Source organism: Micromonospora sp. WMMD1219, from assembly GCF_049315215.1.
GTDB lineage: Bacteria > Actinomycetota > Actinomycetes > Mycobacteriales > Micromonosporaceae > Micromonospora > Micromonospora tulbaghiae.
Genome location: NZ_CP186057.1, coordinates 6371881 through 6429551, shown reverse-complemented (window position 1 = coordinate 6429551; position 57671 = coordinate 6371881). Strand labels below are relative to the sequence as shown.

General features: G+C 73.6%; 45 protein-coding genes, 5 pseudogenes and 1 riboswitch (2 of these 51 only partly in view). Of the genes and pseudogenes, 21 read left to right on the top strand and 29 right to left on the bottom strand.

Features of this window, described 5'->3' with window-relative positions; all coding sequences use genetic code 11:
• Positions 1-156 carry the 5' end (the start) of a glycoside hydrolase family 88 protein gene (locus tag ACN27C_RS30010; protein WP_422749621.1) on the bottom strand. 822 nt of this gene lie to the left of the window's left edge, so 156 of the gene's 978 nt are visible here — the first part of the coding sequence; it begins with the start codon at positions 154-156; the stop codon falls past the left edge of the window.
• Positions 157-289: 133 nt separating this feature from the next.
• Here ACN27C_RS30010 and ACN27C_RS30005 point away from each other — a divergent pair, with 133 nt between their 5' ends.
• Positions 290-667 carry an SCP2 sterol-binding domain-containing protein gene (locus ACN27C_RS30005; protein WP_120570744.1) on the top strand — a complete coding sequence of 126 codons (378 nt, stop codon included), beginning with the start codon at positions 290-292 and terminating at the stop codon, positions 665-667.
• Positions 664-2742, top strand: coding sequence for a glycogen debranching N-terminal domain-containing protein (locus ACN27C_RS30000; protein WP_422749619.1), 2079 nt, complete (start codon positions 664-666; stop codon positions 2740-2742). The genes ACN27C_RS30005 and ACN27C_RS30000 overlap by 4 nt, the downstream gene beginning before the upstream one ends.
• A gap of 12 nt (positions 2743-2754) precedes the next feature.
• On the opposite strand, the gene ACN27C_RS29995 is transcribed toward ACN27C_RS30000, so the two are convergent.
• Together ACN27C_RS29995 and ACN27C_RS29990 are read right to left on the bottom strand one after the other, a co-directional pair.
• Positions 2755-3465 carry a Pr6Pr family membrane protein gene (locus ACN27C_RS29995; protein ID WP_422749617.1) on the bottom strand — a complete coding sequence of 237 codons (711 nt, stop codon included), beginning with the start codon at positions 3463-3465 and terminating at the stop codon, positions 2755-2757.
• A 23-nt stretch (positions 3466-3488) separates the two neighbouring features.
• Positions 3489-4217, bottom strand: a complete 729-nt coding sequence (locus ACN27C_RS29990) for a hypothetical protein (RefSeq protein WP_422749615.1) — start codon at positions 4215-4217, stop codon at positions 3489-3491.
• Between the two features lie 144 nt (positions 4218-4361).
• Here ACN27C_RS29990 and ACN27C_RS29985 point away from each other — a divergent pair, with 144 nt between their 5' ends.
• Positions 4362-5252: a DUF72 domain-containing protein gene (locus ACN27C_RS29985; RefSeq protein ID WP_422749613.1), complete on the top strand. Its 891-nt coding sequence runs from the start codon at positions 4362-4364 to the stop codon at positions 5250-5252.
• A gap of 36 nt (positions 5253-5288) precedes the next feature.
• A complete protein-coding gene (locus ACN27C_RS29980) occupies positions 5289-5498 on the top strand; it encodes a GTPase activator (protein ID WP_120570739.1) in 210 nt (69 codons plus the stop codon).
• 1 nt (position 5499) lies between these two features.
• Here the strand turns inward: ACN27C_RS29980 and ACN27C_RS29975 are convergent, their stop codons facing one another.
• From ACN27C_RS29975 to ACN27C_RS29915, 13 genes and pseudogenes are all read right to left on the bottom strand, one after another.
• Positions 5500-5883 (bottom strand): hypothetical protein, encoded by a 384-nt coding sequence (locus ACN27C_RS29975; RefSeq protein WP_350815265.1) that lies wholly within the window; start codon positions 5881-5883, stop codon positions 5500-5502.
• Positions 5884-5994: 111 nt separating this feature from the next.
• The gene (locus ACN27C_RS29970; protein WP_252454084.1) at positions 5995-6624 is read right to left on the bottom strand and encodes a hypothetical protein; all 630 of its coding nucleotides are present in this window, start codon (positions 6622-6624) and stop codon (positions 5995-5997) included.
• Between the two features lie 84 nt (positions 6625-6708).
• Positions 6709-7566, bottom strand: coding sequence for an alpha/beta fold hydrolase (locus ACN27C_RS29965; RefSeq protein WP_350815263.1), 858 nt, complete (start codon positions 7564-7566; stop codon positions 6709-6711).
• 23 nt (positions 7567-7589) lie between these two features.
• Positions 7590-8570 carry a glycosyltransferase family 9 protein gene (locus ACN27C_RS29960; RefSeq protein WP_350815262.1) on the bottom strand — a complete coding sequence of 327 codons (981 nt, stop codon included), beginning with the start codon at positions 8568-8570 and terminating at the stop codon, positions 7590-7592.
• A complete protein-coding gene (locus ACN27C_RS29955; RefSeq protein WP_422749609.1) occupies positions 8567-9262 on the bottom strand; it encodes an SDR family oxidoreductase in 696 nt (231 codons plus the stop codon). Before ACN27C_RS29955 ends, ACN27C_RS29960 begins: the two co-directional genes overlap by 4 nt.
• A 21-nt stretch (positions 9263-9283) precedes the next feature.
• Positions 9284-10684: a D-glycero-beta-D-manno-heptose 1-phosphate adenylyltransferase gene (gene rfaE2 / locus ACN27C_RS29950; RefSeq protein WP_422749607.1), complete on the bottom strand. Its 1401-nt coding sequence runs from the start codon at positions 10682-10684 to the stop codon at positions 9284-9286.
• Between the two features lie 407 nt (positions 10685-11091).
• A pseudogene (locus ACN27C_RS29945) lies at positions 11092-11664 on the bottom strand (D-sedoheptulose-7-phosphate isomerase); the annotation flags it as partial.
• Entirely contained in the window at positions 11664-12881 is a 1218-nt protein-coding gene (locus ACN27C_RS29940; RefSeq protein WP_422749605.1) for a glycosyltransferase, read from the bottom strand. The gene ACN27C_RS29940 and the pseudogene ACN27C_RS29945, both read right to left, overlap by 1 nt.
• Positions 12866-13849: a glycosyltransferase gene (locus ACN27C_RS29935; RefSeq protein ID WP_422749603.1), complete on the bottom strand. Its 984-nt coding sequence runs from the start codon at positions 13847-13849 to the stop codon at positions 12866-12868. Before ACN27C_RS29935 ends, ACN27C_RS29940 begins: the two co-directional genes overlap by 16 nt.
• Before the next feature lie 50 nt (positions 13850-13899).
• Positions 13900-15468: an HAD-IIIA family hydrolase gene (locus tag ACN27C_RS29930; RefSeq protein WP_422749601.1), complete on the bottom strand. Its 1569-nt coding sequence runs from the start codon at positions 15466-15468 to the stop codon at positions 13900-13902.
• Positions 15468-16484, bottom strand: coding sequence for a glycosyltransferase family 2 protein (locus ACN27C_RS29925; RefSeq protein ID WP_422749599.1), 1017 nt, complete (start codon positions 16482-16484; stop codon positions 15468-15470). Before ACN27C_RS29925 ends, ACN27C_RS29930 begins: the two co-directional genes overlap by 1 nt.
• Positions 16481-18133: a carbamoyltransferase gene (locus ACN27C_RS29920; protein WP_422749597.1), complete on the bottom strand. Its 1653-nt coding sequence runs from the start codon at positions 18131-18133 to the stop codon at positions 16481-16483. Before ACN27C_RS29920 ends, ACN27C_RS29925 begins: the two co-directional genes overlap by 4 nt.
• Before the next feature lie 162 nt (positions 18134-18295).
• Positions 18296-19507 (bottom strand): globin domain-containing protein, encoded by a 1212-nt coding sequence (locus ACN27C_RS29915; RefSeq protein ID WP_422749595.1) that lies wholly within the window; start codon positions 19505-19507, stop codon positions 18296-18298.
• Positions 19508-19662: 155 nt separating this feature from the next.
• On the opposite strand from ACN27C_RS29915, the gene ACN27C_RS29910 reads away from it, so the two are divergent.
• Together ACN27C_RS29910 and ACN27C_RS29905 are read left to right on the top strand one after the other, a co-directional pair.
• Positions 19663-20100 carry an RrF2 family transcriptional regulator gene (locus tag ACN27C_RS29910; RefSeq protein ID WP_091423567.1) on the top strand — a complete coding sequence of 146 codons (438 nt, stop codon included), beginning with the start codon at positions 19663-19665 and terminating at the stop codon, positions 20098-20100.
• A complete protein-coding gene (locus ACN27C_RS29905; protein WP_422749593.1) occupies positions 20100-20732 on the top strand; it encodes a class I SAM-dependent methyltransferase in 633 nt (210 codons plus the stop codon). Before ACN27C_RS29910 ends, ACN27C_RS29905 begins: the two co-directional genes overlap by 1 nt.
• A 41-nt stretch (positions 20733-20773) precedes the next feature.
• Here the strand turns inward: ACN27C_RS29905 and ACN27C_RS29900 are convergent, their stop codons facing one another.
• Complete coding sequence (locus ACN27C_RS29900; RefSeq protein WP_422749591.1) at positions 20774-22030, bottom strand: hypothetical protein; 1257 nt, start codon at positions 22028-22030, stop codon at positions 20774-20776.
• Between the two features lie 289 nt (positions 22031-22319).
• On the opposite strand from ACN27C_RS29900, the gene ACN27C_RS29895 reads away from it, so the two are divergent.
• From ACN27C_RS29895 to ACN27C_RS29880, 4 genes and pseudogenes are all read left to right on the top strand, one after another.
• Complete coding sequence (locus ACN27C_RS29895; protein WP_199733045.1) at positions 22320-24434, top strand: DNA gyrase/topoisomerase IV subunit B; 2115 nt, start codon at positions 22320-22322, stop codon at positions 24432-24434.
• 32 nt (positions 24435-24466) lie between these two features.
• A pseudogene (locus tag ACN27C_RS29890) lies at positions 24467-25093 on the top strand (DNA gyrase subunit A); the annotation flags it as partial.
• A 27-nt stretch (positions 25094-25120) separates the two neighbouring features.
• Positions 25121-25768 (top strand): annotated as a pseudogene (locus tag ACN27C_RS29885) (LAGLIDADG family homing endonuclease); the annotation flags it as partial.
• A 393-nt stretch (positions 25769-26161) separates the two neighbouring features.
• Positions 26162-28243 (top strand): annotated as a pseudogene (locus ACN27C_RS29880) (DNA gyrase subunit A); the annotation flags it as partial.
• A 697-nt stretch (positions 28244-28940) separates the two neighbouring features.
• Here ACN27C_RS29880 and ACN27C_RS29875 read toward each other — a convergent pair.
• The 3 genes from ACN27C_RS29875 to ACN27C_RS29865 all read right to left on the bottom strand — a co-directional run bounded on the left by ACN27C_RS29875 (position 28941) and on the right by ACN27C_RS29865 (position 32378).
• On the bottom strand, positions 28941-30281 hold the full coding sequence (locus ACN27C_RS29875) for a uracil-xanthine permease family protein (RefSeq protein WP_358173057.1): 1341 nt from the start codon (positions 30279-30281) through the stop codon (positions 28941-28943).
• 95 nt (positions 30282-30376) lie between these two features.
• Positions 30377-31012 (bottom strand): alpha-ketoglutarate-dependent dioxygenase AlkB, encoded by a 636-nt coding sequence (locus ACN27C_RS29870; RefSeq protein WP_421500223.1) that lies wholly within the window; start codon positions 31010-31012, stop codon positions 30377-30379.
• A 40-nt stretch (positions 31013-31052) separates the two neighbouring features.
• Positions 31053-32378 carry a polysaccharide pyruvyl transferase family protein gene (locus ACN27C_RS29865; RefSeq protein ID WP_422749588.1) on the bottom strand — a complete coding sequence of 442 codons (1326 nt, stop codon included), beginning with the start codon at positions 32376-32378 and terminating at the stop codon, positions 31053-31055.
• A gap of 156 nt (positions 32379-32534) precedes the next feature.
• Here ACN27C_RS29865 and ACN27C_RS29860 point away from each other — a divergent pair, with 156 nt between their 5' ends.
• From ACN27C_RS29860 to ACN27C_RS29840, 5 genes are all read left to right on the top strand, one after another.
• The gene (locus ACN27C_RS29860) at positions 32535-33752 is read left to right on the top strand and encodes an acyltransferase family protein (RefSeq protein WP_422749586.1); all 1218 of its coding nucleotides are present in this window, start codon (positions 32535-32537) and stop codon (positions 33750-33752) included.
• Positions 33753-33832: 80 nt separating this feature from the next.
• Positions 33833-34177, top strand: a complete 345-nt coding sequence (locus tag ACN27C_RS29855) for a hypothetical protein (protein WP_422749584.1) — start codon at positions 33833-33835, stop codon at positions 34175-34177.
• A gap of 127 nt (positions 34178-34304) precedes the next feature.
• Positions 34305-35069, top strand: coding sequence for a hypothetical protein (locus ACN27C_RS29850; RefSeq protein WP_422749582.1), 765 nt, complete (start codon positions 34305-34307; stop codon positions 35067-35069).
• Positions 35070-35377: 308 nt separating this feature from the next.
• Positions 35378-35519, top strand: a riboswitch (cyclic di-AMP (ydaO/yuaA leader).
• A gap of 204 nt (positions 35520-35723) precedes the next feature.
• Positions 35724-36566 carry a C39 family peptidase gene (locus ACN27C_RS29845; RefSeq protein WP_422749580.1) on the top strand — a complete coding sequence of 281 codons (843 nt, stop codon included), beginning with the start codon at positions 35724-35726 and terminating at the stop codon, positions 36564-36566.
• Between the two features lie 159 nt (positions 36567-36725).
• Entirely contained in the window at positions 36726-37472 is a 747-nt protein-coding gene (locus ACN27C_RS29840; RefSeq protein WP_422749578.1) for an alpha/beta fold hydrolase, read from the top strand.
• A 6-nt stretch (positions 37473-37478) separates the two neighbouring features.
• Here the strand turns inward: ACN27C_RS29840 and ACN27C_RS29835 are convergent, their stop codons facing one another.
• From ACN27C_RS29835 to ACN27C_RS29820, 4 genes are all read right to left on the bottom strand, one after another.
• Positions 37479-39155: a CDP-glycerol glycerophosphotransferase family protein gene (locus ACN27C_RS29835; protein WP_422749576.1), complete on the bottom strand. Its 1677-nt coding sequence runs from the start codon at positions 39153-39155 to the stop codon at positions 37479-37481.
• Between the two features lie 19 nt (positions 39156-39174).
• Positions 39175-40677, bottom strand: coding sequence for a D-ribitol-5-phosphate cytidylyltransferase (locus tag ACN27C_RS29830; RefSeq protein WP_422749574.1), 1503 nt, complete (start codon positions 40675-40677; stop codon positions 39175-39177).
• A 104-nt stretch (positions 40678-40781) separates the two neighbouring features.
• Positions 40782-41582, bottom strand: a complete 801-nt coding sequence (locus tag ACN27C_RS29825; RefSeq protein WP_349877988.1) for an ABC transporter ATP-binding protein — start codon at positions 41580-41582, stop codon at positions 40782-40784.
• Positions 41575-42477 (bottom strand): ABC transporter permease, encoded by a 903-nt coding sequence (locus ACN27C_RS29820; protein ID WP_422749572.1) that lies wholly within the window; start codon positions 42475-42477, stop codon positions 41575-41577. The genes ACN27C_RS29825 and ACN27C_RS29820 overlap by 8 nt, the downstream gene beginning before the upstream one ends.
• 155 nt (positions 42478-42632) lie before the next feature.
• Here ACN27C_RS29820 and ACN27C_RS29815 point away from each other — a divergent pair, with 155 nt between their 5' ends.
• From ACN27C_RS29815 to galE, 4 genes are all read left to right on the top strand, one after another.
• Positions 42633-43265 carry a TetR/AcrR family transcriptional regulator gene (locus ACN27C_RS29815; RefSeq protein ID WP_349877986.1) on the top strand — a complete coding sequence of 211 codons (633 nt, stop codon included), beginning with the start codon at positions 42633-42635 and terminating at the stop codon, positions 43263-43265.
• 151 nt (positions 43266-43416) lie between these two features.
• The gene (locus ACN27C_RS29810; protein WP_422749569.1) at positions 43417-44526 is read left to right on the top strand and encodes a DegT/DnrJ/EryC1/StrS family aminotransferase; all 1110 of its coding nucleotides are present in this window, start codon (positions 43417-43419) and stop codon (positions 44524-44526) included.
• Positions 44523-45536, top strand: coding sequence for a Gfo/Idh/MocA family protein (locus tag ACN27C_RS29805; RefSeq protein WP_422749567.1), 1014 nt, complete (start codon positions 44523-44525; stop codon positions 45534-45536). Before ACN27C_RS29810 ends, ACN27C_RS29805 begins: the two co-directional genes overlap by 4 nt.
• 3 nt (positions 45537-45539) lie before the next feature.
• Positions 45540-46577, top strand: coding sequence for a UDP-glucose 4-epimerase GalE (gene galE, locus ACN27C_RS29800; protein WP_422749565.1), 1038 nt, complete (start codon positions 45540-45542; stop codon positions 46575-46577).
• Positions 46578-46635: 58 nt separating this feature from the next.
• Here galE and ACN27C_RS29795 read toward each other — a convergent pair.
• The 4 genes and pseudogenes from ACN27C_RS29795 to wecB all read right to left on the bottom strand — a co-directional run bounded on the left by ACN27C_RS29795 (position 46636) and on the right by wecB (position 52657).
• Positions 46636-47786 (bottom strand): annotated as a pseudogene (locus ACN27C_RS29795) (IS30 family transposase).
• Between the two features lie 148 nt (positions 47787-47934).
• Positions 47935-50064, bottom strand: coding sequence for a glycosyltransferase (locus ACN27C_RS29790; RefSeq protein WP_422749563.1), 2130 nt, complete (start codon positions 50062-50064; stop codon positions 47935-47937).
• Positions 50061-51533 (bottom strand): glycosyltransferase, encoded by a 1473-nt coding sequence (locus ACN27C_RS29785; RefSeq protein ID WP_422749561.1) that lies wholly within the window; start codon positions 51531-51533, stop codon positions 50061-50063. The genes ACN27C_RS29790 and ACN27C_RS29785 overlap by 4 nt, the downstream gene beginning before the upstream one ends.
• Before the next feature lie 41 nt (positions 51534-51574).
• Positions 51575-52657 (bottom strand): non-hydrolyzing UDP-N-acetylglucosamine 2-epimerase, encoded by a 1083-nt coding sequence (gene wecB, locus ACN27C_RS29780; protein ID WP_422749559.1) that lies wholly within the window; start codon positions 52655-52657, stop codon positions 51575-51577.
• A gap of 220 nt (positions 52658-52877) precedes the next feature.
• On the opposite strand from wecB, the gene ACN27C_RS29775 reads away from it, so the two are divergent.
• Entirely contained in the window at positions 52878-54776 is a 1899-nt protein-coding gene (locus ACN27C_RS29775) for a hypothetical protein (protein ID WP_422749557.1), read from the top strand.
• A gap of 13 nt (positions 54777-54789) precedes the next feature.
• On the opposite strand, the gene ACN27C_RS29770 is transcribed toward ACN27C_RS29775, so the two are convergent.
• On the bottom strand, positions 54790-55992 hold the full coding sequence (locus tag ACN27C_RS29770) for a hypothetical protein (protein WP_422749556.1): 1203 nt from the start codon (positions 55990-55992) through the stop codon (positions 54790-54792).
• A 302-nt stretch (positions 55993-56294) separates the two neighbouring features.
• On the opposite strand from ACN27C_RS29770, the gene ACN27C_RS29765 reads away from it, so the two are divergent.
• Positions 56295-57671 carry the 5' portion of a glycosyltransferase family 2 protein gene (locus ACN27C_RS29765; RefSeq protein ID WP_422749554.1) on the top strand. The gene runs 192 nt beyond the window's last position, so 1377 of the gene's 1569 nt are visible here — the first part of the coding sequence; it begins with the start codon at positions 56295-56297; its stop codon lies beyond the right edge, outside the window.

The window sequence follows — 57671 nt, the reverse complement described above, 5'->3', positions numbered from 1 at the left end:
CCGGGTCACCGCGGCGTCGGCGACCAGCACGGCGGCCTCGTCCAGGCCCAGGTCGAGCAGCGCCTGACCGAGGATTCCCTGCTCCCACGATTCGCGCTGCATGGTCAGCAGCGCGAGCAGCACCCGGTCGGCGGTGGCGTCCCCGGTCGTCGGCACGGCTCAGGGATACCCGCCGGACCGCCGCGGCTCACCCGGACCGGGTGAGTTCGCCTCACCCGCAGCGCGGGGACGCTGCGGGACGAGCGGCGCCGGCAGGCGGGCGGCCGCGACCACCGACGAGGAGGGCCCGATGAGCGTCTCGGCCGTGGAACACCTGGCCCGCGGGACCGCCGGCCGGCACCCGGAGCTGCCCGAGACCACCTCCGGCACCATCCGCCTGGACCTGCGCGACGACGGGCACACCGAGCACTGGTACCTGACCATCGACCGGCAGGACGTCCGGGTGGAGCGCCTGGCCGAGGAGGCGGACCTGGTGGTCGGCGCGAACCGGGAGGTGTTCGACCGGATCGCGGCGGGGCGCCTGCACCCGGCCGCCGCGCTGCTGCGCAACGACCTCGCCGCGCGGGGCGAACTGAAGCTGCTGATGACGCTGCGCCGGATCTTTCCCGGCCCGCCGGACGCCCGTGATCCCCGCGACGTGCCCGGCGAGCGGGCGGCGGCCCGATGAGGCAGGAGCTGGTCCACGTCCTCGCCGGCAACGCGTTCGCGTTGAGCGACGCGCAGGGCGACATGGAACGCGACCCGTCCGCCCCGATCGGCCTGTTCTCCTTCGACACCCGGTTCCTGTCCCACTGGGTGCTCACGATCGACGGCGAGCGGCTGCACGCGTTGTCCCGCGACGACCTGACCTACTTCGAGACCCGCTTCGTGCTGGTGCCGGGCGCGGCCAGCCACTACGTGGACGCCGACGTCTCGGTGATCCGGCACCGCTCGATCGACGAGGCGTACCACGAGAGCCTCACGGTGCTGAACCACTCGGCCGAACCCGCCGAGTACACGGTGCGGATGGAGATGGCGGGCGACTTCGCCGACACCTCCGAGATCCTGCGCCCCGGCCCGCGCCGCCCCACCGTCGTCCCCGATCCGGAGGGGCGGCGGTTGCGGATCCGGTACGAGCGCGGGCGGTTCGTCCGGGAGACGTGCGTCTCCAGCACCGCCCCGGCCGAGGTGGACGCGCGGGGGATGACCTTCCGGATCCGCGTCGAGCCGCAGGGTGAGTGGCACGTCGACCTGCACGTCGCCATGATCATCCAGGGCGCGGGAGGGCGGGACCTGCGGGCCGACATCGAGTCGCACCGGCAGCACGTCCGGCAGGACATGCGCGGGGATCTCGAACGGTGGTACGAGCGGGCGCCGCACCTGGTCTCCGACCGGCCCGCGCTCACCGCCGTCTACCGGCAGGCCCTGACCGACCTGGCCGCGCTGCGCTACATGCCGCTGGCCTACACCGACCCGGTGCCGGTCGGCGGGATGCCCTGGGCGATGACGCTGTACGGGCGCGACGCGCTGTTCACCTGCCTCCAGACGCTGCCGTTCACGCCCGAGCTGACCCCGGCCACGCTGCACATGCTGGCGATGTTGCAGGGCGGCCGGCTCGACGACCGGCACGAGGAGGAGCCCGGCAAGATCGTCGCCGAGCTGCGGTACGGCGAGGCGGCGGCGTTCGACGAGCAGCCCACCGCGATCTACTACGGCGCGGCCGACACCACGCCGCTGTTCGTGATCCTGCTCGACGAGTACGAGCGCTGGACCGGTGACGCCGACCTGGTCCACGAGCTGCGGCACCCGGCCCGGATGGCGCTGGACTGGCTGACCCGCTACGGCGACCAGTGCGGCGACGGCTACCTGCGCTACCGGCCGCGCAACACCGACAGCGGGGTCGCCAACCAGACCTGGCGCAACTCCCCGGAGGCGATCGTCGACCGGTACGGCGCGGAGCCGCCGTACCCGCGCGCCACGTGCGAGCTTCAGGGGTACGCGTACGACGCGCGGATCCGGGGCGCCCGCCTGGCCCGGGAGTTCTGGGGCGACCCGGGCTACGCGCAGCGCCTGGAGGCCGACGCGGCGCGGCTGCGGGAACGGTTCGACAGTGATTTCTGGCTGCCGAAGCAGGGCTACTACGCGCTGGCGCTCACCCCCGACGGCGAGCCGGTCGACGCGCTCACCTCGCATCTGGGGCACCTGCTGTGGAGCGGCATCGTGGAGCCGGACCGGGCCGGCGCGCTGGCCGCGCACCTGCGCGGGCCGGACCTGTTCTCCGGCTGGGGCGTGCGCACCTACGCGCAGGGGCAGCGGCCGTACAACCCGGTCGGCGCGCACCTCGGCGCGGTCTGGCCGTCGGACAACGCGATCGTCGCGGCGGGCCTGCGGCGGTACGGCTTCGACAAGGAGGCGGCCGACATCGCCGCCGGTGTGTTCGCGATGGCGGAGACGCTCGGCGGGTCGGTCCCGGAGGTGATCGCCGGCTACCCCCGCGCGTTGACCAAGTACCCGGTCCAGTTGCCGGAGGCCGGGCGGCCGCAGTCGTGGGCCTCGGGTGGGCTGCTGATGCTGCTGGGGACCATGCTGGGGCTGCGCCCGTGCGGGGAGAACCTGCTGGTGAACCCAGCGATCCCGACCGGGTTCGGGCGGATCGAGCTGCTCGACGTGCCGGGCCGGTGGGGACGGGCCGACTCGTACGGCCGGGAACGCGGCGCGGGCCGGCGGATGCGCGCGGGTCAGCCGGCCCACCGGGCCGCCTGACCCGCTCGCCGCTCAGCCCGAGCCGCTGGTCTCCCGCTGGGCCACCGAGGGCTCGACCGGTTCGGCCGCGCCCGGTGGCTCCGCCGACTCGGTGCGCCCGGCCCGGGCGAGCAGCCGGTCCACGCCCACGAACAGCAGGCCCAGCAGCCAGAACACCGCGGCGAACCCGGCCGCGCTGACCGCGACCCCGTCGTAGCCCAGCTCGCCCGCGTCGATGAACGGGTACGGGTAGCTGCCCACGATCAGGCCGCGTACCAGCGCGAAGACGAGGTACCCGACCGGGAACGCCAGCCACCAGGCGGCGTACCGGGGGCGAAGCCGGCCGCGCCTGTCGAACAGCGCCCAGTCGGCGACCGCCAGCAGCGGCACCACTGTGTGCAGGAGCTGGTTGCCCCACCACTCACCCGGTTGCCGGTCCGGCTGGGCCATGGCGAACGGGCTGGCCGGGTTGGCCAGCACCAGGTGGTAGACGGTGCCGGTGATGGTGATGTAGAGGGTCACCGCGCCCTTGAGGACGCTCGGCGGCTCCGGCCGGTCGCGCAGCGCGCACCAGGCGCCGTACCCGGCGAGGACGCCGACCGCCACGTTGCTCTGGACGGTGAAGTACGGCAGCAGGCCGGTCACGGTGGCCGGACCGAGCGCGGTGAGCACGATGCCGGCCAGCACGGCGAGCACCACGGCGAGGCGGAGGAGGATCGCCGGTAGGCGACGCCGGGGGGGCACGGGGGCAAGTTACCAGCCGGTCGTCAGCCGTTACGCCGCCCGGGCGGGGTGCCGGACGGCGGCCCGGCGTGCTCGGGGGCGGGGCCGTCCACGCCCGGTGGCGTGTCGCCCACGCCCGGCGGCGTGCCGTCCGGGCGGACCGGGTGCTCGGTCCTGCCGCCGCCCCGCTCCTCGCCGGACTTCCCCGGCGGATCGTCGTCGCCCAGGAGCCCGGCGCAGTAGTCCGGCACGCGGTCGCGGCCCCCGGCGGCGCTGACGAGGTCGCCGAAGGCGGGCGTGCCCAGGGCGTGGCCCCGGTCCGGCTCGGCGACGGCCCGGTACGCGACGCACAGGCCGGACGGTTCGGACGGCTGTGGTGTCCCGGGCGCCGGCGAGCGTGCCGGCGGGCTCGGGCGGTCCGGCGGCGTGGGCGGTGCGGTGACGACCGGCGGCGCCGCCGGTCGGACGGCGCGCGGCAGGTTCCCGGTCGCGGCGAGCGCGACGCCGCCGGTGAGGGACGCGGCGATCGCGGTCACCGCCAGCCGGACACCGAACCGGGCCGGGACGCCGAACCGGGCACCGCTGCGGCGCATCCGCCGGGCCGACCGGAACGCCGCGACGGCGGCCGCCTCGCCGTCGAGTTCGCCCGTGCCGGGAGCGGCGCGGACCGCGTCCAGCACGGCGGCCAGCCCCGGCGGGGCGGACGGCGTGTCGCCGGAGCGGCCGGCGAGCAGCCGCTCGACGGTTTCCTGGTCCAGGCCGGATGCGTCCATCTCGTGACCCTCAGCGCCGCCACCCGGCCGGGCGTCACACTCCGGCACGTCCGGCCCACGGTGAGGTCGGTCACCCGGTGCCGGTGACGGCCCGGAGGGCATCTCCGGTTGCCGATGTCCCGCGGTCGCGGTGAACTGAATTACATGGGTGTCATCAAGGTGGGCACGTCCTCGTGGGCCGACCAGATGCTGGTCCGCTCCGGCTGGTATCCGCGTGGGGTCAACACACCCGCCGGGCGGCTCGGCTGGTACGCCGAGCGGTTCGGACTGGTCGAGGTGGACACGTCGTACTACGCCGTGCCGGTGCCGGAGACCACGGCGGGCTGGGCGGAGGCGACCCCGGACGGGTTCACCTTCGACGTCAAGGCGTTCCGGCTGTTCACCGGTCACCACACGCCGGTCGACGCGCTGCCCCGCGACCTGCGTCCGGAAGGTGGCCCGAGCCGGATCCGCTGGCGCGACCTGCCCGCCGGGGCGTACGACGAGTTGTGGGACCGGTTCCACGCGGCGCTGGCGCCGCTCGCGGCGGCCGACCGGCTCGGCGCCGTGCTGTTGCAGTTCCCGCCGTGGCTGGCCCGCGGCGAGGCGGCCCGGCGGCGGATCCTGGACGCCGCGCGGCGCTGCCGCCCCTGGCCGGTGACGGTCGAGCTGCGGCACTCGTCCTGGTTCGACGGGCACGCGATGGCCGACACCGTCACGTTCCTGCGCGAGCACGACCTCGGGTACGCCTGTGTGGACATGCCGCAGGGGCACGTCTCCTCGGTGCCGCCGATCCTGGTCGCCACCACCGACCTGGCCGTGATCCGGTTCCACGGGCACAGCACGGCCTGGGAGAGCGGCGACAAGCAGGAGCGGTTCCGGTACGCCTACGGCGAGGGGGAGCTGCGGCGCTGGTCGGTGCTGCTGCGCGAGCTGGCCGACCAGTGCGCCGAGCTGCACGTGCTGATGAACAACTGCTGCGGCGACCAGGCCCAGCGCGACGCCGCCCGCCTGGCCGACCTGCTCGGCGTCGCGCCCGCCGCCGCGCGCGCCTGACGTTTCCTCAGCCGTCGTCCGGGTACCGCCGGGTGCATGGACGAGCGCGAAGGGGGATCTGTGGAGAAGCGGCGCGGCGAGGACGAGCGGGACCCGCGAGCGACCCGGGAGGCCGAGGAGGCGCACGGCGGCAGCATGGCGCCGGGCCTGGTCGACGACACCGGGCACCCGGTGGCCGAGTCACCGGTGCCGGACAACGAGCCGTCGGCGCCGGGCCGGCCGGGTGAGGACGGCACCGGCTCCTGAGCTAGGGACGCGTCTCCGGGTGCATCCCGGTGGCCTCCTCCAGCGCGTTGTCGCCGAGGTCGCCGTCCGCGCTGTCGTCCGGGAACGTCCGCGCCGACGGGGCCGGATCGGGCGGCGCGCCCGGCCCGGCCTCGGGCGTCCGGGTCGGTTCCACGGATCCGAACCCGTGCCGGCCCGCCTTCGGCCCGCCCGGCCCGGCGCCGGCCGCCCGGCGTTCGCCGAGCCGCCCCTCGGGTACGGCGGTCTCCTCGCTGCCCTCGTCCATCGGGTCGCTGTCGCCGGCGCCCCACGGCGGGTCGGCGTCGAAGCCGTCGGTGGTGCCCCACGGCGCGGCCGACTCCGGCCCTCGCCCGTCACCCGTACCCGGCCGGTCCCTGCTGGTCATGGTCACCTCGCCTGGCTGCTGATGTCCGTGCCGCCCGCCGACGGACGGCCTGCCCCGGTGCACCGCGCGGCCGGTGGCCCACCCCGATGTGGCTCGCCGGCCGCGCGGTGGTCAACGGGCCGCTCCGACCAGGGAACGTCCGGCGGCGCCCATGGTGGCCACCTTGCCGATGTGCTTGGGCGCGGACATGATCCCGCCCGCGCGGTCCAGCATGCCCCGGAACACCTGGCCCGGTTTCTGCTGCTCACCCATGTACGCCGACACCACGACCAGCGCGCCGGTCAGTGCCGGGACCGCCCACTGGAGCAGCTTCATCTGCCGCTGGCTGGCGGCGACGTTGGCCGGGGTGTGGTGGTTGGGCTCGGTGGTCCCCTCGACCGGCGGCCCGCCGGCCTTCTCCAGCCGCATGCCGACCAGCCGGCTGTAGCCGGTCACCGCCAGCGCGCCGACCGTCAGCGCGGTCTTCACCGCGCTCACCCGTCCCACGCCCGCCTGGCGGGCCATCCGCGGGCTCTCGGTGACGAGTTCGCCGACCGCGCCGGCCAGGTGCGCGCCGATCGCCGCCGCGTTGACGGGCGTCCACCGCGCCCAGCCGGCCGAGGCCACCGGCAGCCGCTCCGTCGTGTCGTTGATCCGTGCCGCTGCGCCGTTGACGCCCAGCGCCCCCATCAGGGAACCGCCGAACCAGGCCGCCAGGCCCAGGTCGTGCATCGAGCGCAGCGTGGTGTGCCGTTCTGACATCAGATCCCCCTCCGCCGTGTTCGGGCGGTGCGGCATACCCACGATCGGGCGACTCACGCCCGGCGTGGCGGGGAGGAGGAGGGTTCAGCGCCGGGGAAGCGTGCCGGCGAACGCGGCGATCCGGGCGGCCAGGGGACCCGACGCGCGTACCCAGGTGAAGTGGTCCAGCGGCGCGCCCGCCTCGGCGACGGTGTAGCGCTGCCGCGTCACGGGCGCCTCGGCCAGCTTCTCGCACAGGTGGTCGAGCGTCTCGTGCGGCGTGTACTGGTCGTCGTCCACGCTGACCGCGAGCACGGGCGTCCGGATCCGCCGCACGGCGGCCTCCGTGTCCACCCCGTCCAGCGCCGGGAACCGGCCGGTGCGGGCGGTGTGCGCCCAGTCCCGGATCACGCCGGCGGCCTGCCGGCCGCCGAAGCCCCAGCCGGGCCAGACGCCGAGGAGCCGGGCCGTCGCCGCGATCCCCTGGGTGTACGGCAGCACGCCCCACCCGCGCCGGCCCGGGTACCGCCGCCACCACGGCAGCCCCACCGCCACCAGCGCCAGCCCGTCCACCCGGCCGTCGTCGTGCAGCGCCTGGTGCAGAACCGCGACCTGACCGCCGAGGGAGTGCCCGAGCAGCAGCCGGGTGCGGCCGTCCAGCCGGGGCTTGAGCGCGTCGAGCACGGCGCCGATGTCGGCGGCCATCTCCTGGTAGCCGTACCGGCAGGCGCGCGACGGCGCGGGGGTGCTCTCGCCGGTGCCGCGCAGGTCGGCCACGATCACCGCCAGCCCGGCGTCGCGCAGCGCGGCGGCGAACGGCCGGTAGTAGCGGGCGCGCACGCCCATCGCGGGCCAGATCAGCACCACCGGAGCGCCGGGCGGACCGGACGGCTCCGGGTAGACCTGCACGCCGATGCGCGCGCCGTCGACGTCCACGTACTCCTGGGTGTAGTCCCCGCTCACCCGGGCAAGCCTACGGCCCTAACCTACCGGCGGGTAGTAAGGGGTGTCCGTGCCCGCTGCACCGGCACGCGTGGGCGGTGCCGGGCGGCCCGTTCCACCCGGTCCACGGCGGCCAGCACGTCCGGCACGCCGAGCGCGGCGAGCGCCGGGTGCACGTCCTCGTCCCCGGCCGCCGGACGCGGACCGGCCCACAGCGCCTCGTGCCACGGCCGGTCCGGCGGCGGCCCCCACCACGACGGCGGCACCGGGCCGAACAGCAGCACCGACGGGGTGGCGTAGGCGGTCGCCAGATGCCCGATGCCGGTGTCGCCGCAGAGCACCAGCCGGGCGTACGCGACGAGCGCGGCCAGCTCGCCCACGTCGGTCGCCCCGGCCAGCACCGCGTCGCCGGGCAGCCCGGCGGCCCGGGCCACCGCCGTCGCCAGTTCCCGTTCGGCGGGGCTGCCGGTCACCACCACCCGGTGCCCGCGCCCGGCCAGCTCCCGGGCCACCGCCGCGAAGCGCGCCACCGGCCAGCGCCGCTGCGCCGCCTTCGCCCCGGGATGCACGATCGTCACGCCGGCCGGGAACCCGTCCGGCGCCGGGCGGCGCAACGCCAGGTCGGCGCGGTCGGCGGGCACGCCGTACCAGGCCAGCATCCGGCACCAGCGGTCCACCTCGTGCTCGTCGGCCCGCCACGGCGGCCCGTCCGGCACGCCCGCCTCCGGGCCGGCGAAGGCCAGCAGCCGGCCCGGCCGCAGCGCGGCCAGCATCAGATGCGACTGCGGGCCCCGGCCGTGCAGGTTGACCGCCGTCTCCGGCGGCGGCCCGGACCAGGGCAGCGGCCCCAGCCCGTCCGCGTGGACCTGCCGGTCCACGCCGCCCACCAGCTCGACCAGCGGTGCCAGCCAGCGCGGCGCGACCAGCGCCAGCTCCTTCCCGGGGTACGCGGCACGCAGCGCGCGTAGCGCCGGCACCCCGGTCGCGAGGTCGCCGACGCCGAGCGCGCGCAGCACGAGGATCACGGGTACGACGACTCCTGCTCGGCGCAGACCACCAGCTCGCGTACCGCGCAGCCGGGCGGCTGGGTCAGCGCGAACATGACCGCGGCGGCGGTGTCGGCCGGCTCGTTGAGGATCGCGTCCGGGCCGGGGCGGTACTGCTCGTCCCGCTCGTCGAAGAACGCGGTCCGCATCCCGCCGGGGATCAGCAGCGTCACGCCGACCGCGCCGGCCAGTTCGGCGGCGAGCGCCCGGGTGAAGCCGACCACCCCGAACTTCGCCGCGCAGTACGCCGTCGCGTCGCTCACCGCCTTCACGCCCAGCGTCGACGCCACGGTGACCACAGTGCCGTGCGCGCGCTCCAGCTCCGGCAGCGCGGCCCGGATCACCGCGGCGGTGCCGAGCAGGTTGATCGCCACGATCCGGTCCCAGACCGCGCCGTCGACGTCGCCCAGCCGCCCCGGCACGTCCATGCCGGCGGCGGTCACCACGCCGGTCAGCTCACCGGCCTGCTCGGCGATCCGCCGGGTGGCCGCCTCGGCGGCGCGGCTGTCGGCCAGGTCGCACTCGACCCAGGGCACGCCGTCGGCGGGCGCGCGGCGGTCCAGCACGTACGGCCGCCCGCCGGCCTTGGCCACCGCCGCCACGACCGCCGCGCCGAGCCCGCTCGCGCCACCGGTGACGAGCACCGCCTGGCCGTTGATGTCCCTGCTCATGCCGAACTCCTTCTCGCTCGTTCAGACCACTGTTCGGACCAGGTGCAGGCCGCGCTGGCGCGCGGCGGAGATGGTGCCGGTGGTGGACCGGCCGGACAGGTAGGGGACGGTGACCACCCGGCCGCCCCAGCGGCGTACCAGTTCCGCCTCGGGCAGCTCCACGTCGCCGTAGTCGCCGCCCTTGACCCAGACGTCCGGCCGCAGCCGGGCCAGCACCTGGTGCGGGGTCGGCTCGTCGAAGACCACCACCGCGTCGACGCAGTCCAGCGCCGCCAGCAGCCGGGCCCGGTCCTCGGCCGGATTGACCGGGCGCTCCGGTCCCTTGAGCCCGCGCACGCTCGCGTCGGAGTTGAGGCAGACGACCAGGCAGTCACCGAGGCGGCGGGCCGCGCGCAGCGTGGACAGGTGCCCGGCGTGCAGGATGTCGAAGCAGCCGCCGGTGGCGACCACAGTGCCGCCGTCGGCGCGTACCGCGGCGATCAGATCCTCGGCGGCGCGCGCCGGGTCCCGCGGGGCCGGTTCGTGTTCCCGGCGCAGTCCGGCGGCCCCGCCCGCCGCCACGTACGCCGAGGCGGCCTCCACCGCCGCGCGGACCGCCTCGGCGATCGGCGCGCCGTCGCCGAGCGCCAGCGCCGCGGCGGCGGCGAACCGGTCCCCGGCGCCGCAGGTGTCGTCGACGTGCTCCGGCACCGACGACGGGGGCAGCACCAGCGGGGTGGCGCCGCCGTGGCACAGCACCGCACCGTCCGGGCCCATGGTCACCGCCACCGCGCCGACCCGCCACCGGTGGCGCAGCTCCTGCCCGGCCCGGGTGGCGGTGGTGAGCGGCGAACCGCCACCCGCGTCGCCGGTGACCCGGCGCAGCTCGTCGAGGTTCGGTGTGGTCAGCCGGGTGCCGGGCACCGGGGCGGGGCCGCGCGGGTGCGGATCCCAGACCACCGGCGCGGTCGCCTCGGCCAGCGCGGCCCGCAGTGTCGGCTGCCGCAGCAGGCCGCGCCCGTAGTCGCTGACCAGGATCGCGCCGGCCCGGCCGAGCAGCTCCCGTACCGCCTGCGACGGCTCTCCCGGCTGCTGCGGGTCGCCGCCGCGATCCAGTCGCAGCAGCGTCTGCCCGCCGGCCCGCAGCCGGATCTTCTCCGCTGTCGCGCCGGGCAGGCGCATCGGGTAGAGCGCGACGCCCGCGCCGGTCAGCAGCTCCGCCAGGCGCGCGCCACCGGCGTCGTCGGCCAGCGCGGTGACGAGGGCGACCTCGCCGCCGTCGGCGGCCGCGAGCAGCGCCGCGAGTCCCGCGCCGCCCGGCCGGTCGGTGGCGGTGCGCTCGTCGAGCACCGGCACCGGTGCGTCCGGGCAGACCCGGCTGACGGTGCCGTCCACGTCGCGGTCCAGCAGCGCGTCGCCGACGACGACCAGCGGGCCGTTCACGACTCCACCCAGCCGGTGCCGGTGTCGCCGTCGCGGCGGCGCCCGTTCGCCGCGCGCCCGTCCGCCGCGCATCCGTCCGGCGGCGCGAATCCGTGCGGGCCGTGCCCGTTCGGCCCGTGGCCGTTCGTCGCATGCCTGTTCGTGCCGTGGCCGTTCGTGCCGTGCCCGTTCGCGGCGTGGCTGTTGGGCCCGTGCCCGTTGGGCCCGTGCCCGTTGGGCCCGTGGCCGTTGGGCCCGTGGCCGTTCGGGCCGTGGCCGTTGGCGCCGAGCGATGCCGCGCCGTCGACAGCGGCCAGCACCAGGCCGTCCCACCCGGCCCGGTCCGGGCCGCCCTCGGCCGCCGTCCGGCCGGTGCGCTCCACGGATGCGGAGCCGACCGGCCGCCAGGGCGCGTGCGGGAGGTGCCGGACCAGCGGCAGCGCCTGGTCCACGTACTCGCACAGCAGGTGCGTGGAGACCAGGTGCAGCTCCTGCACGACCTGGCTGTCCGGCGACGGCACTGCCAGCGCGTCGTGGCAGAGGTCGGCGAGGGGGTTGGGTGCGGGTCCGGTGAAGGCCCAGCAGCGTAGTCCGGTCTGGTGTGCGGCGTGGGCGGCGGTGAGGAGGTTGGTGCTGGTGCCGCTGGTGGACAGGAGCAGGAGGATGTCGTGGGGTCGGCCGTGGGCGCGTACCTGCCGGGCGAAGGTTTCGTCGTATCCGTAGTCGTTGGCGATGGCGGTGAGGGCGCTGGTTTCGGCGTGCAGGGCGATGGCGGACAGGGGTTGGCGGTCGTGGCGGAGTTTGCCGACGAGTTCGGCGGTGAGGTGCTGGGCCTCGGCGGCGCTGCCGCCGTTGCCAGCCACCAGCAACCGCCCGCCCCGGGCCAGCGTCCACGCCAGTTCCGTGCCCCAGGCGGCCAGCCGCTGCGCCTCCCGCCGGTACGGCAGCAGGGCCGCGGCCAGCCCGGTGAGGTGCGTTTCGAGCGGGTCGGGATGTGTCATCACGCCACCGCCGGTGTGGGCCGGGCCGCGCTGGCCAGCGCGCCGTAGACCGCGCCGAGCTGCTCGGCGCACCGCTTCCAGGAGTACCGGCTGCGGATGCGGTCGAGCGCGGCGGTGGCGTACGTGAACCGGCGCACGTTGTCGCCGAGCAGCCGGCGCAGCGCGGTGCCGAGCGCGCGGGGGTCACGCGGCGGCACCAGGTCGCCGGTGAGCCCGTCCACCACGCTGTCGGCGATGCCGCCCACGTTCGTGCCGATCACCGGCACGCCGCAGGCCATGCCCTCCAGCGGGGTGAGCCCGAACGGCTCGTACCAGGGGGCGGCCACGAGCACGTCCGCCGACCGGTACCAGGCGCCCATCTCCTCGCGCGGCACGCCGCCGAGCAGCCGTACCCGGTCGGCCACGCCGCACGAGTCGGCGAGCGCGGACAGCCGGCGGGCGAACGTGTCGGCGGGCAGCAGGTGGGCCGGCGGGCCGCCGACCACGACGCACTCGGCGTCCGGCACCGCCGGCAGCGCCCGCACCACGTCCAGGAAGCCCTTGCGTTCGACCATCCGCCCGACGGTGAGGATGCGCGGGCGCGCCGGGTCGCGCGGCGCGACCGGGCCGTCCGGGCGGAACACCGCCTCGTTGACGCCGGACGGGACCAGCGCCATCCGGGACCGGGGCACGCCCATCCGGACCAGCTCGGCGACCTCGTCCGAGCACTGTACGACGACCCGGTCCACGGCCCGGCCGAGCGCCCGCTCGTAGCCGGCGCGCCCCGGTGGACTGGTGTCCCGGGCGCCCTGGTGGCGGCGCTTCACGGTGCCGAGCGCGTGGTACGTCAGCACCGTCGGCACGCCGGTGCGGCGGCTCGCGTGCACGGTCGCCAGTCCGCTCATCCAGAAGTGCGCGTGCGCCACGTCCGGGGTCCAGCCGCCGCGCCGCCAGGTGTCGGCCAGCCAGCTACCGAACTCGCCCATGTACGGCAGCAGGTCGTCCTTCGGCACCCGCCGGGCGGGACCGGCCGGCACGTGGCACACCTGGTAGCCGTCCGGCGCGCCGACGACCTCGGGCAGCGTGGGGGAGTCGCGGCGGGTGTAGACGCGGACGTCGTGTCCCGCGCCGGTGAGCGCGGACGCGAGTTCCGCCACGTGCGTGTTCTGGCCGCCCGCGTCCTCCTCGCCGAGGGCGGCGAGTGGGCTGGCGTGCTCGGAAATCATCGCGATGCGCATGTCTCCTCCTCCAGGATCCGGTCCCAGTCGGCGAGGAAGCGGTCCAGACCGAACCGTTCCTTCGCCACCTCGCGTGCTCGTGCGCCGAGCCGGTACGCGGCGTCGGCGTCCTCGGTCAGCCAGTGCGCCGCCTCCACGAGCGTGTCGACGCGGGTGGACAGCACCCCGGCGTCCGGTGGGACGGCGTCCACCGCTTCCGTGGTGGCCAGTGCCACCACGGGCATGCCCATGGTCATGGCCTCGATGAGGCTGAGGCCGAGTGAGGTCCAGCGGCACAGGTGCAGGTAGGCGCGCCGTTTGGCGAGTTCGGCGTGCATGGCGTGCTGTGGCAGGTCGTCGTGCCCGGTGACCGGCAGGCCCGGGAAGCCCGCCGCGGTGAGCGCGTCCGGCAGCCCGGCCACGCCCATCCCGTACACGTCGAGCGGGGCGACCGCCGCGAAGCGCGGCATGAGGTCGGTGCCGGTGACCCGCCAGCGGCGTACCGGTTCGTTGGTGACGACGGCGAGGCGGTCGAGTTCGCCGGTCCACTCGACGGCGGGCGGTACGACGCCGTGGTCGACCACTGTGGTCCTGGTGGCGCCGTTGTCCCAGAACAGCTGGTTGAACGCGGTGACGTGGGTGAGGAGCAGGTCGTCGCGGTCGGCCATCGGGTGGCGGGTGTTGGGCACGTCGCCCTTGGGCGTGTTGTGCTCGACGTAGATAGCGGGCAGGTCGCGGCCGGGCCGGCGGCCGAGCCATTCGGCGGCCAGGTCGATCTCCTCCGGGCGTTGCAGGATCACCAGGTCCACGTCGGTGTCGCGCAGGTCCTCGGGGGCGATCTCCACGGCGCTGTCCGGCCACGGGTAGGTGCGGGCCCGGCCGAGGCCGTACGGGCCGCGGTCCGGGGTGACCGGCACCAGGTAGCGGTGCTTGCCGTGCACGAAGGACGTCGTCCAGGAGCCGTGCACGTGCCACAGCAGTACGTTCATCTCTCTCCTCGGGGGCGACGGTTGCGGTGCTGGACGGCGGCGCGGGCGGGTCAGCCGGGGGCCAGCGTGCGGACGGCGGCCACCACCGCGCCCGGGTCGACGCCGCTCAGGCACGGGTGCCCGGGGACCGGGCAGACGGTGGCGCGGGTGTCCCGGCACGCGGCGCCCGCGTCGCCGAGGCGCACCGTCGGCACCCGGTAGGGCCCCCACTGTCCGAACGGAACGGTGGGTGCGAACAGGCTCACCACCGGCACGCCGAGCGCGGCGGCCAGGTGCGCCGGGCCGGTGTTGCCGACCACCAGGCACCGGGCGCCGGTGAGCAGCCGGGCGAGCCCGGCCAGGTCCGTCGTACCGCCCAGGTCCACGCCTGCGGCGGCGGCCACCTCGGCGGTCAGGTCCCGCTCGTCCGGCCCGCCGGTCACCAGCACCCGCCGTCCGTCGGCGGCGAGCGCGGCCACGATCCGCGTCCAGAGCCGCGGCGGGCAGGCCCGGGCGGGCACTGACGCGCCGGGGTGCACCACGACGTACTCCCCGCCGGGCGGTTCCGGGTCCGGCCCGGTCCGCACGCGAAGCGCCGGTTCGTCCTGGTCGGGCAGCGCGAAGCCGGCGGCGGCGGCGAGGGACAGGGCACGTTCGGGTTCGGGTACGCCGGCCGGGACGCGGTGGCGCACGTCGAGCAGGCTGCCGGGGTAGTCGTCGCTGATGGCGCTGATCCGGGGCACGCCGGCCAGGCGCAGCAGCAGGGCAAGGGGCAGCGCGGACTGGTGGAAGGAGGTGAACACGACCGCCTCGTCGGCGCGTACCGCCGCCAGCCGGTCGGTCAGTGCGCGTATGTCGTCCGGGTCCACCGGCGCGGGGGAGCCGTCGATCCAGGGCAGGGGCCACTCGATGATCTCGTCGACGCCGGGGAGCAGTTCGGCGGCGGCCCGGCCGCGTGGCCCGCACAGCAGCACCACGCGCTCCGCGCCGGCTGCCACCGCCCGGATGCCCGGCCCGGTCACCAGCACGTCTCCGGCGGAGTCGCTGCGGACCACCAGCACCGTGCCGGTCGTCCGGGGCGTCACCGGCCGGACCGCCCGCGCCCGGCGCAGGATCTCGTCCACGGCGGCGGGCAGGTCCCGGGCCACGGCTGGCGCGGCGGCCACCTCCTCGGGCCGGGTGACAGGGGTGGGTACCAGCACACCAGTGGCGCCGGCGGCGAGCGCGGCGGTCACGTCCCGGCCGATGTCGCCGACGAGCACGCACCGGGACGGCGTGGTGCCGAGCGCGCGCGCCGCCTCGTGCACCAGGCCGGGTGCCGGCTTGCGGCAGGCGCAGCGGTCGCCGTCGTCGTGCGGGCAGATCGCCCAGTGGTCGAACGGGCCCAGCAACTCCTCGATCCGGGCGTGCACGGCGTGCATCTGGGCCTCGGTGAACAGGCCCCGGGCCAGGCCGGACTGGTTCGTCACCACCGCCAGCCGCAACCCGGCCGCACGCAACCGGTCCAGCGCCTCCCGGGCGCCGGGCACCGGCCGTACCTTCTCCGGGTCGCCGTTGTACGGCACGTCCTCCACCAGCGTGCCGTCGCGGTCCAGCAGCACCGCGTCGTACAGCCCGCGCCGCAGCTCCGGGGTGGACATCAGCGGCCGTCCCCGGCCGGGACGGCGCGGGCGCGCCACCATCCGCGTACCCAGTGGAGCGTCGCCAGCGGCGGGATGAGCGCGCTGGTGACGAGCATGGTGGCGACCTCGTCCGGGGTGCGCGGACCGGGTGCGATCCGGGCCCGGGCGAACTCGGCGGTCCCGGCCGCCCACCCGAGCGCGGCCAGGCCGCCGGCCACGCCGAGCGCCCGCCGCGCCGGCTGCCGGACGGCGGCCCGCGCCGCGACGGCGGCGAGGGCCAGCGCTCCGGCGGCGGTGATCGCCGTGTGCCGGGGCCGCCGTCCCGGCGGCAGGTCCAGGTCGGTGCGCCAGCGGCGGCCGTAGCGGCGGCGCAGCAGCGCGTCGTCGGCGTTGCCGCGCTGCGTGCGCAGGCTGACCCAGCGGCTCTCCGGTCGCACCGGGTGGGTCACCCGTCGTTCGCCGCGCACCAGCTCCCAGCCGGCGCGCCGGACCCGGTGGGCCAGCTCGGCGTCCTCCCGGTAGGCGCGCGGGAACCGCTCGTCGAACCCGCCGACGGCGGCGAGCGCGGCCCGCCGGTACGCCATGTCCGCGGTGATCCACCGCCCGTCGGCCAGCCCGGCGGTGCCGCGTTCCCAGTCCGTGGGGCGCCGGTGCTCAGGCAGCGGCACCTCCACCACGCCCTGCACGCCGCCGACCCGGCCGGGCACGGCCAGGTCGGCGCGCATCCGCGCCGCCCAGTCCGGCGCCGGCACCACGTCGTCGTCGAGGAAGACCACCCATTCGCCCCGGGCCGCGCGCCAGCCCAGGTTGCGGGCGGCCGCCGGGCCCGCGCCGCGCCCGGTCAGCACCTTCGTGTACGCGGTCAGCGCCCCCGGCACGGCCAGCTCCCCGGCGTCCTCGCCCCGGTCGTCGACCAGCAGCAGCTCGACGTCGCTCGTGGCGTCGCTTCTCTTCTCACCCAGTTGGGCGGCGAGCGCGTCCAGCAGCGCGGCCAGGCTGGGGCGGCCCAGCGTGGGCACCACCAGGCTGATCACCGGTCACCGCCGAACGCCCGGCGACGTACCGCGAACGGACCGAGCGCGAGCAGGTCCACCGGCGCGGAGCCGAACAGCTCCATCGCCTCCCGCGGCGTGTCCACCATGGGCCGCCCGGCGGTGTTCAGCGACGTGTTCACCACCACCGGCAGGCCGGTACGCCGCTCGAACTCGGCGAGCATCTCCGCCACCAGCGGCTCGGTCTCCGCGTGCACGGTCTGCACCCGGGCCGTGCCGTCGACGTGGGTGACGGCCGGGATGCGGTCCCGCCACTGCGGCTTCACCCGGTGCACGAACAGCATGTACGGGCTCGGGAACACGCCCTCGAACACGTCCGGGAAGCGTTCCGCGCGCACCATCGGGGCGATCGGGCGGAACTGCTCCCGGCCCTTCACGTCGTTCATCCGGCGGGTGGTGTCCCGGTCGCCGGGGTGGGCGAGCAGCGACCGGTGGCCGAGCGCGCGCGGGCCGTACTCGCTGCGCCCCTGGTACCAGGCGACGATGCCGTTGCCGGCGAGCACCTCCGCCGCCTCGGCGGCGATCGACTCCGGCCGGGTGTACGGCAGCGCCGCCCGGCGCAGCTCGGCCTCCAGCTCCTCGTCGGACCAGCCCCGGCCCAGATCCACGCCGGTCATCGGGGCGGTCCGGTCACCGAGTTCGGCGGCGACGTGCAGCGCCGCGCCGAGCGCCGTGCCCGCGTCACCGGCGGCCGGCTGCACCCACACGGCGCGGTACGGGCCCTCGGCGGCGATCCGCGCGTTCGCCACGCAGTTCAGCGCCACTCCGCCGGCCATGGCGAGGGTGCGGGCGCCGCCGGAGGCGTCGTACAGCCAGCGGGCCAGGTCGAGCACGACCTCTTCCAGCCGCCGCTGCACGCTGGCGGCCAGGTCGGCGTGCGCCTCGCCCAGCTCCGTCCCCGCCTCGACGCGCTTGGCCAGGCCCGCCCAGTCGATCGGCTCGACCCGGAAGCCGCCGTCGTCGGTGACCCGGACCAGCTCGCGCAGCGCGTCCAGGTGCTTCGGCGTGCCGTACGAGGCCAGCGCCATCACCTTGTACTCGTCGCTGGAGTGGAGGAATCCCAGGTGCCGGGTCAGGTCCTCGTAGAGCAGGCCGAGCGAGTGGGGCAGTTCCTGCGAGCGCAGCGGCGACAGCCGCCCGTCCCGGTAGACGCCGGCCAGGTGGCTGGCCACCTCGCCCCGGCCATCGAGCACCAGCACCGCGGTGTCGTCCCCGGCCGGCGGCGCGGCCAGCCCGGCCGAGGCGGCGTGCGCCACGTGGTGCGGGACGAACCGCACCTTCTCCGGGTCGAGGCCGGGCAGCGCGGCGGCGAGGAACTGCGGCGCGCGCCGCGCGTAGTCCACCCGCAACCCGTCCCACGGGTCGGCCAGCCCCAGCTCGGCCGCGTCCCGGCACAGGCCGGGATCGAAGGAGTACGCGACCGCGTCGAGCCGGTCGACGTCGATGCCCGCACTGGCCAGGCACCAAGCTGCGGACAACTCGGGCAGCTCCCACGCGGAGAACGGCACCGGCCGTTTGCCGTGCTTGCGGCGGCTGAACCGCTCCTCTTCGGCGGCGGCCACCACCCGGCCGTCGACCACCAGGGCGGCGGCCGGGTCGTGGAAGATCGCGTTGATGCCAAGGACGCGCATGGGTGGACCCGTACCCTCGGGTTCCGCCCCTAACCAGTAGATCATCGACTTCTCTGCGGGCCCGCCTCCTCCGCTGTGGAGGCTCCGGACCCTGGCCAGGGCATCGACACGCGTCCCCGGACCGAAAAACGGGTCTGCGGAGTCCTGTTTCGCGGCGGGACGTCAGCCCGGCAGCATCCCGGGGCCGAACACCTCGTAGGCGATCCGCTCGGCCGGCACACCCCGGCGCAGCAGGTTGCCCCGCACCAGGTTCATGAACGCGATCGGGCCGCACAGGTGCACGGCCGCCCCGGCGGGCAGCGGGAGCCGGTCCGGGTCGATCAGTCCGGCGGACACCTCCGCCTTCAGGCCGGGCAGGTCGGCCCCGGCGGCGTCGAGATACCAGAGCTGGACGGCCAGGTTAGGCAGCCGCTGCTGGAGCGCGGGGAGTTCCGCACGCAGCGCGTGCGCCTCGGCGTCCCGGTCGGCGTGCGCCAGCGTCACCCGGCGTCCGGGGTCGCGGTCGGCCAGGTGCGCCAGCGTCGCCATCGCCGGGGTGAGCCCGATGCCGGCGCTGACCAGCAGCAGCGGCCCGTTGCCGCCGGTGGCGTCCACGTCGCCGAACGCCGGGCTGAGCCGCAGCGTGTCGCCGACGGTCACCCGGTCGTGCAGGTGACCGGAGACCATCCCGTCGGGCGCGCCGCCCTCCCCGCGTACCCGCTTCACGGTGATCCGCCAGTGGTCGGCGCCGGGGCGGCCGGAGAGGCTGTACTGGCGGATCTGCTGTCCCCGGCCGCCGTCCAGGTCGACGGCGACCGAGACGTACTCGCCGGGGGTGAAGCCGGGCGCGGCGCCGCCGCCGGCCGGCGCGAGGGTGAGCGAGACGACGTCGGCGCTCTCCCTGGTGCGGCCGGTGACCCGCCAGTCCCGCCACACCGGGCCGCCCTCGGGCACGCCGGCGCCGGCGTAGAGCCGCGCCTCGCGGGCGATCAGCTCGCAGGCCAGCAGCCAGTAGACCTCGTCCCAGGCGGCGGCCACCTCCGGGGTGACCGCGTCACCGAGCACCTCGCCGACCGCGGCGAGCAGGTGCCGCCCGACGATCGGGTACTGGGTGGCGGTGATGCCGAGCGAGGCGTGCTTGTGCGCGATCCGGTCCAGGATCGGGCCCCACGGCATGCCGGTGTCGCCGGTCAGGTGCGCCGCGTACGCGACCACGGCGGAGGCGAGCGCGGCCTTCTGCGCTCCGGTGGCCTGGTTGCCCCGGTTGAACAGGTCCAGCAGGTCCGGGTGGGCGTCGAACATCCGCTGGTAGAAGCGGCCGGTGATGGCCTCGCCGTGCGCCCGCACGACGGGCAGGGTGGCGGTCACGACCGCTGCTGAGGATTCCGAGAGCACGACCGAATCTCCTTCCGGGGCTCGAACAGGTCGACCCCCACGAAACAGGAATCGGTGATTCCTGTTTTAGGGCCGAAGGTCCCGGTGCCGGGGTGGCATGGGTCACCGTGAATCTGCTGGTGTCCTGGACGGCGCCGAGTGGCTAGGGTCGGTGCGTGAGGCTCAACCGGTCGACCGACATGGCGCTGCGGATCGCCATGCTGACCGCCGCGTCCCCGGTGCGGGCCACAGTCGACGAACTCGCCACCCGGCTCGCGCTGCCCCGCAGCCACGTCGCCAAGGTGGTGCAGCGGCTGCAACGCATCGGAGTCCTGGTGACCATCCGGGGCCGCTCCGGCGGCGTGGCCTTCGCCGAGCACGCCGCGGACATCACCGTCGGCCAGGTGGTCCGCGCCTTCGAGGGCGACGGCGAGGTGGTCGACTGCGCGCAGCCGGTCTGCCCGCTGATCGCGGAGTGCCGGCTGCGCGGTGAGCTGCGGCGCGCGCAGGCCGCGTTCCTCGCCGTGCTCGACGGGGTACGCCTCGGCGACCTGGTCGACGGATCCGCCGGCCCGCTCCTGCTCAGCCTCGGCGCGCCACCGGCCGGTCGCTGATGGCCGTCTCCCATCCGATCTTCTCCCGGCTGTTCGCCCGCGCCAGCGTCGCGATGGACCAGGCCGGCATGGCCGAGCACCGCCGCCGCCTGGTCGACGGGCTGCGCGGCCGGGTGGTCGAGGTCGGCGCCGGCAACGGGCGCAACCTCGCGCACTACCCGCCGGAGGTGAGCCGGGTGGTCGCCGTCGAGCCGGAACCACGCCTGCGTGCCCTGGCCCGCGCCGCCGCGCCCGGCGCCCCGGTCCCGGTGACAGTCGCCGCCGGGCTGGCCGAGGCGCTGCCGGTCGCCGACGGCACCGCCGACGCGGTGGTGCTGTCGCTCGTGCTCTGCTCGGTGCCGGACCAGGCCGTCGCGCTGCGCGAGGCGCGGCGGGTGCTGCGGCCCGGCGGGGAACTGCGCTTCTACGAACACGTGGTGGCCCGGACGCCCGGCCTGCGCCGGGCCCAGCGCATCGCCGACGCCACGCTCTGGCCGCTGTTCTGCGCCGGCTGCCACACCGCCCGGGACACGGTGGCCGCGATCCGGGCCGCCGGCTTCGAGGTGACCGAACTGGACCGGTTCCGCTTCCCGCCGACCGGGCTGCCGGCCCCGGCCTCGCCGCACGTGCTCGGCACCGCGATCCGGGCCTGACGCCGGGACCGGGCCGGATCCCCGGCCCGGTCCCGGCGCGCTCAGCTCACATTCACCGTGCCGTCCGGGGCGCGGACGCAGGAGACGGTACGGGCGCCGGTGGCCGCCGCCCCGGCCAGGCACCGGCCGAGCACCTTGTGCCCGGCGGCGTTCGGGTGCCACGACTCCTGGCAGGTCTGGAAGTACGTGCCACAGGCGTTGGCGATCCGCTGGATGTCGAGCTTGTCGTACCCGGAGAGGCTGGTGACGAACGTGCCGGTCGGGCCGTCCATCAGCCGGATCGGCGTGGCCAGGGCGTTGCCCGGGCTGCCGGTCGACTCGCAGAGCCGGGCGCCGTCGAACGCGCGCTGCACGTTCAGGTAGACCAGGTCGTCCTGCGGGAACTCGGCGGCCAGCGTGCCGCGTACCGAGCGGACGAGCGTGCCGAGCCCTTGCGAGAAGCGGTGGCCGGGCGCCAGGCTGGCCCGGTGGATCGGGCAGCCGGCCGCGTACCGCTCGGCGCCCAGCGCGCGGAACTTGTCCCGGGTGTCGTCGCGGCTGTCCTCGGTCCAGTAGCTCTGGTCCAGCTCGAACGGCAGCGGGTTGGTGTAGTCCTGGAACACCACCCGGTGCTGCCCGTCGGCGTCGATCTGGTCCAGCGTGGCCAGCAGTTGCCGCAGCGCCGTGGTGGTCTCCGCGGTGGCGGCGGTGAACTGCGCGGCCGTGCCCAGGTCGGCGTCGGTGCACGGCTTCTGCTCCACCGGCCCGCCCAGGTACGCCCAGAACTCCCACCAGCCGGTCCACGCGTCGGCGATGAACCGGTTGGCGCACTTCTCCGCCACGCTGCCGAAGGTGAACGAGCTGTTGTTCGAGCCGAGGCCGACGAGGACCAGGTCGATGTCGTGGGTCCGGGCCACCGTCCGGAGCTGGTCGAGCTGGGCGGCCACCTGCCGCCCCTTGGCCCGCGTCGACGAGGCGTTCGCGATGTCGTACGGCTGGCCGCCCGAGCAGGCCAGGTTGAACCGGGCGGAGATGCCCGGCAGGTTCGCCTGGAACAGTGAGGCGTTCGGCGAGCGGTGGCAGAAGTAGGCGTTGGCGTTGGCGGCGGACCAGCCGGGGAAGCCCTGGGCCACCCCGTTGACGTCCACCACCGGCGCGTACGCCCCGGCGCCCTCACCGCTGATGAAGCTGTCGCCCAGCGCCACCGCGGCGGTGGGCAGCGCGGCGGCAGCGGGCCGGGCGGGCGCCGCGGCGGCGGGTAACGCGACCGTGGCGAGCGCCAGCGCCGCCGCGAGCACGGAACGACGGAACACGGACATGCCCGACCTCCCAGACATCGAAATGTGAAAGATTCTTCAGGGGGACGATCAGATCACGCGCGTGTGACGGACGTCAATGGTTCGACATCGGCGGCCCCGCGCCGGGGAAGACATCCGGCACCCGGGTCGTTGTGCGAGCTGGACCCCCGCCCGTCCCGCCGGACCGCCGTACACGGCCGCGGCGCGGACCCGCCCGGCAGGCCGATCGCGCAACGCACCGCCCCGGTGCCGCCGACCTGTCGGGGCACCCGGCTAGGCTCGCTCCGGCGCGCCGCGCCCGGCGATCATCGTGGGGGGATCACACGGTGAACGGCACCACACCGCCGAGACCTGGGAGTACGACCAGTTGACCGCACAGCCTGACACCCTCTACGGGGCCGACGACCTGACGCATCTGGAGGGCCTCGACGCCGTCCGCAAGCGCCCGGGCATGTACATCGGCTCGACCGACAGCCGTGGCGTGGGTCACCTCGTCAACGAGATCCTCGACAACTCGACCGACGAGGGTGTCGCCGGTCACGCCACCAGAGTCGACGTGATCCTGCACGCCGACGGCTCGGTCCAGGTCGACGACGACGGCCGGGGCATCCCCACCGACGTGCACGCCAAGTCCGGCATCTCCGGCGTCGAGCTGGTGCTGACCCGCCTGCACGCGGGCGGCAAGTTCGGCGGCTCCGGCTACAAGACCTCCGGCGGCCTGCACGGCGTCGGCGCGTCGGCGGTCAACGCGCTGTCCCGCCGCTTCGACGTCACCGTCCGGCGCGGCGGCAAGGTCCACGCCATGTCGTTCCGCCACGGCGTACCGGGCGTCTTCGACGGCGACGGCCCGGACGCGCCGTTCACCCCCGGCCCCGGCCTGCAGATCGTCGGCGCGATGAAGCGCGGCCAGCGCACCGGCACCTCGATCCGCTGGTGGCACGACCCCCGCTACTTCGAGACCGGCGCGGCGCTCGACACCGAGACGGTCCGGCTCAAGCTGCGCAACACCGCGTTCCTCGTCCCCGGCGTGGCCTACCGGCTGCGCGACGAGACCGGCGAGGAACCCGTCGAGGAGAGCTTCCACTTCCCCGACGGCCTCACCGACATGGTGGAGTTCCTCGCCCCGGCCGGCGACCGGCCGGTCTCCGGCACGCTGCTGGTCACCGGCGAGGGCACCTACCGGGAGAACGCCGCCGACGCCAACGGCGTCATGCAGTCCAACGTGCAGCGACGTGCCGAGGTCGAGGTGGCGTTCCGCTGGGGCACCGGCTACGAGCGCACCGTCGAGTGCTTCACCAACACCATCCGCAACGCCCACGGCGGCACCCACCGCAAGGGCTTCGAGCGGGCGCTCGCCCGTACCCTCGCCGAGGCCGCCCGCAACGCCCGCGGCCTGCTCAAGCCCAAGGAGGACGCGCCCACCCTGGACGACGTCCTGGAGGGCATGACGGCTGTGGTGCACGTGCGCATCCCCGAGCCGCAGTTCACCTCGCAGACCAAGGACGAGCTGTCCACCGCCGGCATCACCAAGGTGCTCCAGGGCCTGGTCGAGGCGCACCTCAAGAGCTGGCTGGACGACCGCCGCACCAAGGCCGAGGCCCGTACGGTGCTCCAGAAGATCGTCGACGCGGCCCGGGTCCGGCTCACCCAGAAGCAGCAGAAGGACGCCGCCCGCCGCAAGACCGCGCTGGAGGGCGCGGCCATGCCGGCCAAGCTCGTCGACTGCCGCGCCACCGGTGTGGAGCGCAGCGAGCTGTTCATCGTGGAGGGCGACAGCGCGCTGGGCACGAGCCGCATGGCCCGCTCGTCGGAATACCAGGCGCTGCTGCCCATCCGCGGCAAGATCCTCAACGTGCAGAAGGCCAACCTCCAGCAGGTGCTGGACAACGCCGAGTGCGCGGCCATCGTGCAGGTGCTCGGCGCCGGCTCCGGCCGGACGTTCGACCTGTCCGCCCTGCGGTACGGCCGGGTGCTCATCATGGCCGACGCGGACGTCGACGGCGCGCACATCCGTACCCTGCTGATCACGCTGTTCGCCCGCTACATGCGGCCGCTGATCGAGGCCGGGCGGCTCTACGCGGCGATGCCGCCCCTGCACAAGATCACCACGAAGGGGCGCAACCCGCAAACCGTCTACACCTACACCCAGGCCGAGATGGAGGCGACCGTCCGCAAGCTGGAGAAGGCCGGCAAGCAGATCGTCACCCCGATCCCGCGCTTCAAGGGCCTCGGTGAGATGGACGCCGACGAGCTGTGGGAGACCACCATGAACCCGGCCACCCGGGCGGTCCGCCGGATCACGCTCGACGACGTCGAGGCCGCCGAGCGGATCCTCGAACTGCTCATGGGGGAGAAGGTCGAACCCCGCCGCAACTGGCTGATCGACTCCGCCGACCGGGTCGACCGCGACGCCATCGACGCCTGACCAACGGGTTCGTCTCGGAAGGAAACCGCACCATGGCACGCCGCAAGGACGACCGCGCGAAGGCGGATCTGGCCGCCTTCGACCAGGCCGGCGCCCGCGTCTTCGACAACCCGCTGGTCACCGAGGTCTCGGACTCCTACCTGGAGTACGCGTTCTCGGTCATCCACTCCCGCGCCCTGCCCGACGCGCGCGACGGGCTCAAGCCGGTGCACCGGCGCATCCTCTGGTCCATGCACGAGCAGGGCCACCGGCCGGACCGCGGCCACGTCAAGAGCGCCCGGATCGTCGGCGACGTGATGGGTAAGTACCACCCGCACGGCGACACCGCGATCTACGACGCGATGGTGCGGCTGGCGCAGGACTTCTCGCTCAACGTCCCGCTCATCGACGGGCACGGCAACTTCGGCAGCCCGGACGACGGCCCGGCCGCGGCGCGCTACTGCGTCGTGGGTGACACCCGGATCCGCCTGGCCGATGGCAGCAGCCCACGGATCGGTGATGTGGTCGGCCTGCCGCCGAACAGCGAGGCGGAGGCCGATTTCGAAGTCCTCGACAAGGACGGCAAAGCGGTTCGCGTCAACAAGGTCTTCAACTCGGGCGTCCACCCGACGCTCCGGATCACGACTGAGACCGGATTCTCCCTCCGTGGTAGTGAGAATCATCTGGTTCTCTGCCTCGAAGCTCCGATGGGCGTCCCTGTCTTCCAGTGGCGTCGGCTCGATGAGGTGACGCCGGGCTCGGTGGTCTGTGTCGCGCGGAACGCATGGAACCAGGTCGTCCCCACCGCTCGCGAATACATGCTCGGCGTGCTCGGTGGCGCCTGGGTCTCTGAAGGCTTCGCGAGCGAGTCGCGGGCAGGATTCAGCAATACCGATGAGCATTTCTTCGGCGAGGTCCTGCATGCCTACGACCAGGTCGTGGGTGGACGACGCTACGTCAGCGACCGGCACACGCGCCGGGACCGTCGCCGCATACACGAACTTGACGTCCAGGACGTCGCCGGCGGGATGGAAGCCTTCCGGGCGAGTCCACTCGCCGAGCTGATCGGTCACCAGGCGAGGGACAAGTTCGTGCCGGAGTTCGTCTGGGCAGGGGGGTGGGGCGTCAAGCGGGCCTTCCTGATGGCCCTCTTCGAAGGCGACGGCGGAGTCCGCGTCGCCAACAGCAGCTTCACCATCCAGTACACCAGCTACAGCGAGCGTCTGACTCGGGAGGTCCAAGAACTGCTCGCGGAGTTCGGCGTGATCGCCTGTCGGCGCCACTACACCCGGCCCAGTGGCTCGGTGGAGCACCGCTTGGTGGTTTCCGGGACGCGAAACATCAGGGCTTTCGCGACTCGTGTCGGCTTCCTTCGTACCAAGCAGGCGGTGCTGGCCAAGATGCTGCGGCATGCGCCGCTGCGTTCGCATCGGCTCAGTCAGGACCACGTCCCCTTTGTGGCCGACTACGTGCGCAGCAGCATCGACTTCGATCGTCGGGGCAGCGGACGCAAGTGGCTCACCAGCCACAACTTCGATCGTGTCGAGCGGTGGGAAACCGAACGACTCCGCATCATCGACCGCATCAAGGACACCGAAGTCCTCGCCACGATCCTGCCCGTGATGGATGCGGGCTATCGGTACGAGAAGGTCGTCGCGGTCTCGCCCGACGAGCCGGCGGAGGTCTATTCCGTTCGAGTGGAATCCGCCGACCACTCCTTCCTGGCCGGTGGCTTTGTCAACCACAACACCGAGGCCCGGATGTCCCGCGAGGCGATGCTGCTCACCGGCGAGCTGGGCGAGGACACGGTCGACGTCGAGCCGAACTACGACGGCTCGCTGACCCAGCCCACCGTGCTGCCGGCCGCGTTCCCGAACCTGCTCGTCAACGGCGCGTCCGGCATCGCGGTCGGCATGGCCACCAACATGATCCCGCACAACCTCGCCGAGGTGGTCCAGGCCGCCCGCTGGCTGATCAACCACCCGGACGCCACACTCGACAAGCTCATGGAGTTCGTCCCCGGCCCCGACCTGCCGACCGGCGGGCTGCTGCTCGGCCTGGACGAGGTGCGCCGCGCGTACGAGACCGGGCGTGGCGTGGTGCGCATGCGCGGCCGGGTGGAGATCGGGCCGCTGGAGGGCAGCCGCGGCCGGCAGGCCATCACCGTCACCGAGCTGCCGTACGGCGTCGGCGCCGAGAAGGTCATCGCGGCCATCACCAACGAGGTCAACAAGACCAAGCGGCTCACCGGCATCGCCGACGTCAAGGACCTCACCGACCGGGAGAACGGCACCCGCCTCGTCGTCGAGTGCAAGGTCGGCGTGAACCCGCAGGCCCTGCTGGCCGACCTCTACCGGCTCACCCCGCTGGAGCAGTCCTTCGGCGTGAACAACCTGGTCCTCGTCGACGGCCAGCCCCGCACGCTCGGGCTCAAGGAACTGCTCGACGTGTTCCTGGCGCACCGCTACGAGGTGGTGACCCGGCGCAGCGCGTACCGCAAGCGCAAGCGGGAGGAACGCCTGCACCTGGTCGACGGCCTGCTGATCGCCCTGCTCGACATCGACCGGGTGGTCAAGCTGATCCGCGCCAGCGAGGACGCCCAGGCCGCCAAGGACGGCCTGATGCAGAAGTTCAAGCTCTCCGAGATCCAGGCGAGCTACATCCTGGACACCCCGCTGCGCCGGCTGACCAAGTACGACCGGCTGGAGCTGGAGGCCGAGCAGGAGAAGCTGCGCGGCGAGATCGCCGAGCTGTCGAAGATCCTGGACGACCCCAAGGTGCTGCGGAAGGTGGTCTCCGACGAGCTGGCCGCAGTGGTCAAGCAGTTCGGCGTGCCGCGGCGGACCACGCTCGTCGACGGCGACCTCAAGGAGGTGCTCGCCGCCTCGGTGCCCGCCGGTCCGCTGGAGGTGGCCGACGACCCGTGCCAGGTGATCCTCTCCGCCACCGGCCTGGTGGCGCGGACCGCGGCCGAGTCGGAGGAGGCCGCCGAGGCGCGCCGGCGCAGCGGCCGGGTCAAGCACGACGCGGTACGCGCGATCGTGCACTCCACCGCCCGCGGCCGGGTGCTGCTGGTGACCAGCGCCGGGCGCGCGTTCAAGATCGACGTGTTGCCGCTGCCGGTGCTGCCGGAGCAGTCCGGCACGGTGTCGCTGCGCGGTGGCATGTCGGCGGCGGAACTGGTGCCGCTGGAGCCGGGCGAGACGGTCGTCGGGCTCGCCCCGCTGGGTCCGTCCGCACAGGGGTCGCCCGGTCTGGCGCTCGGCACCCGGGCGGGTGTGGTGAAGGTGTGCGCCCCGGACTGGCCGGTCCGCTCCGACGAGTTCGAGGTGATCTCGCTGCGCGACGGCGACGAGGTGGTCGGCGCGACCTGGCTGACCGACGGCGCCGAGACGCTGGCGTTCGTCTCCTCGGAGGCGTCGCTGCTGCGCTTCGCCGCGACCGTGGTACGCCCACAGGGGCTCAAGGGCGGCGGCATGGCCGGCATCAACCTGCCCGGCGACGCCCGGGTGGTCTTCTTCGGCGCGATCCGCACCGACGACGCGAAGCACGGTGAGCCGATGGTGGTCACCTCGACCGGCGCCACGGTGAAGGTGACGCCGTTCAAGGCGTACCCGGCGAAGGGCAGGGCGACCGGCGGCGTACGCGCGCAGCGGTTCCTCAAGGGCGAGCTGGAGTTGTCGGTGGCCTGGATCGGCCCGCGACCGGTGGGCGCGACCGCCACCGGCGACCCGGTGGAGCTGCCCCCGGCCGACCCGCGCCGCGACGGCTCCGGTTTCGCCGTGATGCTCGGCCCCACCGTCGTAGGCCACCACATCGACCGCGACTGACGGGGTTGGGGCGGGCGGCCCGGCCCACCCGCCCCAACCGCTCAGTCGCCTCCGCTCGTCCCCTGCCTCCGCCCGCACCCGGCCCGGCGGCTGGTCCTGGCCGCCCCAGCCCTCCGACCACCCGACCCGTCCTCCCCGCTGCGCCTCTCCCGCTGCGCCCCTCCCGGCCCCGCCCAACCCGGTTGATCAAGGGGTTAGCGGCCTTTTCACGCCCCCCGCCGACCACAAACTCCTTGATCACCGCAGCGAGCGGTGCGGCGGATCAGGGCACACGTCGGGGTTGCCGGCTGTTCGGCGCTGGGGTGCGCAGTCGCACCCCTCCATTGCGCGTTGATCAAGGAGTTAGTGGGCTCGTAGCGCCATCTGCCGACCACAAACTCCTTGATCACCGTTGCGGGCGCTCCTGCCGCCCTGGGCGGACTGGGCGGCTGGCGAGTTCCGGGTGATTGGGCACTCGCCCCCACTCGGCACGGTCGATCATGAGGTTAGCGGCGACAAAACGGACACCGATCGCCGCTAACCTCATGATCGACGCGGTCGGGTCGTCCGGGTGAGCTGATCGACCCCCCACCGCCTGTTGACCATGAAGTTGGCGGGCGTGAATCGGGCAAATTGTGCCGCTAACTTCATGATCAACGGGGCGAGGGCGGGCGAGGGCGGGCGAGGCCGGGTGGGGCGAGGTCGGGGGTGGGTGGGGTCAGAGTTCGGGTTCGGGGGACTGGCGGGACTCGGGGGTGGTGCCGCGCAGGCGGGCGATCAGGCGCATGCCGTGGTAGATCGCGAGGGCGGCGGCCGTGCCCAGGGCGATGCCGTTGAACGACAGGTCGCCGGCCGTCAGTGTGTAGTTGGCGGCACCGATGATCACCGCCACCGCAGCGGTGAACAGGTTGATCGGGTCGTGGAAGTCGACCCGGCTCTCGATCCAGATCCGGGCGCCCAGGATGGCGATCAGGCCGTACAGGGCGGTGGTGGCGCCACCGAGCACACCGGCCGGGACGGTCAGGATCAGCGCGCCGAACTTGGGGCAGAGCCCGAGCAGGATCGCCGTGGCGCCGGCGATCCAGTACGCGGCGGTGGAGTAGACGCGGGTCGCCGCCATCACGCCGATGTTCTCCGCGTACGTGGTGGTGCCGGAACCGCCGCCGGACCCGGCCAGCACCGTGGCGACGCCGTCGCCGAGCAGCGCCCGGCCCATGTCGCGGTCGAGGTTGCGGCCGGTCATCGCAGCGACCGCCTTGACGTGCCCGGCGTTCTCCGCGATCAGCACCAGGATCACCGGGATGACCAGCACGACGGCGCGCGCGTCGAAGCTCGGCGTGTGGAACTCGGGGAAACCGACCCAGGCCGCCTGGCGCAGGCCGCTGACCGCCTGCTGGTCGAGGTTGCCGGTGAGCGCGGCGAGCACCCAGCCGACCACCACGCCGACGAGGATCGACAGCCGCGCCACGAAGCCGCGGAACAGCACTGTGGTGAGCAGGATCGCGACGAGCGTGACCACGGCGATCAGCGGCTGTGCCTTCACGCCGGTGCCGGATCCGTCGCCGTCCCAGGCCACCGGCGCGAGGTTGAGGCCGATCAGCATGACGATCGCGCCGGTGACCACCGGCGGCATCAGCGCGTCGATCCAGCGGGAACCGGCCACCTGCACCACGACGCCGACGATCGCCAGCGCGACGCCCGCGACGACGATGCCGCCGAGGGCCGCGCCGATGCCGCCGTCGGTCTTCGCGGCCAGCACCGGCGCGATGAACGCGAACGACGACCCGAGGTACGAGGGCAGCCGGTTGCCGGTGATCAGCAGGAACAGCAGCGTGCCGAGCCCGGAGAACAGCAGCGTGGTGGCGGGCGGGAACCCGGTGATGAGCGGGACGGTGAAGGTGGCGCCGAACATGGCGACCACGTGCTGGACGCCGACGCCGATGGTGCGCGGCCAGGAGAGCCGTTCGTCGGGTGCGACCACGTCGCCGGGGCGTACGTGGCGGCCGTCGCCGTGCAGGGTCCACGGGGACCAGCGGGAGGAGGTGGGGGACTGGGTCATCGGTCGCCCTTCGCGTCATCGGGTGACGGGGGCGTGATCGACCCTGGGAGTTGTTTCTAGCACGTGCCCTGGCCAGGCGTGGGCCCGCCCTCGGCTCAGGCGACGCCGGTGGGACGGAACTGGACGCTGACCCGGGGGCCGACCGGGCGGGTGGTCTTCGGCACCGCGTGCTCCCAGGTGCGCTGGCAGGAGCCGCCCATGACGACGAGGTCGCCGTGGCCGAGCGGGAACCGCAGGCTGCCGCCCCCGCCGCCGCGGGGGCGCAGCAGCAGCGCGCGCGGGGAACCGAACGAGACGATCGCGACCATGGTGTCGGTGTGCGCGGAGCGGCCGAGCGTGTCGCCGTGCCAGGCCACGCTGTCACGACCGTCGCGGTAGAGGCACATGCCGGCGGTGACGAACGGCTCGCCCAGCTCGGGCGCGTAGTGCCGGGTGAGCGCGTCCCGGGCCGCGGTGAGCACCGGGTGCGGCAGCGGCCGGCCGGCGGCGTACCAGCAGAGCAGCCGGGGCACGTCGACCTCGGCGTCGTACATGGTGCGGCGTTCGGCCCGCCAGGGCACCTCGTGGCGCAGCGTGTCGAGCACCTCGTCGGAGCCGCGCACCCAGCCGGGCAGGTGGTCGACCCAGGCGCCCCGGCTCAGCTCGTGCCGGCGCAGCGCCCCGGCGAGCGGGCCCAGGGTCGGGCCCTGCTCGGCCAGGTCGAGCATCGAGGGCTGGTACGCGTCGGACACGCAGCCGATCGTACCCTGCTCTCGAACAGGCGTACGACGGTCAGCGCCGCAGCATCCGGCGGACCTTGCCCGGGACGGCCTGCTTGATCCGCTCCCGGAGCTGCTGCGAGCGCATCGCGACGATGGTGGCGCTGAGTTCGGCGTTCTCGTCGCGCAGCCGCTCGATGCGGGTCAGCAGTTCGGCCGGCGTGGTGGCGGCAGCGGGCCGGACGGCCGGCGGGAACACCGTCTCGCCGACCCGCCGGTCGAAGCGCGCCGCGCTGTCGCCGTCGGCGAACGAGGTGCCGAGGTCGTGCTTGGCCAGGAACGCGGTGATGGTCTCGAAGCGGGCCTTGTGGCCGTCGTTGAGCGCGGTGTAGTCGGCCTCGGCGTAGAGGTCGGCGGCGTCGACGTCGGCCGGCACGTCCCGCATGATCCGGTGCGGGATGCCGAAGTAGCGGGCCAGTTCCAGGGTGCGCGAGTCGTGGGCGAACAGGTAGCCGGGCGTGCCGGCGACGAGCGCGGTGATGGTGCCGTGGATGCGGGTGCCGAACGCGAAGTCGTATTCGGACAGGTGCGACATCCAGGTCCACGGGTCGACGAACATGCGCACCTTGTCCTCGGCGAACAGCGGGTGCGAGGTGTGCAGCGGGATGTCGCTGCTCTGGCCCCGGTGCTCGGGCGCGTCGCCGTAGAGCAGGGTGCCGAGCGTCCGCAGGTCCTGCGGCACGTAGCAGAGGTTCGGGTAGCGCTCCTGGTGGTGGCGGACCACCGAGGCCATCGAGCGGACGTACGGGGAGATGGTGAGCGCGACCTTCGAGTCGGCGGTCAGCTCCGGGCGGGTCTTCTCCAGCTGGAACGTGTCGCCGTGCAGGAACATCGACGGGCAGCCGATCTGCTCCACGGCGGAGAAGCCCAGCGCGTTGAGGTAGCTCTCGGTCACCTCGCCGCGGACGCCGATGCTGTGCGACCGGTCCAGCACGGCCTTGCAGAACGCGCGGACCGGCTCGTCGATCGGCCGCAGGTACTCGCGGTCGCCGTCGACGTTCGTCTGCACGCCGACGCCGAGCACCACCACCGGGATCTTCAGCCGCTCGATCAGCCGGGTCAGCGGCGTGAGGCGGTGCACGAAGCTGCGGCGGAACGCGTTGGCGAGCGGTACGACGAAGACGTCGTGCCGTTCGTTGATCTCGTCGGCGAGCCGCGGGTCGGCCGGGGTGCGGGTCGGTGTGATCTCGGCCGTGGAGGTGGCGAGCAGCTTGTACGCGGCGTGGCTGAAGACCAGGTTGCCGCTGTTGTCCCCGATCCAGTTGCCGGCGAACGTCTCCTCGGGCGTGAGGACGTCGAACGGGCCCTTGCGGGCGCGGAGCAGGATCCGCTGGTGCATCCGGTTCGCTCACCTTCCGTACGGCACGGCGTGCGGGCGGGAGCCGGGTGGGTGCCCGCGCGTGCAGGAACGGAAATCCTATCCGCCGCCGGTGCGGAGCCGAGCGGGCGTCGGCTCGCCGGGAACGTCCCGGTTCCCCGGGGTAGGGTGCCCGGAATGACCAGCGCGCCGACCGTCACCCGTGCCCCACGACTGCCGTCGCTGACCGGATTGCGGTGGGTCGCCGCGCTGCTGGTCTTCGCCTTCCACGCCGGCACCATGGGGATCGTCGCCGAACCGCACCTGAAGGCCGTGGTGGACAAGGCGTTCAGCCTGGGCCTGTCCGGCGTCGAGTTCTTCTTCATCCTCAGCGGGTTCGTGCTGGTCTGGTCGTACCGGGACGGGGAGCGCGCCAGGACGTTCCTGCGCCGCCGGTTCGCCAAGATCTACCCGAACCACGTGGTGACGTTCGTCGCCGCGCTGGCGATCGCGGCCTGGTTCGCCGATCCGGTCGTGCCGTGGGCCGCGATCGCCAACTTCTTCCTGGTCCAGGCGTGGATCCCGCTGGGCGGCTACTTCTACAGCGTCAACAACGTGAGCTGGTCGCTCTCCTGCGAACTGGCCTTCTACCTGTGCCTGCCGCTCGTGGTGCCGTGGCTGCGCCGGGCCCGTACCGGCGTGCTGCGCACCGTGCTGGTCGCGGCGCCGCTGCTCATCCTGGCGCTGTGGCCCGGCCAGCACCTGGTGCCGGAGGAGCAGCGGTGGTGGTTCACCCAGATCTTCCCGGTGACCCGGTCGCTGGAGTTCTGGATGGGGGTGGCCGCCGCCGAGCTGATGCGCCGGCACCGCTGGCGCGGACCGAACCTCGCCGTCGCCACCGGGCTGTTCGTCACCACCTGGGTGGTGGCCGCGCTGTGGATCCCGGCCGAGTTCTGGGCGGCACTGCTCGCGGTCGCGTACCTGCTGGTCATCGCCGCCGCGGCGGACGCCGACGTGCGGGGCCGGCCCACCCCCTGGCGGTCCCGCGCGATGGTCTGGCTCGGTGAGGTCTCGTTCGCCTTCTACCTGGTCCACGTGCTGGTCATGGTCACTGTGCTGCGGCTGACCGGGCACTGGGGGACCGGGCTGCCCGGCTGGCGCGGCCCGGTCGCGGTGCTCGGCTTCCTGGTGGTCACGCTCGCGCTGGCCGCCGCGCTGCACCGCTGGGTGGAGCTGCCGATGATGCGCCTGCTCGGCCCGTCCCGCCGGGCCCGCACGGCGTCGCGCGCACCGGCCGTGCCGGCTCCACGCGGGTCCGCCGAGGACGCCGCCACCCCGGCCGCCGACGGGGGCGCGACGTCCGTCGCCCGTCGGGCCGAGGGCATCGAGTACGCCGGGCGGCGTCGCCCGGACTGACACGCGCCGTCGTCTGCCGGCCGGTCCGCGACACGCCGTGCGGCGGTGCGTTCGTGGGGGATCGGCGGTAATTTGTACCCGTGCTTCCGATCGCGCTCACCTGCCCCGTGTGGTGGGTGGCGCGCTGGACCGCCCGGATGCTCGCCAGTCTCGCCGTGGTGGTCGCCTGTTCGTTCGGCGCCGCCACGCTGCCGTCCGGTGTCGCCGCTGCCGCCCCGGCTCCGGCGGTCGCCGCCTCGGCGTACACGGTCACGGGCGCCTCGACCGCCGCGCGGCCGGAGGTCGACCGCGTGGCCGAGCGGCCGGCCTCGCCCGCCGGTGTCCCGGCGCCCGCTCGCCGGGCGACGGTCCCGGCCGTCGCGGAGCCGGTCCCGGCCGGACGGGCCGCCGCGCCGGCCGGCCCACGGGCCCCGCCCGCCCGCTGATCCGCCCACGGGCCGCGCCCGTTCCCGCACCCACCGAACGTCATCCCCGCACCCGCCTCCCGGTGGCCCGCCCGCCCCGGCCGGCCGTGCGGCCCTCCCGCCAGGTTCTTCCCGTGAGGTGCCGACCATGTCGCAGACCGCTCTGTACCACTTCCTCACCTCCGTGCCCGAGGCCGCGGCCATCTGGTCCTTCCTGCTGCTGCTCGCGCTGGGCCTGCTCGCCGCGCTCGTCGCCCGGCCCGAACGCGAGCCCGCGCCGGACGCCGTCCCCGAACCGGCCGACGCCGACGCCGCCCGCCGCGACGACCTGGTCCGGTACGCCGAGGAGGTGGCGGTGGCCGCCGCCGGGGCCGCCCAGACGGCCCGCCGCCGCCGGGAGCGGTGGCTGGCCGCGCAGGACGAGGCGGAACGGGCCTGGACCGCGTACGACGAGGCGGACGCCGCCGCCCGCCGCCTGGCCGGCGCCGCCGCGCTGGCCGCCCCGCGCACCCCGCGCACCCCGGCTGAGTACGCGGCCCGGGAGCGCTGGCTGCACCACGCCGCCATGACGGCGCACTGGCGGGGCGACCTGACCGCCCGTCAGCTCGCCGACGTGCTGGCGGGTCGCAACGGGTGGGATCCGCGCCGGCACCCGGCCGAGCAGGAGACCGTGCTGGCACGCACCGTCCGGGACGGTCGCCGGGCCGGATGGGAGAGCGCCGCCGAGCGGGAGCGGGCGGCGTGGCGGGACGCGGAACTGGCCGCCGAGGCCGCCCGGACGCTCGCCGCCGAGGCGTACGCCGCCACCGTGGCGCTGCGGCCCGCCCCGGTGTACCGGAGCGCGACGGCGAGCGCCCAGCCGGTGCCCGCGACGGTCCGCAACGCCCGGTGGCGCCCGGCCCGGGTCGGCTGAGACGACCGTCTCGACCGAATCGTTACCCGGAATGTGGTGAGCCCGGTCACCCGGGCCGCCGAAACGGGCGTCCGGCGCGGAACAGGTCATCGAGTCGCGCGATTGCCGGGCCGGTGCTGGCCGTCTGTCCGCTTTCCGCCGCCGGGTGCCGTCGAAACTGCTTGTCCCATTGAGCGAAGTCAGTAACCGGGTGTTCCGAAATCCGTTACCGCGGATCACGTTTACGCAGGTGGGAGCGCTTGGCATGGGACATACCCACCGGTAGTGTCGGCGCGTCCGATGCGGTAATCGATCGCCGACGGCGACGCCGCACCGACCCGCCTAATCGTGTTCCACGAACCGGGGACCCATGAGCACCATCGGGGTGAATCCGCGAGCCACGGCCCGCGGTAGGGCGTACTTCCCGCCCGAATCCGTCAGCTAACCCGGTCGGCGGCCACGGAAGGAGTACCCCTCTTGCCCACCCCTCGATCGTCCCCCCGCCTCCACGGCACCGCGGTGCCCGCGCTCGCCTGACGCGCGACCGGCAACCGCCCCCTGGGCGCCCGGCATCACGGGCGTTCCCGATCCCCCGGCCATCCGGCCCCGCCAGCACGTGTGAGTTCCTCCGCGTGCCGGGCCGGCGTGCGCCGCTCACGCCCCGTGGAGGATTTCGTGAAGCACCACCTGAAGCGTCAGCTGCGACGGATCGTCACCGAGCGCCCGTACCAGATCATCGCCGGATCGGCCGCCGCGCTCGTGCTGGCCGCCGGCGCCGGCACCGTCGCCACCGCCGGTGACGACGCCCCGGTCGAGGAGAACACCGCGGCGGTCGCCGATCTCGGCGCCGCCCGTCTCGGCGAGCAGCCCGCCAGCCGCGGCGAGGCCCGCATCGCCGTCCCGCCGGCGTCGCCCAGCGCCTCCGCCGCGCCCAGCGCGTCGCCGAGCGCCTCCCCGTCGAAGAAGGCCACGGCCGACCCGGACACCACGCCCAAGGCCAAGCCGAAGCCGCCGTCGAGCAAGTCGCTCGACTACGACTACCAGGCGCAGATCAACTACTTCTACTGCGGTCCGGCCGCCGTGCGCAACGCGCTCAGCGCCGCCGGCATCGAACGCAGCCAGGACGCGCTCGCCGGCCCGCTCGGCACCACCGAGATGGGCACCAACTCGGCCGAGGACACCACCCGGGTGCTCAACCAGCAGGTCAAGGGCAACCCGTACCGGACCCGCATGATCCCCGGCACCGCCACCCCGGCCCAGATGGACCGGCTCCAGGCCGACGTGGTCGAGGCGATCACCAACGGCCGCGCGGTCGTCGCGAACGTCGCCGGCACCGCCACCGACACCAACGGCGGCTGGCACTCGTTCCCGGGCGGCCACTACGTCGCCGTGGTCGGCTACAAGGACGACGGCCGGACCGTGCGCATCGCCGACTCGGCCGACCCGTCGCTGCCGTCGTACTGGGTCACCACGATCGACCTGGCGAACTGGGTCTCCACCCGCGGCTACTCCGCCTGACCCCGCCCGGCCCCGCTGATCTTGCAGTTGCGGCCCCGTCACAACGGGCAAGCCGGGCGTCCCACGGGCCGAAACCGCAAGATCGACGGGATGGCGGGCGACGAGGCTGGCCGGGGTGCGGTCTCGCGTGTCCGGGGCGGGCGGTGGCAGACTGCGCCAATGGGCGATGCGACGGGGAAGCGGCACCTGATTCTCCTGCACGGCATGGGTGCCACCGGCGAGGTGTGGCTGCCCTGGGCGCCGCTGCTGGAACGCCGCTGGCCCGGCCGCTGGCTCGCCCCCGACCTCGCGGGACACGGCTGGTCGCCCTCGCTCGACGGCTACTCGTTCGAGGCCCTGGCCCAGCGCGTGGTCGACGGGCTCGGCCCGGTCCGGCTCAGCCCGGACGACCGGCTGGTGCTGCTCGGGCACTCGCTCGGCGGCGTGGTGGCGCTGGCGCTCGCCGCCCGGCAGCGAGGGCTTCCGGTCGACGCGGTGGTCGGGCTCGGCATCAAGGCGGTCTGGTCCCCGGCCGAACTGGCCAAGTCGGCGGAACTGGCCGCCCGGCCGGTCACCTGGTTCGCCACCCGTGACGAGGCGGCCCGCCGCTACCTGCGGGTCTCCGGGCTCGCCGGGCTGTTCGCACCGGACCATCCGGTGGTGGAGGCGGGGCTGCGCCGGGTGGACGGCCGCTGGCGGCTCGCGATGGACCCGGCCGCGTTCGCGGTCGGGGAGCCCCGGCTGCCGGCCCTGCTGGCCGCCACCGGTGTGCCCGTGCTGCTGGCCCGGGGCGAGCTGGACCCGATGGTGACCGACGCGCAGCTCAAGGAGCTGGGCGTGCCGGTGGCGACGCTGCCCGGGCTGGGCCACAACGCGCACGTCGAGGATCCGGAGGCGGTGCTCGCCCTGCTCGACCCGTACCTCTGAGCGGGCCTACACCTCGGCGCGCGGCGCCGGGACCGCCCAGTCGGGTTCCAGCTCCCGGCGGGCGGCGGTGAGGAACGCCTCGGCGTACCCGTCGGCGGGGAAGTCGCCCAGGTACCGGGTCCGCGCCGCCCAGCGCCGCGCCGCCTTCGGGTCGGCGTCGAGCAGGTCGGTGAGCACTTCGTCCACGTTGGACATGTCACGCCGCAGCACGTAGCCGGACGCCGCGAGCGGGAACCGCTCGACGAAGTGCGCGCCGTCGGCGCCGGTGTCGGTGACCGCGTACGGCTTGCCGGAGTAGAGCCAGTCGGAGATGACCCCGGACACGTCGGAGACCAGCGCGTCGGCGCGGTTGACGCACTCGGTGAGCGTCAGCTCGCGGCTCGCGGCGGCGCCCCACAGGTGCGGCCGGCCGGTCTTCGCCCGGTCGGCGGCGAGCAGTTCGGTGAGCCGGGCGAGCTGACGGGCCGAGGCCGGGTTCTTGCCGGTGTACGGGTGGGCGCGCAGGATCACCGCGGCGCCCCGGTCGATCAGCCGGCGGATCAGCGTCTCGGCCACCGGCAGCGAGCAGTAGTTCGCGTCGGCGTGGTGCCCGGTCCAGGTCGGGGTGTAGAGGACCGTGGGGTGCGCCGGTGCGGTGACCGGCTCCCGGCGTACCTCGATGGCCTCGACCTGGGGCCGGCCGACCACGACGAACTTGTCGGCGGGGATCTCCACGCCGGCGCGGGCGTACCTGTCGATCGCGGCCTGACCGGCCACGAAGATCTTGTCGAAGATGGCCGAGACCGGGTTGGCGCTGGGGGCCTTGTCGCTGTCGCCGTGGTGCAACTGCACGTGGGTGAGCTGGTTGAACCGGATCACGTGGGCGTTCTTCGCGCCGTGGTTGACGTAGAACGCCACCCGCAGGCTCGGCACCAGCGCCTCGTCGAGCGCCTTCAGCGTGGGGCAGAGGACCACCGGGGCGCGGGTGGCGGCGGCCACCGTGGACAGGAACTCCGGCTCGCGCAGCACCACCACGAACGGGCGGCCGATCCGCTCCAGGTACGGCAGCCACATGGTGACCTGGTACTCCGAGCCGGGCGGCGCGGAGAAGTGCAGCAGGAACTCGGGCTGGTGCCGGCGCAGCGCCCGGCCGACCGGGCCACCTCCGGCGGGCGGGCGGAACCGGCGCCGGGCGAGATCCAGCGCGACCGCCCCGCACCCGGCGCCGACGAGCAGCGCGGCGGCGAGCGCCGACCAGGCGGGCAGCGCCAGGGCGGCGGCGAGCGCCACCACGGCCAGCAGCGCCAGCAGCGCGTCGCCGAGCCGGGCGGCGACGACCGGTGTCCACGTACGGACCGGGAGGTTCGCCGCCCGGATCTCCAGCGCGCCGGCCTGCCGCAGCGGCCCGACCAGCAGCACCAGCCCGAGCAGGACCAGCGCGGTGGCGGCCAGCGCCGGGTCGAAGCCGTCGTCGAGGCGCCGGGCGTGGCCGACCAGGACGCCGGCGGCGACGAGCACCGTCTCGGCGAGGCCGTCGGCGGACGGCCGGACCCGGCGCTCCCAGGCGGTGGCGGCGAGCGCCGCGACGGCCAGGGCCAGGCCCCAGCCGGTGGCGCCGGTGAGCGCCACGACGAGGAAGGCCAGCACCGCCAGCCCGGTGGTCAGCACCCGGGCGAGCAGCTTGCGGACCAGGTCACCACGCATCTGGTACGTCCCGTCGGGTTCAGGCGTCGGCGGACAGCTCGGACCGGTGCGGGCCCGGCTGGGCCGGTACGGCGGCGACCTGCTCGCCGGGGGACCGGCGCACGTCGACCACCTGGCCGGTCAGTTCGGAGATCAGCACGTCCAGGGACGCCTGCGCGACCGCCTCGGAGGAGAGCAGCGTGTGTTCCGGCTCCTCGCCGAACGCCCGCGTCCGCATCGGGGTGGCGGTGCGTTCCGGGTTGACGCAGTTGACCCGTACGCCGAACTCGGCCCACTCGTCGGCGAGCGCCTGGGTCAGGTTGACCAGCGCGGCCTTGGTGGCCGAGTACAGCGCGTAGCGGGCCCGGCCCCGGGTGTACGAGCTGGACGTGTAGAGCAGCAACTGGCCCTTGGTCTGCTGGAGGTACGGCAGGGACTGGCGCGCGATGGTGACCGGGCCGACGAAGTTGACGTGCAGGAGACGGTCCATCGTCTCCGAGTCCATCTCGGCGAGCGCGCCCTTCTCCAGGATGCCGGCGGTGACCACCACGTGGTCGATCCGGCCGGTCGCCTCGAACGCGGTCTTCAGCGCGGCGGCCACGTCCTCGGCGCGCTCGACGTGCGTGCCGGTGGTGGAGCGGCTGAACGGGAAGACCTGGGCGCCGTAGCCACGGGCCAGCTCGGCCAGGTCGTGGCCGATGCCGTAGCTGCCGCCGAAGACCACGATGGTCCGGCCGGTCAGCTCCTCGGCGTAGCTGCGGTGGTCGGTCAGGCGGGGCGCCTGGGCGGCGGCGAGCTGGAACAGCTTGTCGGCCAGGTGCACGTCGACCGGGTGGGTGACCTTGATGTTCTCGTCCGAGCCGTCGATCACCTTGATCGGCGTGCCGGGCAGGTAGCGCAGCACCACACCGCAGTCGTCGGTGGCGGCGAAGCCGGGGTCGCCCTCGGCGCGGCGGTACGCCTCCCGGATGGTGCCGGAGCGGAACGCCTGCGGGGTCTGGCCGCGGCGCAGCCGGGAGCGGACCGGAATGTCGGTGATGCAGTCGTCCGCGTCGACCTGGATGATCGTGTCGGCGGACGGGATGGCCACGTCGACCGCCGAGTACGTCCAGAGCGCGTTCACGCACTCGCGCACGATCCGGGCGCTGACCAGCGGGCGGACCGCGTCGTGGAAGAGGATGTTGACGTCGCCCTCGCCGACCGCGTCGAGCGCGATCCGGGTGGTGTCGTTGCGGGTCTCGCCGCCCTCGATCACCTGGGTGACCTTGCGGAAGCCGGCGTCGGCGACGATGCGCCGGGCGTCGTCGACGTGACCGGTGGCCATCAGCACGATGATCTCGTCGATCTCCGGCGCGGCCTCGAAGACGGCGAGGGTGTGCTCGATGATCGGCTTACCGGCGATCTTGAGGAGCTGCTTCGGGATGCCCAGCCCGAGGCGCGTGCCGGTCCCCCCGGCGAGGATCACGGCCACCGTACGCGCGGGGCGCCAGGGTGCCGGGTTCGCCGGCGCGGCGTCCGGTGCGGTGGTGTGGTCCTGCGTCATTGCCGTACCTCACTCTGGGTGAAAGGGGATGGATCCGAAAACATTAACGCGTACGCCGGAGCGCACCGCTCCGGGCGGAACCCGGTGCGGTGCGCTCCAGGGCGCTACTTCTGGTTCTCGTACGCGTCGCAGACCTCCTTGGTGGGGCCGTCCATCTTCAGGACGCCGCTCTCCAGCCAGATGGTCCGCTCGCAGGTGTCCCGGATCGAGCCGATCGAGTGGCTGACCAGGAAGACGGTGCCGGCGCTGTCGCGCAGCTCGCGGACCCGCTGCTCGCTGCGGACCCGGAACTTGCGGTCGCCGGTGGCCAGCGCCTCGTCGATGAGCAGCACGTCGTGCTTCTTCGCCGAGGAGATCGCGAAGCGCAGCCGCGCGCCCATGCCGGAGGAGTAGGTGCGCATCGGCAGCGAGGCGAAGTCGCCGCGCTCGTTGATCCCGGAGAACTCGATGATCTCCGGGGCGATCCGCTTGACCTCCTCCGGCGGCATGCCCATGGCCAGGCAGCCGAGCACCACGTTGCGCTCGCCGGACAGGTCGTTCAGCAGTGCGGCGTTCACGCCGAGCAGCGACGGCTGGCCCTTGGTGTAGACGGCCCCGCGGGCCGGCGGCAGCAGGCCGGCGATGGCGCGCAGCAGTGTGGACTTGCCGGAGCCGTTGCTGCCGATCAGGCCGATCGCCTCACCCTCGTACGCGGTGAAGCTCACGCCCTTGACCGCGTGCACCTCGCGGATGTTGGGCGCCTTGCTGCGGGAGACGATCCGCTTGAGCGCGGAGACCGGGGTGGTGCCGCCGGTCGCGCCCTTGTGGATCCGGTAGATCACGTGCACGTCGTCCACCACCACTGTGGGGACGCGACCCGAGTCGGTCACCGGGCCGGCGTTCAGCGGCAGGGTCTGCTCAGCCACGGCCGTACTCCTTCTCTCCGCGCCAGAAGTAGACGAACCCGCCGATGCCCATCACGACCGCCCAGAACAGGCCGAGCGCCCACAGCTTCAGCGGGGAGCTCACCAGGTTCGCCTGGTGCGAGTCGAGCAGCGCGTAGCGGGCCAGCTCGATGAAGACCAGCGGTGGGTTCCACTCCAGGATGTTGGCCGCCCACGACGGCAGGTGCTCGCGGATGAGCGCCACCGGGTAGAGCACGCCGGAGGCGTACAGCCAGGTGCGCATCACGAACGGCATGATCTGCTTGAGGTCGGTCGCCTTGGAGCCGAGACGGGCCATCACCATGCTGAGCCCGACGTTGAAGATCGTCTGCAGCAGCAGCATCGGGACGATCAGGATCCAGCGGAAGGTGATCGGCTCGCCGGTGACGAGCACGATGCCGGCCAGCACCACCATCGACATGAGCAGCTGCTGGAGCTGCACGAGCGTGACGGTGATCGGCAGCGCGGCCCGGGGGAACTGGAGCGCCCGGATCAGGCCCAGGTTGCCGGTGATCGCGCTGACGCCGTTCGTCGCCGCCGTCTGGGTGAAGATGAAGATGAACACACCGGTGCACAGGTACGCGATGAAGTTCGGCACGTTCTTGTGCTGAGCCAGGATCAGACCGAAGATCAGGAAGTAGACCGCCGCGTTGGTGAGCGGTGTCAGCACCTGCCAGAGCTGACCGAGCTGGGTGTTGCTCAGCGAGGAGGCGACCTTCGCCCGCGAGTACGCGGTCATGAAGTGCCGGTACGCCCACAACCTGCGGGCGTACTCACCCAGGGCGGGTCGTTCCCCGGCCACCCGTAGCCCGTACCGCTGGGCCAGCTGGGCCCGGGTCAGTCCGGATTCGGGGTCGGCCACCGCGGTGTTGGCCATGTTCAGGCGCTCCGATCTTTCGTGCTGATGGGGAGCATTGCGGTGAAAGAGATCCAGCGTGGCCGGGCGGGGAGGAGCCGCCTCGCTGCTGCATGGAAGGTAGTCCACCGAACGTCGGGACGCAACCGTACCGTCGTTGCGCTACATTGTTCCACGTGACGACCGAGAAGAGGCGTGCCCCGGCCGGCGCGGCGGTGCTGCGCGGGGAGATCACCAGTGCCATCCGCGCCGCCGTGATGCAGGAGTTGGCCGAGGTGGGCTACGGTCGCCTCTCCATCGAGGCGGTGGCCCGCCGGGCCGGTGTGAGCAAGACCGCCATCTACCGCCGCTGGCGTTCCAAGCTCGACCTGGTGCTGGACATGGTCTCGGCGGTGGCCGGGCGGAACATCCCGCTGCTGGACACCGGCAGCCTCCTCGGTGACCTGGAGATCCTGCTGCACGTGATGGCGCGCGCGCTGCGTCACCGGCTGGCCGCGCAGATCATCCCGGACCTGCTGGCCGAGGCGGCCCGCAACCCGCAGATCGCGGAGAAGTTGCAGGCCGCGCTGGACGACTACCAGCAGGCCGTGGGGCGGATCCTGATCGGCCGGGCGGTCGAGCGTGGTGAGCTGTCCCCGGACACCGACCGGCGCGCCGCCGTCGATCTCATCGTGGGCCCGGTCTACTGGCGGATGGCGATCTCCCGGGCCGCGCTGGAGCCCACCGAGGTGCCCCGGATGGCGGCCGCGATCGTCGCCGCGCTGCGGGTAGCATGCGTGGGGCCTGTACGCGACGAGGTGGAAGTCTGAACCCCGGGCCGCCCCCGGAGGGCCGTCGTCGATCATGAACAGAAGGTCACATCCGGTCGGACAATCAGTGCAACCCGCTGGTTTTCCCGACAGACCGGTACCATCCCCCGAAATGTCCCTCATGAACCACGCGTCGACAGGAGGAAGCCCCATGCTCGGGCCGCATCCAGAGTTCATTCCCCCCGCACGGCCGATCATCGGCGAGGCCGAGATCGAGGCGGCCGTCCGGGTGCTGCGGAGCGGCCGGGTCGTGCAGGGCCCCGAGGTCGCCGCGTTCGAGGAGGAGTTCGGCGACCTCGTCGGCGGCCGGCACTGCGTCGCTGTCAACTCCGGCACCTCCGCGCTCCAGCTGACGCTGATGGCGCTCGGCTTCGGCCCGGGTGACGAGATCATCGTCCCGTCCTTCTCCTTCGCCGCGAGCGCGAACGCGGTCCGGCTGGTCGGCGCCGAGCCGGTCTTCGTGGACATCGAGCCGGGCAGCTTCTGCGTCGACCCGGAGGCGGTCGCCGCCGCGATCACGCCGAAGACCGTCGCGATCATGCCGGTGCACCTCTACGGCCACCCGGCCGCGATGGACCGGATCATGGCGATCGCGCAGCAGCACGGCCTGGCCGTGGTCGAGGACGCCGCGCAGGCCCACGGCGCGTCCCTGCACGGCACCCCGGTCGGCGCGTTCGGCACCGCCGGCTGCTTCAGCTTCTACCCCACGAAGAACATGCACGCCCTGGAGGGCGGCATGATCAGCACCGCCGACGCCGAGCTGGCCCGGACCCTGCGGCTGCTGCGCAACCAGGGCATGGAGCAGCGGTACGCCAACGAGATCGTCGGCGCCAACATGCGCATGACGGACGTGGCCGCCGCGATCGGCCGGGTGCAGCTCGCCCAGCTCGGCGAGTGGACCGAGCAGCGCCGCGCGAACGCCAAGTACCTCGACTCGAAGATCACCGGCATGGTCACCCCGCCGGTCGCGGACGCCGCCCGCCACGTCTACCACCAGTACACGGTGCGCGTGACCGGCGACCGGGACGCCGCCATGGCCCGCCTCACCGAGCTGGGCATCGGCAACGCGGTCTACTACCCGACCCCGATCCACCGGCTCAAGCCGTACCTCACCGCCGACGGCAAGCCGGGCCCGTGGGACCTGCCGGAGACCGAGCGGGCCGCCGCCGAGGTGGTCTCGCTGCCGGTGCACCCGTCGCTGAGCCCCGCCGACCTGGAGCGGATCGCCGAGGGCGCGAACCTGGCCGGCGGTGCCCGATGAGCGACGGTGGACGGAAGCTGCGGGCCGGCCTGATCGGCCTCGGCGCGATGGGCCGCAACCACGCCCGCGTGCTGTCCAACCTGGACGGCGTCGAGCTGGTCGGTGTGGTCGACCCGGCCGGCGACGTGACCGGCACGCTGCGCGCGCCCGTCGTGCCCGAGCTCAGCGACCTGCTCGCCCTCGGCGTCGACTACGCGGTGGTGGCCTGCCCGACGGCGCTGCACGAGCCGATCGGCATGGAGCTGGCCGCCAACGGCGTCTGCGCGCTCATCGAGAAGCCGCTCGCCCAGTCCGTCGGCGCCGCCACCCGTCTGGTCGAGGCGTTCGAGAACGCCGGCCTGGTCGCCGGCGTCGGGCACATCGAGCGCTACAACCCGGCGCTGCAGAGCCTGCGTACCCGCCTGGAGGCGGGTGAGCTGGGCGAGGTGTTCCAGGTCGTGACCCGGCGCCAGGGCCCGTTCCCGCACCGGATCGCCGACGTCGGCGTGGTGATGGACCTGGCCACCCACGACATCGACCTGACCGCCTGGGTGACCGGCCAGCAGTACAGCTCGGTCGCCGCCCGCACCGTCTCGCGCAGCGGCCGGCTGCACGAGGACATGGTCGCCGTGGTCGGCCAGCTCGCCGACGGCACGATGGTCAACCACCTGGTGAACTGGCTCAGCCCGCTCAAGGAGCGGTCGACCGTGGTCACCGGTGACAAGGGCTGCTTCGTGGCCGACACGCTCACCGCCGACCTGACGTTCTACGCCAACGCCGCCATCGACACCGAGTGGGAGGCGCTGCGCGCGTTCCGCGGCGTGGCCGAGGGCGACATGGTCCGCTACGCCATCCCGAAGCGGGAGCCGCTGCTGGTCGAGCACGAGCGCTTCCGCGACGCGGTGGAGGGCAAGGAGAGCGACATCGTCACCCTCCGGCAGGGCCTGCGGACCGTCGACGTGGCCGGTGCGGTGCTGCGCTCGGCGACCGAGGGCGTCACGGTGGCCATCCCGCCGGCAGCGCGGGGCTGACCCGTGAAGGTTCTGATCGCTGGCGGCGCCGGCTTCATCGGCAGCACCATCGCCTCGGCCTGCCTGGACGCCGGCATCACCCCGGTGATCCTGGACAATCTCAGCACCGGGCGGGCGGAGTTCGTCCAGGACCGCACCTTCTACCGCGGTGACATCGCCGACTCGGCGCTGGTCGACCGGATCTTCGCCGAGCATCCGGACATCGAGGCGGCGGTGCACTGCGCCGCGCTCATCGTCGTCCCGGACTCGGTCGAGCACCCGTTGCGCTACTACCGGGAGAACGTCGGCAAGACCGTCGAGTTCCTCGACGCGCTGGTGGCCAACGGGTGCGCCCGGTTCCTGTTCAGCTCCTCCGCGGCGATCTACCAACCGGGGGACGACTTCGCGGTCGACGAGACCTCCCCGGTCGCGGCCACCAGTCCGTACGGGGAGAGCAAGGCGATGGTCGAGCGGGTGCTGGCGGACAGCGCCCGCGCGTACCCGCTGCGGGTGATCTCGCTGCGCTACTTCAACCCGGTCGGCGCCGACCCGAAGATGCGCACCGGCCTGCAGTTGCCCCGCCCGTCGCACGTGCTCGGCAAGATGATCGAGTCGGCCCGAACCGGCAGCACGTTCCAGGTCACCGGCACCGACTGGCCGACCCGAGACGGCTCCGGCATCCGCGACTACGTGCATGTGTGGGACCTCGCGCAGGCCCACGTCGAGGCGCTGCGCCGGTTCGACACGGTGCTCGCCGGCGACCGCCGGTACGAGGTGTTCAACCTCGGCACCGGCGACGGCACGACGGTGCGGGAGTTGCTGGACGCGTTCAACACGGTGCTCGGCCGGCCCATCCCCACGGCCGTGGCGCCGCGCCGGCCGGGTGACTCGGCCGGCACCTACACCCGCAGCGACCGGGCCCGGCGGCATCTCGGCTGGGTGCCGACGCTCTCCCTCACCGAGGGCATCCAGCACTCGCTGCAGTGGGCCGAGCTGCGCGACGAGTTGCTCGGCCCGGCGGACGAGGCGGCCACCGCAGCGCGCGTACCCGCCCCACGCTGAGCCGTACGAAGAAGGGCCCCACCGGTGGCGGTTTTAAGGGGTCGTTGCAACACGTTGGTTAGTCGGTGACGGCTAGGAGCTTAGCGAGGCGCTCGGCTGGGGTGTCCCAGCCGAGCGTTTTGCGTGGGCGGGCGTTGAGTTCGGCGGCGACGTTGGCGAGGTGGTCGGGGCTGTGGACGGCCAGGTCGGTGCCTTTGGGGAAGTACTGGCGCAGCAGCCCGTTGGTGTTCTCGTTGGAGCCGCGTTGCCAGGGTGAGTGCGGGTCGCAGAAGTAGACCGGCATCTGCGCGGTGATGCTGAACTGGTGGTGCATCGCCATCTCGATGCCTTGGTCCCAGGTCAGAGACCGTTTCAGGTGGTGCGGCAGGGTGGCCATGGCGGTGAGCAGGCCGTCGCGGACCCGGTCGGCGCTGCGGCCGGCGCCCAGGTGCACGAGCAGGACGTAGCGGGTGCAGCGCTCGACAAGTGTGCCGATGGCGGAGCCGTTGTCCTTGCCGATGATCAGGTCGCCTTCCCAATGTCCGGGCACGGCACGGTCGTCGGCCTCGGCGGGCCGTTCGCTGATCATCACTATGGGATAGGTGAAGCGTGGCTGGCGCTGACCAGGCTGGCGGCGGGGACGTCGCACCGCGCGGCCGGTGCGCAGCGCGGTGGTCAGTTCTCGACGCAGTTCGCCACGGCTCTGGACGTAGAGCGCCTGGTAGATCGTCTCGTGTGATACGTGCAGCTCGTTCCGCTCGGGAAAGTCGCGGCGCAGCCGACGGCTGATCTGTTCCGGGCTGTGCTTGCGATCCAGCATGGCCTGGACGTGTTCCCGCAGCGCCGGGCACGCGGCGATTTTGCCGATCTTCGGACGAGGCCGCCTGCTGTCGGGCGTTGCTGGGCTGCGTAGGGCGGCCGGTAGTCACCGCTGTCCGGGTGCCGATTGCGGCGGATCTCCCGGCTGATCGTGCCCGGCGAACGCCGCAGCTCAGCCGCGATCGCCGCCTGCGAGGCACCCTCCCGCAGCCGATCAGCGATCACGATCCGCTCGGCCTGGGACAGAAACCGGTCCGACACGGTCAAAGACCGGGCAGCGGGACGTACTCCCTGCTGCCCGGCCTTCGTCTGGATCGTGCGGCCGTACCGCCAGCGGTGACCAGTCTTGCGATTGATCCCGACCAGCCGGCACGCTTCACTCGTACTTACACCCCGCGCCACAAGATCCAAATATGCCTGGCGCTCCGCGCGAAGCTTCTTCGGTCCCTGCGGCCGGCGATCCCCACGGATCTCGAACACTGCAGCCCCTGATCAGTCAGGCGTTGCAACGATCCCTAGAACCCAAGGGTTTCCGGTGGGGCCCTTCTTCGTCGTGCGGTCAGGACTCCAACAGGAGCCGGTCGAAGTCGTGCTGCACCACCGACCAGTCCCACTCACGCAGCGCGTACGCCGACGCGTCGCGACCGGCGGCGCGCCAGGCCTCCTCGGTGGCGGTGGTCTCCAGGATCCGCTCCACCGCCTCCTCCGGACTGCCGACGACCCAGCCGTTCGGGTAGAGCGTGCGGGCGCTGTGCGGCCGCCCGGCGAAGAACGGCCAGTCGCGCACCACCGGGACGGCGCCGCTGGCCGCGCCCTCCATGAGACCGCAGTGGCAGCCCTCGCGCACCGACGAGCTGATGATTACGCCGATGTCGCTCAGCATCTTCGGCACCTCGTTGGTGGGCCCGAGCCGGCGCACCGCGCCGTCCGCCTCGAACTCCCGCACGTCCCGGTTGAACGCCTCCAGGTAGTCCCGGCTGGCCACGCTCACGTTGGGGTTCATGTCGCCGCCCACCAGCAGCAGCCGGTACCGCTCGTCGCGGCGGCGCAGCAGTCGCAGCACCTCGACCGCCCAGCGCGGGTCCTTGGCGACCTGGCTGATGCCCACCATGCCGAGCTGGAAGCGGGCCTCCGACGGCTTGTCGATCTGGAACCCGCGCAGGTCCATGGCGTTGTCCAGCACGTGCGTGCGCGGCCCGTCCGGGCCGTTCAGGTAGGGCACCAGGGTGGTGGTGAGGTCCCGGATGTGATCGGCGACGAAGACCAGGTCGTCGATCCGGGAGAAGTCCACCATGTACGGCCAGCGCGACAACGCCTCGTAGCTGTGCAGGCGGACGATGATCCGGGTGGTGCCCGGGTCCACCATGGTGAACAGCGCCGCCGGCGCCACGCACCAGTCCACGAAGACGGTGTCCGCCCAGTCGAGGTACGGGCGCAGCCGCTCCTCGGCCTTGTCGCCGTAGGGCGTGGAGTCGGCCGACAGGCGGTGCTCCAGCATCGGCTTCGACGCCCAGGTCACGCTCTTGAGCGCGGCGTTGGCCGCCAGGTCGACGAACCGGACCTCGACCTGCGGGTGGGCGTCGTAGTAGGACCGGATCAGCTTCAGGAAGTTGTCGTTGGCGCTGGTGGCGATCAGCAGCCGCAGCGGCCGGTCGGTCGGCGGCGGCGCCGCCGGCTGGAGCCGGCCCCGCGGACTCGCCACCGTGGTCGCCGCCAGCGAGCGGCGGAACGGCGCGATGAAGCCCTCCGGGTTCTCCGCTAGCGGAGAGGTGAGCTGATCGATGTGCAGCACCCGGTCGAACGCCAGCGTCATGGCCCGGTTCAGCAGGTCTGCGGCGGCCACGTTCTCGTCCGCCCGGTGCCGCTGGTCGGCCACCTTGAGCAGCGCCTCGACCGCGCCGTTCAGGTCGCGCGGCGGCATGCCGGCCTTGAGTTCGCGGCTCGCCGCCTCGCCGAGCATCCGAGCCCGCGCGGTGGGCTTGCGGAGCTTGCTCGCCGTGGCGGTGAGGACCATGGCCTCGCCCTCGGGCCGGTCCGCCCAGGCCATGCCCTTGGCGACCTGCCGGGCGACCTTGGTCCGCACCGAGTCGGGCATCTTCGGCGCCTTCAGCGCGCTCAGCCAGAGCTGGGTGCCGGCCTTGCTGCGCATGATCGGCCGGGCGGTGACCGCGTTCACCGCGGCCCGCGGGGCGCCGCTGATCAGCCGGTTGACGCTCTGCCGCACCAGCGCGGTGGAGGGGATGCCGTTGGCCAGGCGCTGGAGCGGGCCGCCGGTGCCGTGCCGGTCCCTGCGGTCGGCAAGCGCCTGCACCGCGGCCTGGATGCCGTAGCGGGCGTCGGCGGACCGGTTGCGCTGCGCGAACCGCCACACCGTGTAGACCGCGTGCGCGTCGAGGGCCACCAGGACGTCAGCGGTGCGGGCCTGCTCCCGGGCCCAGGGCTCGCGCCGGATCCGGCTCCATACCCGTTCCCCGGGCACCTGCCGGGCCAGCGCGCGGGTCGGTGAGTCCTTCGCGATGTCCACCGGCAGCGCACACACCCCGTCGAGGTGGAGGTCCTCCGGCAGCTCGTCCTGGCTCAGGGCGCCGACCAGGTGGACGCGGGCGCCGGCCTCACGCAGCCGCTGCACCGCCGTGCTGAGAATCCCCGCCTGCGGGGCCACCCCCGTCACCAGCAACACGTTGCTCATGCGCGCACCCCACCGGATCGTTCGTCCTGCTCCGTCGTCGAGTTCGCACCCGACGGACGCACCACCGCGCCGTTGACCGGCAGGTCGTGCGGTTCCGCCAGGGCGTGCGCGGCCAACCGCTCGACCGCGTTCTGCATCAGGATCTCCCGGGTGAACGGGTCGGCGTGGTGCCGGACCCCGTCGCGCTGCTCCTCGGTGGCCTCCACCACCATCCGGGCGGCCGCGCGGAAGCTCTCCACCAGGCGCAGCTCGTCCAGGCCGCAGGCACCCGTCCACAGCGGGTGGCCGTCGAGCACCCGGGACGCGTCGTGGTCGACCTCGTGCACCGAGACGATCGGCAGGCCGGTCGCCATGTACTCGTACACCTTGCCGGAGGTGACGTACCGGCCGCCGATGAGGATCAGCACGAGGGCGTCCCAGCCGCCGTACGTCTCCGCGACCTCCGCCTTGCGTACCGGGCCGCCGAAGGAGACGCCGTCGGCCGCCGCCTCGCGGATCAGCTCGGTCAGCCCGTTCGCCTCCCGGTTCGCGCCGGCGCCGATGTGCCCGCGGATCTCGAACCGGGCGTTGCGCAGCAGCGGCTCCTGCTTGCGGGCCTCGCGCCACGCGTCGAGCACCACGCCGAGCTGGTGGGTGGTGTAGTTGACCGTGCCCAGGTAGCCGAAGGTCAGGCCGGCCTCCGGATCGGGCTTCCGAGGACGGATCGCCGGGACGCTGTCCCGGTCGTAGCCGTTGCGGACCACGTGCACCCGGTCCGCCACGTGGGGGTAGCGCGCCCGGTAGTGGTCGGCGATCGGGTCGTTGACCACCCAGAGCGACTGGCAGTGGTCGAGGATCCGGCGCTCCCAGAGCCCCGCCTCGGAGTCGGGGGTGAAGGCCTGGCCGCCGTTGACCACGTCGATCGACCAGCCGTCGCGGAAGTCCACCGCGTACGGCACGCCGTGCAGCTCCCACAGCTTCCAGGCCGCGGCCAGGTTCACGTACGGCACGCAGCTGGCCAGCAGCAGGTCGGCCGGGTGCTGGCGGTGCACGTCGAGCACCGCCCGCTCCAGCGCGCCGCGCCAGCTGCCGAAGACCGGCTCCGGGAAGATCCGCCTCTCCCGCTTGCGCAGGTTGGTCAGCCACTTCGCCGGGCGCAGCGCGCGCTCCTCGCTGAACTGGCGGATGTCCGTCTCGAGGTCCTCCCGGGCCAGCGGCAGCTCGACGACCTTGATCTCGGGGTCGACCTGGTCCAGGAGGCTGTGGTCGAGGCCCGAGTCCCGCTCCCAGGAAGCGGCCGTGATCGTCACCACGGTGACGTCCCAGCCGATCCGGCGGAACTGGTTGGCCGTCTCCCGCATCCGGTAGGCGCAGCTCTTGGCCGCCGGCGGGAACCCGATGGCCAGGTAGATGAGGTGCGGGCGACGACCGCGAACGGCCGCCCCGCGGCCGTTCGCGGTGGAGTGCGACATGTCGAGGGATGGCGTCATGGTCGGGCGAACACCCCGAGTCTCTCGGTGGGTGGGCAGGGTCACTTCGCGGCGAGGGTCTCGACGACCCGCTGGGCCGCCCGGCCGTCGCCGTACGGCGTGCCCTGGGCGGCGGTCGGCGCCGGCCGGGTGGCGATGTCGATCCATTCGGCGCGGGAGTGGACGGACGGATCCGGCACCAGGCGGTTCCAGCCGTCGGCCAGCGTCTCGATCCACTCGGTCTCCGGCCGGAGCGTGGTGCACGGCCGGGACAGGAGGTAGGCCTCCTTCTGCAGGCCACCGGAGTCGGTCACCACACCGGCCGAGGAGAGCACCGCGGCCACCATGCCGGCGTACGGCAGCGGGCGGCCGACGTGCACCGCGCCGCGGCCCAGCTTCAGCCCGTGCTCCTCGGCCTTGGCCACCAGCCGCGGGTGCGCCAGCAGCGCCACCGGCACGGGCAGGTCGGCCAGGCCGTCGAGCAGGGTGGCCAGCCGCGCCCGGGAGTCGGTGTTCTCCGCCCGGTGCAGCGTGGCCAGGAGGTACGGCTCGTCGGCGCGGATGCCCTCCGGCAGCGCGGGCGCGGGGTGCCGGCCGGCGAGGACGGCGTCCCGGACACCGAGGCACACGTCGACCATCACGTCGCCGACCATGACGGACCGGGCGGCGAGCCCCTCGGCGGACAGGTGCCGCATCGCCTCCTCGGAAGGCGCGAGCAGCAGGTCCGCCGCGTGGTCGGTGAGGATGCGGTTGTGCTCCTCCGGCATCATCCGGTTGAACGAGCGCAGGCCCGCCTCCAGGTGGGCGACCGGCAGGTGCAGCTTGACCGCGGAGACCGCGCCGGCGAGGGTCGAGTTGGTGTCGCCGTAGACCAGCACCCAGTCGGGCTTCTCGGCCTCGAAGACCGGGTCCAGCGCGGCGAGGGCCTTGCCCGTCTGCACGCCGTGCGAGCCGGAGCCTATCCCGAGGTGGATGTCCGGGTCAGGGATGCCGAGACCGGAGAAGAACACGTCGGAGAGGTCCGCGTCGTAGTGCTGGCCGGTGTGCACGATCCGGTGCTCGTGCTCGCTGGCGGCGAACGCGGCGGCGATGGGAGCGAGCTTGATCAGCTGAGGGCGTGCCCCGACGACGCTGATGACCTTCACCTGTATGACTCCTCGTGTGATCTCGTGAAAGGCAGCTGCGCGTCGGCAGGCGCTGTCCCTTGAGTCAGAGACGAATTCTGCCTCAGCCGGACGTGACCGCCAAATTCCCGCACCGGGCGCGAGACAAGCGTCAGCCACATGTCGCTTGGCCGTCACCTTCGCGCCGACCACCCGGTGTCGTGCCGCCAGTCCCCGGTCGAGACCCGTAGGATTCGCCGGTGTGACGACGGCACATCCCACCGGCAAGCCCACGAGCAGCCCGCCCGCCGACCCCCCGGAGGCCGTGACCGAGAACGGGGACGCCCCGAGCGTACCGCCGGCACCGCAGGTCTCACCGACCCCGCCGGTCACCGCGGGCCCGGAGGCCACGGCCGCCCTGAGCCGCCGGTGGTGGTCCCGGCGCCGCCTGGCCGACCTGCTGGTCGGCGTGGCGTTCGTGGCGGGCGCCCTCTGGGTCACCGGGCGGGGCTGGCTCGACGTCGACGGGCGTCTGCTCGGCAGCCGGCCGGACGACCAGGGATTCAACGAGTGGATGCTGGCGTACGCCGCGCACGCGGTGAGCAACCTGGAGAACCCGTTCTTCACCACCCTGCAGAACGCGCCGGACGGCGTGAACCTCATGTCGAACGTGGGGATGCAGTTGCCGGGCATCCTCCTGACGCCGGTCACCCTGCTCGGCGGCGCGCCGCTGTCCTATCTCCTGCTGATCACGCTGAACCTGGCCGGCACCGCCTTCGCCTGGTACTGGGTGCTCGACCGGCACCTGACCGGCAAGCGGGCCGCCGCCGTGGTCGGCGGCCTGTTCTGCGGGTTCGCCCCGGCGATGGTGACCCACTCCAACGGGCACCCGCACATCACCGCGCAGTGGCTGGTGCCGTTCCTGGTGTGGCGGATCGTCCGGATGGCCCGGTCGGTCGCGCCGGTCCGGGACGGCCTGATCCTGGGCGCGTTGGTCGCGGCCCAGTTCTTCATCTCCGTCGAGATCCTCTTCCTGGTCGCCCTCGGCGCGCTGATGGCCACGGTGGCGCACCTGGCGCTGCGGCCCCGGGAAACCGTCCGGCTGGCCCCGCGGGCGCTCGGCGCGCTGGCGGTGGCCGGCGGGCTGGTGCTGCTGGTCACCGCCTACCCGCTGTGGATGCAGTTCGCCGGGCCCCAGCACCGGATCGGGCACCCGGGTGACCCGGACGTCTACACCCTGCGGGTGCGTTCGTTCGTGGCCTACGCGACGGAGTCGATCGGCGGCGGGCCGGAAAGCGCCCAGGGACTCGCGCCGAACACCACCGAGCAGGCCAGCTTCTTCGGCTGGCCGGTGGTGGTGCTGGTGGCGGCGGCGGTCCTCGGGCTCCGCCGGGAGTTGGCCGTCCGGGTGCTGGCCGTGGTGGCGCTGATCTCCGGCGTGTTCTCGCTCGGCTCTACGCTGAGCTGGGGGCCGGCGAAGAGCGACGTGCCCGCGCCGTTCGCGCTCCTGCACGACCTGCCGATCGTGGACGCCATGGTGATCGCTCGGTTCGCGCTGATCACCACCGTCGCGTTCGGGCTGCTGCTGGCGCTCGCCGTGGCCCGGCTCGACGGCCTGGCGGCGCGGACCCCGCGGGTGGCCGCGCCGCTGCGACTGCTGACCGCGGCGGCGCTCGTCGGCGCGCTGCTGCCGATGCTGCCGACGCCCTTGCCGGCGAAGGGCCGGGTGCCGGTGCCCGAGTTCGTCACGTCCGGCGAGTGGCGTGGGTACGTCGCCGACGGGCGGACGCTGGTGCCCGTGCCGGTGCACAACATGACCTCGATCAACTGGGGCTCCGCGGCGCTGACCGGCTTCGCCGTGCCGCAGGGCTACTTCCTCGGCCCGACCTCGCCGACCGACGACACCGGCCGCTGGGGCACCCCGCCGCGCCCGACGGCGCTGCTGCTCACCGCGATCGGCGCCGGTACCCGCCCGCCGACCGTCGGCGCCGCGGAGCGCGACCAGGCGCTGGCCGACGCGCGGTGGTGGCGGGCGGACGCGGTGGTGCTGCCCCGACACGCGCACGAGGCCGAGCTGAAGGCGTTTCTGGACGCCTGCTACGGGCCGGGGCAGCGGGTACGCGACGTGTGGCTCTGGGACGTGCGGCCGGTCACCCGGTGAGCGGCGGCGCCGGTCAGGGCGAGGACCGCCAGACCAGCAGCAGGTAGCCACCGAAGTAGGCCGAGGCGGCGGTCATCCCGAGCAGGATGATCACCGCCCGCGCGGTGCGGGCGGTGGCGAGCGCCCGGGCCACCGGGAGCAGCAGCGCGAACGCCGGCACCAGGAAGCGCGCCTTGGAGTTGAAGTATCCGGAGGCGCCGATCGTGGTGATCAGCAACAGCCCGCTGTACGCCAGCAGCGGCCAGGGCTGCCGGTCGACGACGCTCAGCGCCATCAGGACCAGGCTGGTCGCCAGCACCGCAACGATCAGATAGAATTGGAGCTTGGCCGGCTGGTCCAGGGTGGTCCCGGTGAACCGCAGGGTCCCCGCGCCGCCGTCGAAGGTCGAGTGCCAGCCCTCGGTCTGGATCTGGAACCAGCCGTCCACCCGGCCGGTCCGCCAGCCCACCCAGCCGACGAAGCCGAGCCAGCCCAGCGGCGCCACCAGCAGTGCCACCGCCGGACGCCACGTGCCCTGCCGCCGCACCAGCGCGATCAGCCCGGCCAGCATCACCACCGGGATGAGCGCCGTCGCGGTGGGCCGGGTGGCCCCGGCGACGAGGCAGAGCACCCCGGCGGTGAGCCACCGGCCGGTCAGCACCGCGTACAGCGACCAGGCGGCCAGCGCCGTGAAGAGCGCCTCGGTGTATGCCATCGACTCGACGACCGCGTGCGGCAGCAAACCCCAGACCACCGCCAGCAGCACCCCGGTGCGCCGGTCGTGCAGGTGGTTGCCGACCGCGAACAGCCCCCAGGCGGCGGCGAGCGAGGCAAGCCAGGCCAGCGTGATCGCCGTGCCGCGGAACTGGAACGGCGACAGCGGCTCGGCGAAACGGATCAACAGCGGATAGAACGGGAAGAACGCCAGGTTGCTCTGGAGGGTTTCCGCCCGGTCGTACCCGTGTTCGGCGATGGCGAGGTACCAGCTGGCGTCGGCCCGGTTGCCGATTTGCTTGGTGAACGACGCGTCCCGGGCGTGTCCCCAGATCGCCAGCGTGACCAGCCCGACGGCGCGGACGGCGGCGTAACCCACGAGCGCCGGCCAGGCGGCGAGCAGCGCCCGTCGCAGCCGCCCCGGCCGGGCGCGGCCGGATGTCGACCCGGTCGCCCGCTCGTCCTGCTTTCGGGGTTCGGCCTCGTCGGTGGCCCCGTCCCCGCCGATTGCCGATTCCGTCACCAACGTGCGCCCCCTCGCAGGTGTTCTGGCCCCCGGGTGAGACTAGCAAGCAGCCCGGCCGGGCCGGCGTCCACGCGTCCGCGCCGACCGGCCACTTCCGGCTCGCCGGAGCGCCGGCCGGATGCCACCGGGCGGCCACCCCCGTGCCGTACACTCGCGGAGGTTCCGTTCGGTGCCGCGGCCGTGCGGCGCGGACGGCGCAGGCGAGGTCGCTCTCAGCGCGTCGAGGATCGTCGACGCGGGCGCCCGTTGCCGGCGGCGGATCCCCGCCCACAGCGACCAAGGCGATGGAGAAGGATCAGATGAGCACGCCGGACGTCAGCGTCATCGTCGCCGCCTACAACACCATGCCGTACCTGACCGCCTGCCTCGACTCGCTCGTCGGGCAGAGCATCGGCCTGGACCGGCTGGAGGTCGTCGCCGTCGACGACGGCTCCACCGACGGCAGCGGCGCGGAACTGGACCGCTACGCGCAGCGTTACCCGAACACGGTCCGGGTGCTGCACCAGGCCAACTCCGGCGGCCCGGCGGCGCCGAGCAACCTGGCGCTGGACCACGCCCGCGGCCGGTACGTCTTCTTCATCGGCTCGGACGACCACCTCGGCCCGGAGGCGCTGGAGCGCCTCGTCGACGCCGCCGACCGGTGGGACTCCGACGTGGTGCTGGGCCGGATGGTCGGCACCAACAAGCGCTACGTGCACCAGGCCGTCTACGCCACCACCCAGGAGCGGCTCGACCTGTTCGACAGCGACCTGCCCTGGTCGTTGTCCAACACCAAGCTGTTCCGCCGGGATCTGATCGAGCGGTACGGGCTGCGGTTCCGCACGGACATGCCGATGGGCAGCGACCAGCCGTTCACGCTGGAGGCGTGCTTCCGGGCGAAGAAGGTGTCGGTCCTCGGCGACTACGAGTACTACTACGCGGTCAAGCGGGACAACGCCCAGAACATCACGTACGCCAGCCGATTCGAGGAGCGGCTGCGCTGCGCGGAGGAGCTGGTCGGGTTCGTCGCCGGGCTGATCGAGCCCGGCCGGCGGCGGGACGCGGTGCTGGTGCGCCACTTCACCTGGGAGGTGGCGAAGCTGCTCCGCGCGGAGTTCCTCGCCCTCGCCCCGGACGTGCAGCGGCACGTCCACGACCGGGTCCGCAAGCTCGCCGAGGCGTACCTGACCGACGGGGTGACCGCCCGGATGGCGTCCGAGGAGCGGCTTCGGGTGGCGGTGGCGCGCGACGGCGACCTGGACGCGCTGCGCACGCTCATCGGCCAGCAGTCCGACCGGTCGCTGCCCGAGGTGGTCGTCGACGGCGACCGCTGGTACGCCGACCACGTCGGCTTCCGCGACCCGGCGTTCGGCTACCCGGACGACTGGTACGACGTCACCGAGCGGGCCGCCGCGATACTGGCCAAGCTGACCGCGACCGGGCTGGCCTGGGGACGCGACGCCGCCGGGGCCCGGGCCCTGGTGGTCACCGCGCGCAGCCGCTGGGCCGAGCTGGCCGAGCTGAGCGCGGAGGCGCTGCGGGTCAGCGTGGGCGATCTGACGGGTGTCACGTCGGTCGACTCCTCCGGCCCCGGTACCGTCGTACGAACGGACTTCGCGGTGGACCGGCTGCTGGCGGTCGTCGCGGGGACGGGCGAGCGTCGTATCGTACGCGCCGAGGTCTCCGCCCTGGGCGGG

What these genes read in the sequence shown, in the direction of transcription:
- ACN27C_RS29805 (WP_422749567.1), top strand. Translation starts at nt 44,523, where the DNA reads ATGAGCGACGGTGGACGGAAGCTGCGGGCCGGCCTGATCGGCCTCGGC.
- ACN27C_RS29930 (WP_422749601.1), bottom strand. Translation starts at nt 15,468, where the DNA reads ATGTCCACCCCGGAGCTGCGGCGCGGGCTGTACGACGCGGTGCTGCTG.
- ACN27C_RS29990 (WP_422749615.1), bottom strand. Translation starts at nt 4,217, where the DNA reads ATGGACGCATCCGGCCTGGACCAGGAAACCGTCGAGCGGCTGCTCGCC.
- ACN27C_RS29900 (WP_422749591.1), bottom strand. Translation starts at nt 22,030, where the DNA reads ATGTCCGTGTTCCGTCGTTCCGTGCTCGCGGCGGCGCTGGCGCTCGCC.
- ACN27C_RS29975 (WP_350815265.1), bottom strand. Translation starts at nt 5,883, where the DNA reads ATGACCAGCAGGGACCGGCCGGGTACGGGTGACGGGCGAGGGCCGGAG.
- ACN27C_RS29935 (WP_422749603.1), bottom strand. Translation starts at nt 13,849, where the DNA reads ATGAACGTACTGCTGTGGCACGTGCACGGCTCCTGGACGACGTCCTTC.
- ACN27C_RS29865 (WP_422749588.1), bottom strand. Translation starts at nt 32,378, where the DNA reads ATGCACCAGCGGATCCTGCTCCGCGCCCGCAAGGGCCCGTTCGACGTC.
- ACN27C_RS30000 (WP_422749619.1), top strand. Translation starts at nt 664, where the DNA reads ATGAGGCAGGAGCTGGTCCACGTCCTCGCCGGCAACGCGTTCGCGTTG.
- ACN27C_RS29790 (WP_422749563.1), bottom strand. Translation starts at nt 50,064, where the DNA reads ATGAGCAACGTGTTGCTGGTGACGGGGGTGGCCCCGCAGGCGGGGATT.
- ACN27C_RS29905 (WP_422749593.1), top strand. Translation starts at nt 20,100, where the DNA reads ATGGCCGTCTCCCATCCGATCTTCTCCCGGCTGTTCGCCCGCGCCAGC.
- ACN27C_RS29835 (WP_422749576.1), bottom strand. Translation starts at nt 39,155, where the DNA reads ATGCGTGGTGACCTGGTCCGCAAGCTGCTCGCCCGGGTGCTGACCACC.
- ACN27C_RS29875 (WP_358173057.1), bottom strand. Translation starts at nt 30,281, where the DNA reads ATGACCCAGTCCCCCACCTCCTCCCGCTGGTCCCCGTGGACCCTGCAC.
- ACN27C_RS29850 (WP_422749582.1), top strand. Translation starts at nt 34,305, where the DNA reads ATGTCGCAGACCGCTCTGTACCACTTCCTCACCTCCGTGCCCGAGGCC.
- ACN27C_RS29970 (WP_252454084.1), bottom strand. Translation starts at nt 6,624, where the DNA reads ATGTCAGAACGGCACACCACGCTGCGCTCGATGCACGACCTGGGCCTG.
- ACN27C_RS29920 (WP_422749597.1), bottom strand. Translation starts at nt 18,133, where the DNA reads ATGCGCGTCCTTGGCATCAACGCGATCTTCCACGACCCGGCCGCCGCC.
- ACN27C_RS29820 (WP_422749572.1), bottom strand. Translation starts at nt 42,477, where the DNA reads ATGGCCAACACCGCGGTGGCCGACCCCGAATCCGGACTGACCCGGGCC.
- ACN27C_RS29955 (WP_422749609.1), bottom strand. Translation starts at nt 9,262, where the DNA reads ATGAGCAGGGACATCAACGGCCAGGCGGTGCTCGTCACCGGTGGCGCG.
- ACN27C_RS29985 (WP_422749613.1), top strand. Translation starts at nt 4,362, where the DNA reads ATGGGTGTCATCAAGGTGGGCACGTCCTCGTGGGCCGACCAGATGCTG.
- ACN27C_RS30005 (WP_120570744.1), top strand. Translation starts at nt 290, where the DNA reads ATGAGCGTCTCGGCCGTGGAACACCTGGCCCGCGGGACCGCCGGCCGG.
- ACN27C_RS29810 (WP_422749569.1), top strand. Translation starts at nt 43,417, where the DNA reads ATGCTCGGGCCGCATCCAGAGTTCATTCCCCCCGCACGGCCGATCATC.
- ACN27C_RS29785 (WP_422749561.1), bottom strand. Translation starts at nt 51,533, where the DNA reads ATGACGCCATCCCTCGACATGTCGCACTCCACCGCGAACGGCCGCGGG.
- ACN27C_RS29860 (WP_422749586.1), top strand. Translation starts at nt 32,535, where the DNA reads ATGACCAGCGCGCCGACCGTCACCCGTGCCCCACGACTGCCGTCGCTG.
- ACN27C_RS29980 (WP_120570739.1), top strand. Translation starts at nt 5,289, where the DNA reads ATGGACGAGCGCGAAGGGGGATCTGTGGAGAAGCGGCGCGGCGAGGAC.
- ACN27C_RS29940 (WP_422749605.1), bottom strand. Translation starts at nt 12,881, where the DNA reads ATGCGCATCGCGATGATTTCCGAGCACGCCAGCCCACTCGCCGCCCTC.
- ACN27C_RS29840 (WP_422749578.1), top strand. Translation starts at nt 36,726, where the DNA reads ATGGGCGATGCGACGGGGAAGCGGCACCTGATTCTCCTGCACGGCATG.
- ACN27C_RS29830 (WP_422749574.1), bottom strand. Translation starts at nt 40,677, where the DNA reads ATGACGCAGGACCACACCACCGCACCGGACGCCGCGCCGGCGAACCCG.